This window comes from Kocuria sp. CPCC 205231 (assembly GCF_040980965.1).
Classification (GTDB): Bacteria; Actinomycetota; Actinomycetes; order Actinomycetales; family Micrococcaceae; genus Kocuria; species Kocuria rosea.
Window position 1 is genome coordinate 282,352 of record NZ_JAVKPP010000003.1, and the last position, 41,000, is coordinate 323,351.

Annotated in this window: 35 protein-coding genes and 1 tRNA gene (1 of these 36 running past the window's edge); 15 read left to right on the forward strand and 21 right to left on the reverse strand. The window is 74.7% G+C overall.

Annotation, left to right across the window (positions count from 1 at the left end; all coding sequences use genetic code 11):
* The 4 genes from RF640_RS04550 to RF640_RS04565 form a co-directional block, all read left to right on the forward strand.
* Positions 1 to 444, forward strand: partial view of a carbohydrate ABC transporter permease gene (locus RF640_RS04550; protein ID WP_176337850.1) — the 3' end only. 492 nt of this gene lie to the left of the window's left edge; 444 of the gene's 936 nt are visible here — the last part of the coding sequence; its start codon lies off the left edge, out of view; its stop codon occupies positions 442 to 444.
* Entirely contained in the window at positions 444 to 1,352 is a 909-nt protein-coding gene (locus tag RF640_RS04555) for a carbohydrate ABC transporter permease (RefSeq protein ID WP_176337851.1), read from the forward strand. The genes RF640_RS04550 and RF640_RS04555 overlap by 1 nt, the downstream gene beginning before the upstream one ends.
* Positions 1,349 to 3,148 (forward strand): alpha-glucosidase, encoded by a 1,800-nt coding sequence (locus tag RF640_RS04560; protein ID WP_368826769.1) that lies wholly within the window; start codon positions 1,349 to 1,351, stop codon positions 3,146 to 3,148. The genes RF640_RS04555 and RF640_RS04560 overlap by 4 nt, the downstream gene beginning before the upstream one ends.
* Before the next feature lie 141 nt (positions 3,149 to 3,289).
* Complete coding sequence (locus RF640_RS04565) at positions 3,290 to 5,632, forward strand: DEAD/DEAH box helicase (protein ID WP_368826771.1); 2,343 nt, start codon at positions 3,290 to 3,292, stop codon at positions 5,630 to 5,632.
* Between the two features lie 4 nt (positions 5,633 to 5,636).
* Here RF640_RS04565 and RF640_RS04570 read toward each other — a convergent pair whose 3' ends face one another.
* The 7 genes from RF640_RS04570 to ssd all read right to left on the reverse strand — a co-directional run bounded on the left by RF640_RS04570 (position 5,637) and on the right by ssd (position 10,895).
* Positions 5,637 to 6,062, reverse strand: a complete 426-nt coding sequence (locus RF640_RS04570; RefSeq protein ID WP_052132822.1) for an Rv3654c family TadE-like protein — start codon at positions 6,060 to 6,062, stop codon at positions 5,637 to 5,639.
* Positions 6,055 to 6,420 carry a TadE family type IV pilus minor pilin gene (locus tag RF640_RS04575; protein WP_017832506.1) on the reverse strand — a complete coding sequence of 122 codons (366 nt, stop codon included), beginning with the start codon at positions 6,418 to 6,420 and terminating at the stop codon, positions 6,055 to 6,057. The genes RF640_RS04570 and RF640_RS04575 overlap by 8 nt, the downstream gene beginning before the upstream one ends.
* Positions 6,421 to 6,699: 279 nt before the next feature.
* On the reverse strand, positions 6,700 to 6,999 hold the full coding sequence (locus RF640_RS04580; protein WP_017832507.1) for a DUF4244 domain-containing protein: 300 nt from the start codon (positions 6,997 to 6,999) through the stop codon (positions 6,700 to 6,702).
* 251 nt (positions 7,000 to 7,250) lie between these two features.
* Positions 7,251 to 7,817 carry a type II secretion system F family protein gene (locus tag RF640_RS04585; protein WP_035925071.1) on the reverse strand — a complete coding sequence of 189 codons (567 nt, stop codon included), beginning with the start codon at positions 7,815 to 7,817 and terminating at the stop codon, positions 7,251 to 7,253.
* A complete protein-coding gene (locus RF640_RS04590) occupies positions 7,814 to 8,575 on the reverse strand; it encodes a type II secretion system F family protein (RefSeq protein ID WP_017832509.1) in 762 nt (253 codons plus the stop codon). The genes RF640_RS04585 and RF640_RS04590 overlap by 4 nt, the downstream gene beginning before the upstream one ends.
* Positions 8,572 to 9,804, reverse strand: a complete 1,233-nt coding sequence (locus RF640_RS04595; RefSeq protein WP_017832510.1) for a TadA family conjugal transfer-associated ATPase — start codon at positions 9,802 to 9,804, stop codon at positions 8,572 to 8,574. Before RF640_RS04595 ends, RF640_RS04590 begins: the two co-directional genes overlap by 4 nt.
* Positions 9,801 to 10,895 (reverse strand): septum site-determining protein Ssd, encoded by a 1,095-nt coding sequence (ssd, locus tag RF640_RS04600; RefSeq protein WP_284563423.1) that lies wholly within the window; start codon positions 10,893 to 10,895, stop codon positions 9,801 to 9,803. Before ssd ends, RF640_RS04595 begins: the two co-directional genes overlap by 4 nt.
* A gap of 143 nt (positions 10,896 to 11,038) precedes the next feature.
* Between ssd and RF640_RS04605 the strand changes: the two genes are divergently transcribed.
* Positions 11,039 to 12,787, forward strand: coding sequence for a bifunctional 3'-5' exonuclease/DNA polymerase (locus RF640_RS04605; protein WP_109221950.1), 1,749 nt, complete (start codon positions 11,039 to 11,041; stop codon positions 12,785 to 12,787).
* 30 nt (positions 12,788 to 12,817) lie between these two features.
* Here RF640_RS04605 and RF640_RS04610 read toward each other — a convergent pair whose 3' ends face one another.
* From RF640_RS04610 to nth, 3 genes are all read right to left on the reverse strand, one after another.
* The gene (locus tag RF640_RS04610; protein WP_368826775.1) at positions 12,818 to 16,525 is read right to left on the reverse strand and encodes a helix-turn-helix domain-containing protein; all 3,708 of its coding nucleotides are present in this window, start codon (positions 16,523 to 16,525) and stop codon (positions 12,818 to 12,820) included.
* A gap of 108 nt (positions 16,526 to 16,633) precedes the next feature.
* A complete protein-coding gene (locus RF640_RS04615; protein WP_081615713.1) occupies positions 16,634 to 17,323 on the reverse strand; it encodes a CoA pyrophosphatase in 690 nt (229 codons plus the stop codon).
* 101 nt (positions 17,324 to 17,424) lie between these two features.
* Complete coding sequence (gene nth / locus RF640_RS04620; protein ID WP_126350320.1) at positions 17,425 to 18,300, reverse strand: endonuclease III; 876 nt, start codon at positions 18,298 to 18,300, stop codon at positions 17,425 to 17,427.
* 174 nt (positions 18,301 to 18,474) lie between these two features.
* Between nth and acs the strand changes: the two genes are divergently transcribed.
* Both acs and aroQ read left to right on the forward strand, forming a co-directional pair.
* Complete coding sequence (acs, locus tag RF640_RS04625) at positions 18,475 to 20,424, forward strand: acetate--CoA ligase (RefSeq protein ID WP_017832516.1); 1,950 nt, start codon at positions 18,475 to 18,477, stop codon at positions 20,422 to 20,424.
* A 109-nt stretch (positions 20,425 to 20,533) separates the two neighbouring features.
* Positions 20,534 to 20,983: a type II 3-dehydroquinate dehydratase gene (gene aroQ, locus RF640_RS04630; protein ID WP_017832517.1), complete on the forward strand. Its 450-nt coding sequence runs from the start codon at positions 20,534 to 20,536 to the stop codon at positions 20,981 to 20,983.
* A 4-nt stretch (positions 20,984 to 20,987) separates the two neighbouring features.
* On the opposite strand, the gene RF640_RS04635 is transcribed toward aroQ, so the two are convergent.
* Entirely contained in the window at positions 20,988 to 22,151 is a 1,164-nt protein-coding gene (locus RF640_RS04635) for a MarP family serine protease (RefSeq protein ID WP_017832518.1), read from the reverse strand.
* Between the two features lie 252 nt (positions 22,152 to 22,403).
* On the opposite strand from RF640_RS04635, the gene RF640_RS04640 reads away from it, so the two are divergent.
* On the forward strand, positions 22,404 to 23,081 hold the full coding sequence (locus RF640_RS04640; RefSeq protein ID WP_017832519.1) for a Crp/Fnr family transcriptional regulator: 678 nt from the start codon (positions 22,404 to 22,406) through the stop codon (positions 23,079 to 23,081).
* 78 nt (positions 23,082 to 23,159) lie between these two features.
* Here RF640_RS04640 and RF640_RS04645 read toward each other — a convergent pair whose 3' ends face one another.
* From RF640_RS04645 to RF640_RS04655, 3 genes are read right to left on the reverse strand one after another with little or no spacing between them, the layout of a single operon-like run.
* Positions 23,160 to 24,086 (reverse strand): NUDIX hydrolase, encoded by a 927-nt coding sequence (locus tag RF640_RS04645; protein WP_368826779.1) that lies wholly within the window; start codon positions 24,084 to 24,086, stop codon positions 23,160 to 23,162.
* The gene (locus RF640_RS04650; protein ID WP_109243634.1) at positions 24,070 to 24,555 is read right to left on the reverse strand and encodes a RidA family protein; all 486 of its coding nucleotides are present in this window, start codon (positions 24,553 to 24,555) and stop codon (positions 24,070 to 24,072) included. Before RF640_RS04650 ends, RF640_RS04645 begins: the two co-directional genes overlap by 17 nt.
* A 39-nt stretch (positions 24,556 to 24,594) precedes the next feature.
* Positions 24,595 to 24,789 carry a hypothetical protein gene (locus RF640_RS04655; protein WP_031282517.1) on the reverse strand — a complete coding sequence of 65 codons (195 nt, stop codon included), beginning with the start codon at positions 24,787 to 24,789 and terminating at the stop codon, positions 24,595 to 24,597.
* Between the two features lie 91 nt (positions 24,790 to 24,880).
* On the opposite strand from RF640_RS04655, the gene RF640_RS04660 reads away from it, so the two are divergent.
* Positions 24,881 to 27,037, forward strand: a complete 2,157-nt coding sequence (locus RF640_RS04660) for a transglycosylase domain-containing protein (protein ID WP_368826781.1) — start codon at positions 24,881 to 24,883, stop codon at positions 27,035 to 27,037.
* Between the two features lie 56 nt (positions 27,038 to 27,093).
* Positions 27,094 to 27,975, forward strand: a complete 882-nt coding sequence (locus tag RF640_RS04665; RefSeq protein ID WP_109222047.1) for a metallophosphoesterase — start codon at positions 27,094 to 27,096, stop codon at positions 27,973 to 27,975.
* A gap of 48 nt (positions 27,976 to 28,023) precedes the next feature.
* On the opposite strand, the gene RF640_RS04670 is transcribed toward RF640_RS04665, so the two are convergent.
* Both RF640_RS04670 and RF640_RS04675 read right to left on the reverse strand, forming a co-directional pair.
* Positions 28,024 to 28,602, reverse strand: coding sequence for an RBBP9/YdeN family alpha/beta hydrolase (locus RF640_RS04670; protein ID WP_368826783.1), 579 nt, complete (start codon positions 28,600 to 28,602; stop codon positions 28,024 to 28,026).
* Positions 28,599 to 28,757, reverse strand: coding sequence for a hypothetical protein (locus RF640_RS04675; protein ID WP_165979625.1), 159 nt, complete (start codon positions 28,755 to 28,757; stop codon positions 28,599 to 28,601). Before RF640_RS04675 ends, RF640_RS04670 begins: the two co-directional genes overlap by 4 nt.
* 237 nt (positions 28,758 to 28,994) lie before the next feature.
* On the opposite strand from RF640_RS04675, the gene RF640_RS04680 reads away from it, so the two are divergent.
* The 4 genes from RF640_RS04680 (at position 28,995) to RF640_RS04695 (ending at position 33,886) form a co-directional block, all read left to right on the forward strand.
* On the forward strand, positions 28,995 to 31,844 hold the full coding sequence (locus RF640_RS04680) for an FAD-binding and (Fe-S)-binding domain-containing protein (RefSeq protein WP_368826785.1): 2,850 nt from the start codon (positions 28,995 to 28,997) through the stop codon (positions 31,842 to 31,844).
* Between the two features lie 68 nt (positions 31,845 to 31,912).
* On the forward strand, positions 31,913 to 32,407 hold the full coding sequence (locus tag RF640_RS04685; protein WP_109243638.1) for a MarR family winged helix-turn-helix transcriptional regulator: 495 nt from the start codon (positions 31,913 to 31,915) through the stop codon (positions 32,405 to 32,407).
* 5 nt (positions 32,408 to 32,412) lie between these two features.
* Positions 32,413 to 32,835, forward strand: a complete 423-nt coding sequence (locus tag RF640_RS04690) for an organic hydroperoxide resistance protein (RefSeq protein ID WP_017832530.1) — start codon at positions 32,413 to 32,415, stop codon at positions 32,833 to 32,835.
* Positions 32,836 to 32,878: 43 nt separating this feature from the next.
* Positions 32,879 to 33,886 carry an NADP-dependent oxidoreductase gene (locus RF640_RS04695; RefSeq protein WP_109221943.1) on the forward strand — a complete coding sequence of 336 codons (1,008 nt, stop codon included), beginning with the start codon at positions 32,879 to 32,881 and terminating at the stop codon, positions 33,884 to 33,886.
* 9 nt (positions 33,887 to 33,895) lie between these two features.
* Here RF640_RS04695 and RF640_RS04700 read toward each other — a convergent pair whose 3' ends face one another.
* From RF640_RS04700 to RF640_RS04720, 5 genes are all read right to left on the reverse strand, one after another.
* Positions 33,896 to 34,594, reverse strand: a complete 699-nt coding sequence (locus RF640_RS04700) for a haloacid dehalogenase type II (RefSeq protein WP_109221942.1) — start codon at positions 34,592 to 34,594, stop codon at positions 33,896 to 33,898.
* A 61-nt stretch (positions 34,595 to 34,655) separates the two neighbouring features.
* The gene (locus RF640_RS04705) at positions 34,656 to 35,366 is read right to left on the reverse strand and encodes an HAD family hydrolase (RefSeq protein ID WP_109221941.1); all 711 of its coding nucleotides are present in this window, start codon (positions 35,364 to 35,366) and stop codon (positions 34,656 to 34,658) included.
* A gap of 168 nt (positions 35,367 to 35,534) precedes the next feature.
* Positions 35,535 to 37,139, reverse strand: coding sequence for a M20/M25/M40 family metallo-hydrolase (locus RF640_RS04710; protein ID WP_109221940.1), 1,605 nt, complete (start codon positions 37,137 to 37,139; stop codon positions 35,535 to 35,537).
* 163 nt (positions 37,140 to 37,302) lie between these two features.
* Positions 37,303 to 38,757 carry a M28 family peptidase gene (locus RF640_RS04715; protein WP_109221939.1) on the reverse strand — a complete coding sequence of 485 codons (1,455 nt, stop codon included), beginning with the start codon at positions 38,755 to 38,757 and terminating at the stop codon, positions 37,303 to 37,305.
* Positions 38,758 to 39,008: 251 nt separating this feature from the next.
* On the reverse strand, positions 39,009 to 40,598 hold the full coding sequence (locus tag RF640_RS04720) for a M20/M25/M40 family metallo-hydrolase (protein ID WP_136340936.1): 1,590 nt from the start codon (positions 40,596 to 40,598) through the stop codon (positions 39,009 to 39,011).
* A 254-nt stretch (positions 40,599 to 40,852) separates the two neighbouring features.
* On the opposite strand from RF640_RS04720, the gene RF640_RS04725 reads away from it, so the two are divergent.
* Positions 40,853 to 40,929 (forward strand) — tRNA-Pro (locus RF640_RS04725).
* Positions 40,930 to 41,000: the final 71 nt, after the last annotated feature.

Consider the following 41,000-nt stretch of genomic DNA (forward strand, 5'->3'; position numbering starts at 1 on the left):
ACGTCGATCCTGGCCGACCCCGAGCTGGCCTGGGTCGGCATCGTGGTGCTCGCCGTGTGGCAGGCCGTCGCGTTCAACATCATCATCTACATCGCCGGGCTGCAGACCATCCCGGCCGAGCTCTACGAGGCCGCCGCCATCGACGGCGCCGGGCCGTGGCGGCGGTTCTGGTCCATCACGTTCCCCATGATCGGGGCGTTCTTCACGCTCAACATGGTGCTCTCGCTCAAGAACTTCCTGCAGGTCTTCGACCACATCATCGCCATGACCAACGGCGGGCCGGGAACGGCGACCGAGTCCGTCTCCGTCCTCATCTACCGGGGCGGGTTCCAGGGCGGCGAGTACGGCTACCAGATCGCCAACGCGGTCGTGTTCATGATCGTGCTGGTGGTCTTCGCCGTCGTCCAGCTCCGAGTCCTCCAGCGCGAAGAGGTGTCCGCCTGATGTCCTCCACCAACGTCTCCGCCCCGCCCAGCGGCACCGCCGCAACCACCCTCCCGGCCCGGTCCCGGCGGTCCGGCCGCCGGCGGCCCGAGGGAGGCCGGGTGAACTGGTGGCTGACCGCGCTGCTGGTCGTCCTGGCCCTGACCGTCTTCGTGCCGCTGTACTTCACGGTGATCACCGCCCTGAAGACCCCCGACCAGCTCGGCGGCAGCGGCTTCGCCCTCCCCACGGAGGTGCGGTGGGCGAACTTCGCCGACGCGTGGACGCTGACGGACTTCCCGCGGGCCGCGCTCAACAGCGCCCTGATCACCGTCTCCGCGGTGGTGCTCACGCTCCTGACGAACTCGATGGTGGCGTACGCGATCGCCCGCAACATGCACCGGCGCTTCTTCAAGGGCCTGTTCTTCTACTTCATCTCCGCGCTGTTCGTGCCCTTCCCGATCCTCATGCTGCCCGTGGCGAAGCAGACCGCCGCCCTGGGCCTCGACAATCCCGCCGGCCTGGTCCTGCTCTACGTGGTCTACGGCCTGTCCTTCAACATCTTCATCTTCACCGCCTACATCCGCTCCATCCCCGTCGAGCTCGAGGAGGCGGCGAGGATGGACGGTGCGGGCACGTGGGGAGTCTTCTGGCGGGTCGTCTTCCCGCTGCTCACGCCCATGAACGCCACGGTCGGCATCCTGACCTGCCTGTGGGCGTGGAACGACTTCCTGCTCCCCCTCATAATCGTCTCCGACCCGCAGCAGGCGACCCTGCCGCTCGTCCAGTACGTCTTCCAGTCCCAGTTCCAGACCAACTACACCGTCGCGTTCGCGTCCTACCTGATGGCGATGGCACCGCTGCTCGTGGTCTACGTCTTCGCCCAGCGGTGGGTCATCTCCGGCGTCACCCGAGGAGCAGTCAAATGAGCACCCGCACCCAGCAGCAGGACATCACCGCGCAGCGGCCCGGCACCGGCAGCGGCGCCGGGGACACCCCCGCGTGGTGGACCGACGCGGTCGTCTACCAGATCTACCCCCGCTCCTTCGCGGACTCCGACGGCGACGGGATCGGCGACCTCGGCGGCATCATCGCCCACCTCGACCACCTGCAGGACCTGGGCGTGGACGTCGTCTGGCTGTCCCCGATCTACTCGTCCCCGCAGGACGACAACGGCTACGACATCAGCGACTACCAGGACATCGACCCGGTCTTCGGCACCCTCGAGCAGTTCGACGAGCTGCTCGGGGCGGTGCACGCCCGCCGCATGAAACTGGTGATGGACCTCGTGGTGAACCACACCTCCGACGAGCACCCGTGGTTCGTCGAGTCCCGCTCCTCGCCGGACTCGCCGAAACGGGACTGGTACTGGTGGCGGGCCCCGCGCCGAGGCATGGAGGCCGGCGCCCCGGGCGCGGAGCCGACGAACTGGCAGAGCGCCTTCTCGGGCTCGACCTGGGAGTACGACGAGGCCTCGGGCGAGTACTACCTGCACCTGTTCTCGCGGAAGCAGCCGGACCTCAACTGGGAGAACCCCGAGGTGCGGCAGGCCGTCCACGCCATGATGCGCTGGTGGCTGGACCGCGGCGTGGACGGCTTCCGCATGGACGTCATCAACATGATCAGCAAGGACGTCGCCGAGGACGGCCACCTGCACGACGGGCCCCCGGTGGACGGGACGCCCTGGGGCGACGGGTCGGCGTCCTTCCTCTGCGGTCCCCGGATCCACGAGTTCCTCCAGGAGATGCACCGCGAGGTCTTCGCCGGCCGGGACGCCGAGCTCATCACGGTGGGCGAGATGCCCGGCGTCACCGTGGAGCAGGCCCAGCTCTTCACCGATCCGGCCCGCGCCGAGGTGGACATGGTCTTCCAGTTCGAGCACGTGGGCCTCGACCACGGCCCGGGCGGGAAGTTCGACCCCGAGCCGCTGCGCCTGACGGATCTGAAGGCCTCGCTGGGCCGCTGGCAGGAGGGCCTGGAGGAGGTCGGCTGGAACTCCCTGTACTGGAACAACCACGACCAGCCCCGCGCGGTCTCCCGCTTCGGCGACGACAGCCCCGAGCACCGGGTGGCCTCCGCGACCTGCCTGGCCACCCTGCTGCACCTGCACCGCGGCACGCCGTACGTGTACCAGGGCGAGGAGCTGGGCATGACCAACGCACCGTTCGAGACGATCGAGGACTTCCGCGACATCGAGTCGGTCAACCACTACCGCCACGCCGTGGCCGCCGGCGCGGACCCCGCCGGGGTGCTGCGCGGACTGCGCTGGTCGAGCCGGGACAACGCCCGCACCCCGGTCCAGTGGACCGCGGGCGCGAACGCCGGGTTCACCACCGGCACCCCGTGGATCGCGGTCAATCCGAACCACGACGAGGTCAACGCCGAGACCGCCCGGGCCGAGCCGCACTCGGTGTTCCACCACTACCGGCGTCTCATCGAGCTGCGGCACACCGAGCCCGTGGTCGCCCTGGGCGACTTCACCATGCTGGCCCCCCACCACGAGCAGCTCTACGCCTTCACCCGGCGGCTCGGGGACGTCGAGCTGCTGGTGCTCGCCAACGTCTCGGGCGAGGAGGTCCGCACCGACCTGCCCGAGGGCTGGGCCGGTGCCGAGCTGCTGATCGGCAACCGCCCCGACGGCGTGGTCCCCGGCGACGAGGGGCTGCTGCGGCCGTGGGAGGCCCGCGTGCACCGGCGGACCCGGGGCGCGGCGACGCAGGGCTGAGACGCGCCGCAGCGGCAGGGCGCCACCGCGCAGCGGCGCCGCACGGAGCCGCCGGGGCAGCACCGCGCGCCGATGCCCTGGCGGCTCCCGGCGGCCGCCCCGCCGGTGGGGCCGCCGGGGCGGCGGTGGCACAATGAACCGGTGCCGTCCTCCGACCACGTCTCCCTGATCCCACTGCTCGGCCGCGGCGACGCGCCGGAGCAGGTGCGGCACGTCCGGGAGATCCCCGACCGGGACGCCGTGACGGCGCCGTGGCCCGAGCACCTGCACCCGGACGTGGTCGCGGCCTGGGAACGGCTCGGCGTGCACGCGCCGTACCTGCACCAGGTCCAGGCGGTGCTGGCCCCCCGGCACGTGGTGGTCGCCACGGGGACCGCGTCCGGGAAGTCCCTCGCCTACCAGGCGCCCGTGGCCGACGCCGTGCACCGCGGCCGGCTCGCGGCGCTGGCGAACCCGGGCATGATCCACCACCCGGACGAGGCCACGGCCCTGTACCTGTCCCCCACCAAGGCCCTGGCCGCCGACCAGCTCAAGGGCCTGGACGCCCTCGGCCTGCCGACCCTGCGTGCCGCGACCTACGACGGCGACACCGACCCCGCGGAGCGCCGGTGGGTCCGGGACCACGCCGACGTGGTGCTGTGCAACCCGGACATGCTGCACTACGGCGTGCTGCCCAACCACGCGCGCTGGTCCCGGTTCTTCCGCCGCCTGAAGTACGTCGTGGTGGACGAGGCCCACTCCTACCGGGGTGTCTTCGGCTCGCACGTGGCCAACCTCATGCGGCGGCTGCGCCGGATCTGCCGTCTCTACGGCGCGGACCCCGTCTTCATCGGGGCGTCCGCGACCTCCTTCGAGCCGCACGCGTCCTTCGCCCGCCTCGTCGGCGTCCCCGAGGCCGAGGTGACGCCGGTGACCACGGACTTCTCCCCGCACGGACCGGTCACCGTGGTGCTCTGGGAGCCGGAGCAGACCGACGGCGGCGGCGAGAACGACGCCCCGGTGCGCCGCACCGCCCTGGCCGAGACCGCCGGCATGCTCACCGACCTGGTGCTCCGCCAGGTCCGCACCATCGCGTTCATCAAGTCCCGCCGCGGCGCGGAGACGATCGCCCAGATCGCCCACCGGCAGCTGGAGGAGGTCGACCCCTCGCTGGCCCACCGGGTGGCGGCCTACCGCTCCGGGTTCCTCCCCGAGGAGCGCCGGGAGCTCGAGGAGGCGCTGCGGGACGGGCGGCTGCTCGGGATCGCGAGCACGTCCGCGCTCGAGCTCGGCATCGACGTGGCCGGGCTGGACGCCGTGGTCGTGGCCGGGTGGCCCGGCACCCGGGCGTCGTTCTTCCAGCAGATCGGCCGGGCGGGCCGGGCCGGGCAGGAGGCCCTGGCCGCCTTCGTGGCCGGGGACGACCCCCTCGACACGTACCTCGTGAACCATCCGGAGGCGATCTTCGACGTCGACGTCGAGGCCACGGTGTTCGACCCCTCCAACCCCTACGTGCTGGCCCCGCACCTGTGCGCGGCCGCGGCCGAGCAGCCGCTGCGCGCGGAGGAGATCGACAGCTTCGGACCCACCGCGCCGGAGGTGCTCGGCTCGCTCGTGGCGAGCGGGCACCTGCGCCGCCGGCCGAACGGCTGGTTCTGGACGCACCCCCAGTCCGCGGCCGGGATGGTGTCGCTGCGCTCGGACGGCGGCGGGCCGATCCGGATCATCGAGACGGACACCGGCGCGGTGCTCGGCACGATGGACTCCCCCCAGTCCCACTACCAGGCCCACCCGGGGGCCGTGTACGTGCACCAGGGCCGGACCTACATCGTGGACGAGCTCGACGAGGCGGGCTCGGTGGCCGCCGTGACGCGGGCGAACCCCGACTTCTACACCACCGCGCGGGACATCACGCAGGTGAGCGTGGTCGCCGAGGAGCGCTCGGAGCGCTGGGGGCCGGTGACCGTCCACTTCGGCCAGGTGCAGGTCACCACGAAGGTGGTCTCGTTCCAGCGCAAGGCCGTGATCTCCAACGAGGTGCTGGGCGAGGAGCCCCTGGACCTCGCGGCCCGCGACCTGTTCACGAAGTCCGTGTGGTTCACCGTGCCGGGCCCCGTGCTGACCGGCGCGGGGATCGAGGAGCCCGACGTCCCCGGGGCGCTGCACGCGGCCGAGCACGCCGCGATCGGCCTGCTGCCGCTCGTGGCCTCGTGCGACCGCTGGGACGTGGGCGGGCTCTCGACCGCGCTGCACGCCGACACGGAGCTGCCCACGGTGTTCGTCTACGACGGCCATCCGGGCGGGGCGGGGTTCGCGGAGCGCGGCTACGCCACGGCCGTCGCGTGGCTGGGCGCCACCCGGGAGGCGATCTCCTCGTGCGAGTGCGAGCACGGGTGCCCGTCCTGCGTGCAGTCGCCGAAGTGCGGCAACCGCAACAACCCGCTGGACAAGGCCGGCGCCGTGCGGCTGATCGACGCGGTGCTGCACGACGCCCCCCGCGCCTGAGTCCTCACGGCGCACGGGCGGCCTCCGGGGGCCCGGCCCGGGACACGCCGCGGGCGGCCCCGAAGCGGGCGAGCGGCCCGTCCAGGGCCACGGCGGTGCGCACGTCCACGACGACGCGCTCCGGCTCCACGAGCGCGCACCGCTCGAGCCGCGCCCCGTTGTCCCGGGCCACGCGCTCGGCGGCGCCGCACGGGTCGCCGGCCACGAGGCCCCGGGCGGTGTCGGCGGCGGCGAGCGCCGCGAGGTCGGCGGCCTTGCCGGCACGGTGGGTCGCGATCCCCGCCTGGGCCAGCAGCAGCACGGCCACCAGCAGCACGCCGAGCACCAGGGTGAGCGTCAGCGCGTGCACGGTGCCGCTCCCCCGGTCGCCGTCGCGGTCCGGACAGCGGTCGGGCCGCCCCGAGAGGCCTCGAGCCGCGGGCTCAGCCACCGTGCCCATCGGCCGCTCCGGCCCCCTCCGTCTCGGCGGAGGCGTCCGCGCGCAGCTCCCAGCCGCCCCAGGTCCCGAGGATGCCGGGGGCGGGGCCGGTGACGGTGACCGTGGCCGTCCCCGCGTTCCCGCCCAGGCGGATCGCGGCGTCCTCCCCGGCCACGCGCAGCGCCGTGGAGCGGACCACGGCGGCGCTCTCGCCGCGGGCGGCGGCCCGGGCCGAGGCCCGCGCGGCCTCCTCGTAGCGGATCAGGGTCATCCCGGCCGCGGCGGCCGCGAGGAGCACGGCCAGGAGCAGCACGAGGGCGGGCAGCAGCACGGCCGTCTCGGCGGTGACGGCGCCGCGGTCCGGCGGCACCGGCCGCGGCGCGGACCGGGACCTGGGGCCGCGCGGCGACCACGGACGGAGGCGGGAACCGACACGCCACCGGGAAGCACGGGAACGGGGTCGGGACGGCGGACGAGACCGACCACGGGATGAGCATCGGGGGCGGTGGGCGGGCATGGTGGACTCCTCACGGGCAGGGCGCACGGCGGCTCGGGTTGCTGGGACCGGCGGCCAGGACGGACGGGGAGGACGCTCCCGCGGGGTCCGCGGCGCCGGGGACGGCACCACGGACCCCGCGGGAGCAGCCGCTCAGACGCCGAGCGCCTTCTCGATGATCGCGGTCAGGAGCTCGCGCACCTGGCCGGAGGAGAGGACCGCGGCCATGACCCCGCCGAAGGCCGCCGCGGCGAGCACGACCATGGCGTACTCCACGGTGGTCGCACCGAGGTCCGGGTCCCCGGCCCGGACGAGCGGGCGGGGCGGGGCGCCGGTGGCCCGGCGGGCGGACGGTGCGACCGGGCGGCCCCCGGCGGCGACCTCCAGGCCGGGCCCGGAGGGGCTGCGGCGCTTCCGGGCGGGACGGGAGGCGGTGATCTGGTGCTGGGACATGATGGTTCCTTTCGGTGCGGAGCGAACTGGTGCGGGGTGAGCAGGTGCCGGACGGCCGGCACTGGCCGGGCAGCACGGGCCGGGCAGCACTGGGCGAGCAGCACTCGCCGAGCCGGTGCCGGACGGGCGGCAGGGCCCGCCGGAGGACGGCGGACGGCGCAGCGCAGCGGCGCCGGGCCGGTCCTCGAGGGCGCAGGGGCGGACGGGGAACGCCCCGGCGGCCGGGGGCCCGCGGCTCCGGGCGCGGCGGGTCATCCGAACACCTCGGGCACGAGCCCCATCACGACCGGCAGGACGCCCCAGCAGACGAAGGCCGGCAGGGAGCACAGGCCCAGGGGCAGCACGAGCTGGACGGACAGCGACTCCGCGGCGCGCTCGGCCCGCCGGTAGGCGGCACGCCGGACCTGGGCGGCCTGCGAGCGCAGGCTCCGGGCCGACGGCGCCCCGGACGTCGCGGTGAACGTGAGCGCCTCGCGGTAGTCGGCCAGGTGCGTGGGCAGCTCGCCCGCCGAGGTCCACGCCGTGTGCCAGGGCAGCCCGAGCCGCAGCCGGGAGCCCACGCCTTCAAGGGCGGCGCCGGTGGCGTCCGTCCGGCACCCGCCCAGCACCGCCACGGCCTCCGCGAGCGGCAGACCGGCGTCCAGCATGGCGGCGGTGAGCTCCACGAGGACGCCGGCGGAGACGTGCGGTCCCGGCGGGCGGCGGCGGGCCGCGGCCGGACGGGGCGTTCCCGGCAGCCGGGCCCGGGACGGGAGCGCCGCCAGCGCCACGGCGGCCACCAGGAGCAGTCCGAAGGCGGGCGCTGCGAGGGCCGTCATCGCGCACCCACCGCCTCGGCGCGGCTGATCAGGGTGCGCGTCCACACCCGGCCGAGGCCCGTGAGCGCAGCGCCGGCCACGAGGGCGGCCAGCCCCCACGGGGTGGTGAGCAGCGTGCGCAGCGGGTCGACGCCCATGAGCATGCCCAGTCCGATGCCGAGCACCGGGAGCCAGGTCAGGATCCGGACGGTGGAGCGGGGGCCGGCCAGGGCGGTGCCGCGTGCGGCCTCGGCGTCGAGCTCCGCCTCGAGGGCGTCGGCGAGGCCGCCGAGCAGGGCGGCGAGGGGCGCGCCGGTGCGCTCGGAGACCTCCCAGCACAGGGAGAGCTCGGCGGTGGTGGCGACGGCCCGCCGCTCCAGCGCGCGGTGGCCCAGCTCCGGGGCCGGCACCCCCGCCAGGGCGGTCGAGACGCTCAGCCCCAGGCGGGCGGCGGCCGCCACGGACGTGCACAGCAGTTCGAGGTGCCGGCCGGTGCCCGTGCGGGCGGCGCGGCCCCCGGGCCCCGCTCCCTCGAACGCGGCCGCCGGGGACCGGCCCGCCTCCAGCAGCGCCGCGAGCCGGCGCAGCAGCGCGATCCACTCGGCGGCCTCCGTCTCGGCGTCCCGGGCGAACCGGGCCCACCACCGGACCGGGACGACGGTGCCGGCGCCCGCCCTCGCGGCCGACCGGACGCGGTGGCCCGGACCCGCGACCAGCACCGCGGCGCCCCCGGCGAGGCACAGGCAGAGGGCGAGGCAGAGGACGAGGACCGTGCTCACGGCCGGCCTCCCGCGAGGTCCCCGCCGGGGTGGGGCGAACGGTCGGGCGAGCGGTCGGACGCGTCGCCGGGCGTTCGGTCGGGCCGGTGGTCGAGCAGGGCGCACAGCCCGTCCCAGCCCGGGCCGCGGCGCACGCCGTCGTGGGACCGGACCGCCGCGGGCACGGAGACGAGGGCGCCGGCCCGGTCCTCGAGCAGGGACACCGCCCGGATCTCTCGGCGCCCGCCCGCCCGGGCCACGTGGACGACCAGGTCCAGGGCGCTCGCGGCCTGCAGCGTCACGGCCTCCCGGCTCATCCCGGCCAGGGCGCCCAGGGCCGAGAGCCGGGCGGGGACCGCCTCGGCGGAGTTGGCGTGCACGGTGCCCGCCCCCGCGTGGCCGGTGTTCAGGGCCGTGAGGAGCTCGCGCACCTCGGCGCCGCGGCACTCGCCCACCACGAGCCGGTCGGGCCGCATCCGCAGGGCCTGCCGGACGAGCTCCGCCAGGTCGATGCTGCCCGCGCCCTCGGTGTTGGCGTGCCGCGCCTGGAGACCGACCACGTGGGGGTGCTCGGGCCGAAGCTCGGCGGCGTCCTCGATGAGCACGATCCGCTCGTGCGCCGGGGAGCAGGAGAGCAGGGCGTTGAGGACGGTCGTCTTCCCCGCCCCGGTGGCGCCGCTGACCAGGAAGTTGGCGCCCGAGCGCACGGCGCCCACGAGGAGCTCGGCGGTGCCGGGGTGGACGGTCCCCGCCGCCACGAGGTCCTGCAGGGACAGGGTCCTCGTGCTGCGGAAGCGGACGGAGAGCAGGGTCCCGCCCGTGGAGATCGGCGGGAGGACGGCGTGCACCCGGTAGCCGGCGGCCGTCTGGACGTCCACGCACGGGTGGGCGGCGTCGAGGCGGCGTCCTGCGGCGGTGACCAGGCGCACGGCCAGGGCGCGCACCTCGGCGTCGGTGCGGAAGGGGGACGGGACGCGGCGCACCCCGGCCTCGGTCTCGAGCCAGACCTGGTCCGGCCCGTTGACGTAGACGTCGGTGAGACCCCGGTGCGGCAGCAGCGGCTCGAGCGGACCGAGACCGGTCAGCTCGGCGCGCACGGCCTGCACCGCCCGCAGGGTGCCGGCGGCCCCGAGCACCCGGCCGCTCGCGCGCACGGCCGCGGCGATGTCGGTGTCCGTGACCGGCCCGGGGGCGGCCAGCAGCCGGTCCCGCACGTCGTCGAGCAGGGCGGCCGGCAGCGCGGCGCTCACGGGGCGGCCCCCACGGCCTCGAGCAGGCCCGCCACGTCCCGGGCGAGCCGCCGGGAGCGGCCCGCCTCGAGCAGCCGGCCCGTCTCGGCGGCCTCCGGCACCGCGCCGGAGAAGCGCAGGGAGCCGGCGACGGGCAGACCGGTCGTGGCGGCGGCGAGGGCGTCGTCCACGTCGGCCACGTTGAGCCCGGCCGGCACCAGGCGGGCACTGGCGCCCGCCAGGGAACCGGCGGCCCACCGCGCGGCCAGCACGCCGCGCACCGTCCGGGGCGTGAGCACGAGGACCTCGTCGCACAGGGCCGCGGTGTCCGCCGTGCCCGGCCCCGCCCGGCCCAGGTCCACGACCACGAGGGCGGCCGCCCGGCGCAGCGCCTCGAGCACGCCGGCGTACGGCGCGGCGGCTCCGTCCGGCTGGGAACGGTCCCAGGAGAGCCAGCGCAGCTGCCCCGTCCGGGCCATGGCCGGCCACAGCTGCTCGGCGTGCACCGTCCCGGCGATCCGGAGCAGGTCCGGCCAGCGCAGACCGTCCTGGTCCTCGAGGCCCAGCAGGACGTCGATGCCGCAGCCGCCGCGGTCCGCGTCCACGAGGACGGCCGGCCGGTCCTCGTGGGCAGCCCGGTCGGCGAGCCAGCACGCCAGCGTGGACGTGCCGGCCCCGCCCACGGCGCCCAGCACGCCCAGCACCCGGCCCGTGCCGCCGGGACCGGCGGGACCGCCGGGCCGGGCGGTGAGCAGGTCGGCGAGCCATCCGGCGGCGTCGGGCAGCACGGCCACGGCGCAGCCGCCGAGGTCGGCCGCCCGGTCCCAGATCCCGGGATCCTCGGGCCGGCCCACGAGCACCGTGCCCGGGCGGACCCGCCCCCGCACGGCGTGGCGCACGTCCACGAGCTCGGTGTCCGCGAGCGTGCCCGGCGCGGTGGCCGCCGCCGCGCCTGGCGGATCGGCCAGCAGGTCGGCGCCGGCGGCCGCGCAGACGCGCTCGACCGTGGCGCGCAGCCCGGCGTCCTCGCTGACGAGGCGCACGGTGCGCGCGCGGACCGCGGTGCCCGGACGCGGCGGGGCCGGGGCGGAGAGGTGGGCGGCGGTGCTCATGGCCCCACTGTCCGGGCGGGCGGCACCGGGCCGGCCCGGCGGGGGCGCCGGTGTGGACGGGCCACCGGCTTCCGGCGGCCCCGCGGGCATGTGCAGTCCGGGCACCGGCGTAGCGTGACGGACCCGTGCAGGACAATGGCCGGATGCACATCGTGGTGGGACCAGCGCAGGACGGCCGGGGCGGGCACCGGGTCCAGGGCCTGACGGGCTCCGGGGACCCGGACGGGCCCGGCGTCGACGTGCCCGCCGGGGAGCTGGCGGCGTTCGTCGCCGACCGCGAGGAGGCCGCCCGGCGCGCCGGGTCCACGCCGCCGCGCTGGACCTGGGAGCGCACGGGCGCCGTCTACCCGCAGCTGCTGACCGCCGGCGTCCGGGTGGAGCGCTGCCACGACCTGCGGCTGTGCCAGGCGATCCTGGCCACGGCCGCCACCGCCCACGGGTCCGGCGCCGACGGCCCGCTGCCCTACGAACCGGTGCTGCCACCGCTGCCCGCCGACGAGGCGCCCGGGCTGCTCCCGCCGCCCTCCCCCGCCGAGGACCAGTCGAGCCTGTTCGACCTCCCCCGCGCCACGGGTCCCGACGCGGCCGTGCTGGTCGCCGAGCTGCGGGCACAGCTCGCCGCGGTGGCCGGCGCGGTGGACGCCCGCCGGCTGACCCTGCTGCTGGCCGCGGAGTCCCAGGGCGCGCTGATCGCCGCGGAGATGCAGCACGCCGGGGTGCCCTGGCGGGAGGACGTCCACCGGGCCCTGCTGGAGGACGCCCTGGGCCCCGAGCCGGCGCCCGGGGAGCGCCCCCCGCGGATGGAGGAGACCGTGGCCCGGCTGCGGGAGACGCTGCACGCGCCGGGGCTGAACCCGGACTCCCCGCAGGAGCTGCTCAAGGCGATGCGGGCGGCGGGGATCGACGTGACGAGCACCCGGCAGTGGGAGCTCGTCGAGTGGGCGCGGGCCGTGCCCGGCCTGGCGGCCCGGCGCCAGGCCCTGATCGAGCCCGTCCTGGAGCACAAGAAGCAGGCGCGGCTGCTCAGCGCCAACGGGTGGCACTGGCTGGCCACGTGGGTGCGGGACGGCCGCTTCCGCCCGGAGTACGTGGTGGGCGGGGTGGTCACCGGCCGCTGGTCGGCCCGCGGCGGGGGCGCCCTGCAGATCCCGCACGTGGTGCGGGACGCCGTGCGGGCGGATCCCGGGCGCGTGCTCGTGGTGGCGGACGCGGCCCAGCTCGAGCCGCGCGTGCTGGCGGCGCTGGCCCACGACGACGCCCTGGCCGCCGCGTCCCGCGGCAGGGACCTCTACCAGGCCATCGCCGACCTCGGCGAGGAGCGGGGCTCGGAGCTGACCGAGCGCCCCCAGGCGAAGGTGGCCATGCTGGGCGCGATGTACGGGGCCACCACGGGCCAGTCGGGCCGGCTCATGCCGCACCTGGCGCGGATGTTCCCCCGCGCCGTGGACTACGTGGAGCAGGCCGCCCGGGTGGGTGAGACGGGCGGACAGGTCCGCACGCACCTGGGCCGCTGGTCCCCGCTGCCGGGCCCGGCGTGGGACGCGGCGCAGCGGGACACCGCCACCGAGGAGGCCGAGCGGCGCGCCGGGGCGATGGCCCGAGGGCAGGGCCGGTTCACCCGCAACTTCGTGGTCCAGGGCACGGCCGCCGAGTGGGCCGTGTGCTGGATGGGCGCCATCCGCTCGGCGCTGGCGCGGGAGGCGGTCGACGCCGAGCTCGTGTTCTTCCTGCACGACGAGGTCGTGCTGCACTGCGCGCGGGAGGACGCCGAGCGGGCCGCCGGGCTGGTCCGCGAGTGCGCGGAGCGGGCGGCCCGGCTGGTGTTCGGGCGCATCCCGGTGGAGTTCCCCGTCAGCGTGGCCGTGGTGGAGTCCTACGCGGACGCCAAGTAGGCCGCCCCGGCCCGGGTCACAGCAGGGGCCTCAGCACAGGTCCCGGTAGGGGGCGCCGGTCACGTGCCGGCGCCACTCGTCCTCCGTGATCGGGTCGCCCCGGTTGGCGCAGACCGCCTCGATCGCGTCCTCGGCCCGGACCAGCCAGCTGCGCACCACGCCGTCGTCGCCGGTGGCGACCAGCCGGTCCCCCACGAACCGCACGTCGTTCATCCGGTCGCCGGAGGCGGACAGGGCCGCGTAGACGTCGAGGTCCGCGGCGCCCACGGTCCACATCCACACGAACTTGTCGCCGGAGGCCCCGGCCAGCAGGGTGCCGTCCGCGGAGAACTGCAGGCCCTTGACGGAGGACAGGGCGTCCGAGGTCTCGCCCACGGGGTGGGGGTCGGACGGGTCCGCGACGTCCCAGAGCCGCACCCGGCCCGCCTCCGTGCCCACGGCCAGGAGGTCGGCCACCGGGGAGAACGCGATCGAGGTGGCCACGGAGTCGAGGGCCAGCCCCGCGGCCCGCCGCGGGGCGGCGGGGTCGGACACGTCCCACAGCTCCACGCCGTTGGTGTCGTCCGCCGCGGCGAACAGGGTGCCGTCCGCGTCGAACCGGGCGGCCTCCGAGCCGGGGACGGGGATCGTGGCCACCCGCCGGAGCGGCGCCTCGGGGCCGCGGCGCAGGAGGGCGATCTCGGAGCCCACCTCGGACCACGCCGCGATCGTGCCGGCGTCCGTCGTGACGTCGGCGCCCGTGATGCCCGCCTCGATGGCCGCGGCGCGCTCCGGCTCCTCCGGGCGGCCCCCGTCCAGGGGCCACACGAGGACGTCCCCGTCCTCGGTGCCCCCCGCGATGAGCGACGCGTCGGGGGCCACGGCCCCCGCGTACCAGAGGGTCTCCCCGGGCGGGGCCTCCGGGGGCGGCAGCGGCCGGGGGTCCTCGCCCGAGAGGTCGAAGAGGGACACGACGTCGGGGCCGACGCCGACGGCGCTCAGCACGGTGTGCTGCCGGTCCACGGAGAGCTGGTACACGGGCTCGCCCTGCCGGTGGATGACGGGCCCGCGCCGGTCCCACGCGCGGGTGGTGCCGTCCTGGGAGGTGGTGAGCACCCGCTCGCCCACGCGCAGCGCGCTGGTGACCCGGGCGGCGGTGGGGAGGGAGTCGATGCGGGCGAGATCGGAGAGCCGGTGCACGTAGGCGTTCTGGTCGAAGCTGGCGGCCACGACGGCCTCGCCGTCCGGGGTGAAGGAGACGTCGCTGATCCAGCTGCCGAAGTCCGTGAGCGTCCCGGAGCGGGAGACCCGCTCCCCCTCGACGTCGTAGAGGCGCAGCTCGCGGGCGCTCAGCCCGGCGGCGAGGCGCGCGCCGTCGTCGGCGAGGTCCAGGGCCCGGACGACCCGCCCGGTCGGGACCGGGTCGAGGCGCTGCGCGCGGGCGCCGTCGGTGGCGTACCGGGTGATCTCCCCGGACGTCCCGCCTGCGTAGACCGTTCCGTCGGGGGCGGCCGCCAGGGCCAGGACGTCTGCGTCCTCCCCCAGCGCCAGGGCCGGCAGCGGCGCGGGGGCGCCGGGATCCTCGATCGACCAGCGCAGCACCTCGCCCCGCCCCCCGGCCAGCAGCTGCCGGCCGTCGGGCGAGAGGACGACCGCGTTGACCGGTGTCCCCGCCCCCACGTCGAGCCCGGCCAGCCGCCGGGCCGGCGCCCCGGTGACGTCCCACAGGCTCACGTGCCCGAGCCCGCCCACCGCCGCGAGCACCCGCCCGTCCACCGCCAGGAGGTCCACGTCGCTCAGTCCGGGAGCGCCGTCGACGACGGCGAGGTCCTCCCGGTTCTCGGCGAGCCGGTCGCTGTCCCGCCACACGGACAGCAGGCCGTCCCCGGCGGCGCGCGCGACGACGGAGCCGTCGTCCAGCGCCGCGAGCCGGGACGCGCCGTCCGGGCCGAGCCACCGCTCCGGGGCGTTCACCGCGGTGGCGTCGATCAGGGCCGAGGTGCCCTCCCGGGTGGGGGCCATCCGGTAGGCCGCGAGGCTCAGCTGCGAGGCGAGGTTGGGCGACTCGCGCCGGATCCGGGAGGCCTCCAGCGCGGTCTGGCGGGAGAGCGCCTCGTCGCGGGCGGTCTCCGCGACGGTCTGGAAGCGCTCCGCGCGGACTCCCAGCGCCCCGGCCACCACGGCCGCGCAGACGGCCAGGGCGAGCAGGACGAGGGCCACGTGGCCGCGCCGCTCGATCTCCCGGGCGCTGCGCTTCTGCCGCTCCAGGGCGTCCTCGTAGTGGCGCTCGCTCTCCGCCAGGTACTCGCGCTCGGCCGGGCTCAGGAGCGCCTGCTGGCGCGGGTCCCCGGTCCAGTCCCGGAAGGAGGCGAGCTGGCCCAGCGGGATCAGGGCGAGGGGGTCGCGGTCGTTGGCGAGCCACATCTGGGTGGCGCGCTGCAGCTGCTGGCGGACGTAGAGGTCGCGGCGGCTGTCCTCGATCCAGCGGCTGAGCCGGGACCAGTGGTCCAGCAGGGACTCGTGGCTGAGCTGGATCTGGTCCCGGTCGATGGTCAGCAGCCGGGCGCGGGCGAACTCCTCGACCACGGCCGCCCCGCCCTCCGGCAGCTCCTCCCGGAGCACCGGGGTGCGCACGACCGTGGCGGAGGTCCCGGTGCCGACCACGCGCACCAGCCGCAGGAACACCGCGCGGGCCACCTCCCGCTCGCGCGGGCCCAGCCGGGCGTGCACCTCCTCGGCCCGCCGCTCCACGGCCTCCGTGATGCCGCCCGCCGCGTGGTAGTCGGCCACCGTCAGCTCGCGGGTGCGGGCGTGCTCCCAGGTGCCGAGCATCGCCTGGGAGAGCATCGGCAGCAGGCCCACGCCGGCCTCCGTGCCGCGGGGGGCGACGTCCCGCAGGATCACCCCGACCAGGTCCGGGGAGACCCGGGCGCCGACGGCCTCGGCGGGGCCCACCACGATCTGCTGCAGCTGCTCGCGGGTCAGCGCGCCCAGCAGCACCGGGCGCTCCAGGGCGGTGCGCAGCTCGGCGTGCCGGCTCGCGGTGCCGAAGAAGTCCGCCCGCAGGCCGACCACGACCACCCGGTCCCGGCTCGCCGCGGCGAGCCGGTCCAGGAACCGCCCGGGCTCCTCGGCCTCCCGGGCGCCCGTCCAGAGCTCCTCCAGCTGGTCGACGACGAGCAGGTCCGGAGCCGCCGCGACGGCGTCCTCGAGCCGGCGCACCGGGTCGAGGCCCGGGGTCGTGGCCACGGCGCTCCACCCGTGCAGGGGTCCGCCCTCGGCCCGCAGCCGGCCGAGGAGCCCGGCGCCCAGCAGCGAGGACTTGCCCGCGCCGGAGGCTCCCACCACGGCCAGGATGCGGGGTCCGCCGGCGTCCGCCAGCCGCACCACCCGCTCGCCGAGCACGGCGACCTCGGCGGTCCGGCCGAAGAAGTGCGTCTCGTCCTCGGGGCGGTAGGAGCGCAGGCCCACGTACGGGGTGGAGTCCGGCCTGACCGGGGTGCGGGAGCGGTTGACGTCCTCCCACCACAGCTCCGCGGGGCGCTCGTCCGTCAGCCCGAGGGCGTCCAGGAGGGCCGTGAACTCCTCGCGCAGGGCCGGGCCGGGCAGGTGCGCCCCGCTGAGCCAGCCCTGGATGGTGCTGGCCGGCAGCCGGCAGGAGGCCGCGAGCGCCCGGACCGACAGGCCGCGGCGGCGGCGCGCGGCGCTGAGCTGCTCGGCGAGCCGGGGCCGCTCGGGGCCGGGCGGGGGCGAGGCCACCGGGAGCCTCCTCGGGGGGTCGTGGGCACGGGGGACCCTGGAATGGTAAGTCCGCTTGCCGCGGCGCCGGCAATGTTGCGCCCGGGGCGGCGTCATGCCCCGGGCGTGCTACAGCGGTGCGGGCAGGTCCCGGCCGGTGTCCCAGGGCACGGCCCAGCCCAGCGCCGTGAGCACCCGGTCCAGGAGCACTCCGGTGAACCCCCAGACGGTCACGGTGGACGCGGTGCCCGGCACGGGGACCGTGAAGGCGGGCGAGCGGTAGGTCTGCCGGCCGCGCGTGACGGTCGCGGAGTGCCGGTTGGCCGGGTCGATGAGGTCCAGCACGGGGACGCGGAACACGAGGGAGGACTCGGCGTGGTCCACGACGTCCACCGGCGAGACGTCCCGCCACCAGCCCAGCACCGGGGTGACGAGGTGGTTGGAGACCGGCAGGGGCACCGGGGCCAGGGCACCGAGCACCTCCACCCCGTGCGGGTCCAGCCCGGTCTCCTCCTCGGCCTCGCGGACGGCCGCGCGCACGTGGGCGGCGCTGACCTCGCCGCCGGGCACGGACAGCACCTCGTGCAGGTCCCCGTCCTCGGGGTCCAGGCGCCCGCCCGGGAAGGCGACCTGGCCGGGGTGGGAGCGCAGCGTCGCGGCCCGCTGGACCAGGAGGACGTCGAGGTCCCGCCCCACGCCCTCCGCGTGCTCGGCTGCGCGCGAGGGCAGGTCGTCGAGCGCGCCGAAGAGGATGAGCACGGCCGAGCGGCGGTAGTTCTCGTCGATCTGCCCGATCCGCCACGGCTCGCGGTCCTCCATCCGCAGCTGCCGGCCGCTGCGGGCCACGCGCAGCAGGTCCTGGTAGGCGTCGCCCACGGGCCGTCCTCCTCGGTGGTCGCGTCGTCGGTGGTCGGTGTCGCTCACGAGCTCAGGGGCCAGCCGTCGGCCTGCAGCTGGGCCCGGCTGCGCCCGGCGAGGAACAGCTCCAGCAGCTCCTCCCGGCCCGGGGCGAACTCGTACTTGAGCAGGGCCGCCGCCTGCGCGGTGTCCGTGGGGCCCTCGCCGTAGGACGGGCACAGGTCCGCGACGGGGCACACCCCGCACGCGGGCCGCCGGGAGTGGCAGATGCGCCGCCCGTGGTAGACGAGCCGCTGGGACAGGTCGGTCCAGTCGCGGGGCTCGAACAGGGCGCCGACGTCCCGCTCGACCTTGACCGGGTCCTCCTCCGCGGTCCAGCCGAAGCGGCGGGCGAGCCGGCCGAAGTGGGTGTCCACGGTGATCCCGGGGATCCCGAAGGCGTTGCCGAGCACCACGTTGGCGGTCTTGCGGCCCACGCCGGGCAGGGTGACGAGGTCCTCCAGCCGCCCGGGCACCTCGCCGTCGTGGTCGTCCACGATCTTCTGGGCCAGGGTCCGGATGGCCCGGGTCTTGGCCCGGTAGAAGCCGAGCGGGCGGATGATCTCCTGGATCTCGGCCTCGTCCGCCTCGGCGAGCGCCCGCGGCGTGGGACAGGCGGCGAAGAGCCGCGGCGTGGTCGCGTTCACGCGCACGTCGGTGGTCTGGGCGGAGAGCACCGTGGCCACGAGCAGCTCGTACGGGGAGCGGAAGTCCAGCTCGGCGACCGCGTACGGGTAGGCCTCCGCGAGCACCGCGTTGATCCGGCGGGCCCGCCGCTTGAGCGCCAGCGGGGACTCGGGGGAGCCCGTCCGGCGGCGCCGTGCGGCGCCGGCGCGCGCCTTCGCGGGGTCCACGACGCGCAGATGGGCGGGCGGGCGGGGCACGGCAGTCGGGACCATGCCCCGATTCTAGGCGGCGCGCCCGGAGGGGTTCCGTGACTCGGTGCGGCGTGGCCCCTGTGGAACCGGGTGCACCGATCGTCTAGGGTGAAAACGACACTATGTGAGCTGTGACACGGACGTCCGGTGCCGCCGGGGGTCCGTGCGCGGTGTGCGACGAGAAGGGAAGACCACATGGCTTCAGAGACCACGTCCGCCGAGGGCAGGACCTTCGCCCCGAGCCCGGAGTTCGCGGCCCAGGCCAATGCCACCGCCGAGCTCTACCGCCAGGCGGAGGAGGAGGGCGTCGACTTCTGGGGCCGCCAGGCACGAGAGCTGCTGACCTGGAACAAGGAGTTCACCGAGGTCCTCGACTGGTCGAACCCCCCGTTCGCCAAGTGGTTCCAGGACGGCACCCTCAACGCGTGCTACAACGCCGTGGACCGCCACGTGGAGGCCGGCAACGGGGACCGGGTCGCCATCCACTTCGAGGGTGAGCCCGGCGACAGCCGCAGCTACACCTACGCCCAGCTCAAGGACGAGGTGTCGAAGGCCGCCAACGCCATGGAGAGTCTCGGCGTGACCAAGGGCGACCGCGTGGCCCTCTACCTGCCGATGATCGCCGAGGCGGTCATCGCGATGCTGGCCTGCGCCCGCATCGGCGCGATCCACTCCGTGGTCTTCGGCGGGTTCTCCGCCGACGCGCTGCGCTCGCGCGTCGAGGACGGCGAGGCGAAGCTCGTGGTCACCGCGGACGGGACCTTCCGCCGCGGCAAGCCCTCCATGCTCAAGCCGGCCGTCGACGACGCCCTCTCCCGCGGCGGCGCCACCGTGGAGCACGTCCTCGTGGTCCGCCGCAACGAGGCCGACATCGAGATGACCGAGGGCCGGGACGTGTGGTGGCACGACGCCGTCGAGGCCGCCTCCCCGGAGCACACCCCGTCCGAGCAGGGCGCCGAGGACCCGCTGTTCATCCTCTACACCTCCGGGACCACCGGCAAGCCCAAGGGCATCATGCACACCACGGGCGGCTACCTCACCCAGGGCGCGTTCACCCACAAGAACGTCTTCGACCTCAAGCCGGAGACGGACGTCTACTGGTGCACCGCCGACGTCGGGTGGGTCACCGGCCACTCCTACGTCGCCTACGCCCCCCTGGTCAACGGCTCCACCCAGGTGATCTACGAGGGCACCCCGGACTCCCCGCACCGCGGCCGGTTCTGGGAGATCGTGCAGAAGTACGGTGTGACGATCATGTACACCTCCCCCACCGCGATCCGCACCATGATGAAGTGGGGCGAGGAGATCCCGGCGGAGTACGACCTCTCGTCCCTGCGGGTGCTCGGCACCGTGGGCGAGGCCATCAACCCCGAGGCGTGGACCTGGTTCCACCGGGTCATCGGCGGCGGCCGCTGCCCGATCGTCGACACCTGGTGGCAGACCGAGACCGGCGCCATCATGATCTCCCAGCTGCCGGGCGTGACGACCGCCAAGCCGGGCTCCGCGCAGGTGCCGATCCCCGGCATCAAGGTCGACGTCGTGGACGACACCGGGCAGTCCGTGCCCAACGAGACCTCGGGCTTCCTGGTGCTGCGCGAGCCGTGGCCCGCGATGCTGCGAACCATCTGGGGCGACGACGACCGCTACGTGGACACGTACTGGTCCCGGTTCGGCGAGATGTACTTCGCCGGCGACGGCGCCAAGCGCGACGCCGACGGAGACGTGTGGATCCTCGGCCGCGTCGACGACGTCATGAACGTCTCCGGCCACCGCCTGTCCACCCCGGAGATCGAGTCCGCGCTCGTGTCCCACCCGTCCGTGGCCGAGGCCGCGGTGGTGGGCGCCACGGACGAGACCACCGGCCAGGCCGTGATCGCGTTCGTCATCCTCTCCGACCAGGCCGACGCCGAGGGCCGGGACAAGGCCGAGCTGGCCGAGGAGATGCGGGCCCACGTGGGCAAGGAGATCTCCCCGATCGCCAAGCCCAAGAAGGTGCTCATCGTCCCCGAGCTGCCCAAGACCCGGTCCGGGAAGATCATGCGCCGGCTGCTCAAGGACGTGGCGGAGGACCGGGAGGTCGGCGACGTCTCGACCCTCGCGGACCAGACCGTGATGCAGCAGATCGTGGACTCGCTCGCCAAGTAGTCCGCGCCCCAGCTCCGCAGCGCCCCCTCGCCCCTGCCGTGCGAGGGGGCGCTGCGGCGTCCGGGGGCCGCGCCCGGACCGGCGGGCGCCGGAGTGAGAGGATGCGGGCATGACCAGCACGCGCAGACCGATCTACGTCCTCAACGGCCCCAACCTCAACCTGCTCGGCGTCCGGCGCCCGGAGGTGTACGGCACCACGACGCTCGCGGACATCGAGGAGGCCGTGCGCGCCCGGGCCGCCGCGGGCGGGTGGGACGTCGAGTTCCACCAGTCCAACCACGAGGGCGTCCTGGTGGACCGGATCCAGGAGGCCCGCACGGAGGGCGCGGCGATCGTGATCAACCCCGCGGCCTTCACGCACTACTCGATCGCGATCCACGACGCGCTCGAGGCGGCGGAGCTGCCCGTGGTGGAGGTGCACCTGTCCAACGTGCACCGGCGCGAGGCGTTCCGGCACACGTCCTACGTGTCCCTGCAGGCGGACGTGGTGATCGCCGGGGCGGGGGCCTTCGGCTACGAGATGGCGGTCGAGCACCTGCTGCGGACCCTGGAGGGGTAGCCGCTCAGGCGGCGCAGGAGCCGGAGTCCACGGCCTGGGTGGCGCCCGCGGCGGCGCCCAGCGCCCCGCGCAGCTCGTCCAGGGTGAGGGCGTAGCCGACCTGCCCCTCGAGGGCCTTGGCGAAGACGACGCCGACGACGGAGCCGTCCTGCGCCACGAGTGGGCCGCCGGAGTTGCCCTGCTGCACCTGACCGGCCAGCTGGATGATCTCCATCGTCCCACCGGTCCCCTCCACGGGCGCGAGCGCGGTGCCCTGCACGGTGGCGGGCCCGGCGGCGAACGGCCCGCCCAGGGGGTAGCCCATGAAGGCGACCGAGTCCCCGGCCGCGGGGTCCGCCCCGAGCGGCAGCGCGGCCAGCGGCAGGGACGGCGCGGAGAGGACGGCGAGGTCGGAGCCCGGGTCGTAGTGGACGACGGCGGCGGCGTGCACCTGCCCGTCCCGGGTCTGCACCACCGGCTCGTCCACCCCGGCCACCACGTGCGCGTTGGTCACCACCTGCCCGGCGTCGGTCACGAAGCCCGAGCCGGTCTGGTTCTGGCGGCACTCCACCGCCATGCCGTAGACCTGCACCACGGACTGCCCGGCCGCCTGCAGCGCGGGCGTGCTCGTGCTCTCGTCGGGGGCCTCCTCGGCGGGGAAGAGCAGCTCGTCGAGCTGACGGATGCCGGTGGCCCCGCCCACGGCGTCCCGGGCCTCGGTCACCGCGGCGCGCACCGGTCCCGGGGTGTGCTCGTCGATCGTGCGCAGCACGGTCGAGGACGCCACCTGCTGGGACACGGCCGGGATGCCCAGCTGGCCGACGAGCGAGGCGAGCAGCGAGAGCACGAGCGCGGCGACGGCCACGTCGAGGGCCGCCCCGGCGATCCGGTTGAGCGCGCCCAGGCGCATGCGCTCGGTCACCGCGGACAGGGCGCGGCCCAGCAGCCCGCCCAGCATCTGCCCCGCCACCAGCAGGACCAGGACCGTGGCGAGCACGGCGCCCACGCGGTACTGCGGGTCCACCTGCGCACTCACCCACGGGGCGGCCGAGAACGCCGCCACCCCGCCGAGCACGAGCCCGGCCAGGGAGAACAGTGAGTTGAAGAAGCCGCGGCTGAACCCGTAGAAGAGGTAGCCCAGGAGCACGACGGCCAGGAGGACGTCGAGCAGGTTGAAGGACGGAGACATCGGGTTCCTCTGCGGGTTCTTCGGGGCCGGGGGCCGGGGAGCGAGCCACCAGCATAGGGAGCGTGGCTGGGAGATCCGTGGAGCGGGCCTGCCGTCCCGCCCGGGCCCGCCGCGCCCGTCCTTGGGATTCGCGGGCCGGAGACACTACAGTGAACGTCAGGTACGTTAGGTCGCTCACACACCGGTGCGGGCGACTCCCGCTGACATCGGCCGCCACGGGCAACGGCCCGGCGGCACATCTTGAGGAGAACCATGGATATCGACGTCCTCCGCCGCGCTCCCCTGTTCGCGTCCCTGGACGACCAGGCCTTCGCCGCCCTCACCGAGGAGCTCACCGAGGTCGACCTCTCGCGCGGCTCCACGCTGTTCCACGAGGGCGATCCGGGCGACCAGCTGTACTTCATCATCTCGGGCAAGATCAAGCTCGGCCGCACCGCCCCGGACGGCCGCGAGAGCCTCGTGGCGATCATGGGCCCGGGCGAGCTGTTCGGCGAGATGGCGCTGTTCGACCCGAGCCCGCGCTCCACGTCCGCGACCGCCGTGTCCGAGACGCGCCTGGCCGGGCTCAAGCACGAGAACCTCAAGAAGGTCATCGAGCGCTCCCCCGACGTCTCCGCGCAGCTGCTGCAGGCCCTGGCCCGCCGGCTGCGGCGCACCAACGAGAGCCTCGCCGACCTGGTCTTCTCCGACGTGCCCGGCCGGGTGGCGAAGGCGCTGCTGGACCTGGCCGACCGGTTCGGCCGGCCCGCCACCGACGGCATCCTCGTGGCGCACGAGCTCACCCAGGAGGAGCTGGCCCAGCTCGTCGGCGCGTCCCGCGAGACCGTGAACAAGGCGCTGGCCGAGTTCGTCCAGCGCGGCTGGATCCGGCTCGAGGCGCGCGCCGTGGTGATCCTCGACCTGCAGCGGCTCAAGCAGCGCAGCCGCTGAGTCCTGCCCCGGCACCGGGACGCCCCGGTCACCCTCGCGGGTGACCGGGCCGTCCGCGTGTGCGGGCGCGGTGGCGGCTCAGGTCAGGTCGAGGCGCAGCACGGGCCGGCCGTCGTGCACCTCGAGCACCGGGTTGCGCGCCACCACGGCCCGCTTCTTGGCCAGGAAGGCGATCGCCGAGGTGCACTCGGCGACCGACTCGAGCACGCACTGCACGCCGGGCGAGGAGAGGTCGTCGATCGTGCGGCCCACGGTGTCCTCCTGCCCCACGAGGTCCCCGAGCCAGCTGCCCGCCGGGTCGGCCACGGCCTGCGCGGCGTCCACCCAGCGGCCCCAGACGCCCTTCGACTCGAGCACGGACGGGGCCTGCCCGTCGGGGACCACCGCGGTGAAGTAGTGGATGTCGTAACGGCGGTGGGCGAAGTCGGAGGTGATCCAGTGCGCGAGGGGCTTGAGCAGGTCGGAGCGCAGCACGAGCCGGCGCCGGCCGAGCACCTGGGCGAGGGACACGTCCCCCACCGCGAGCGCCTCCCGGGAGCGCATCCACTCGGCGCCCTCCACGGACTCGACGGTGCTCATCGTGTCCGACCCGGCCAGCAGGACGCCGGCCTCCTCGAACGCCTTGCGGACCGCGGCGACCACGGTGCGCCGCGCCCGGCCGAGGTCGTCCTCGACGCCGAGCCTGCGCGCCCAGTCCGCGGGGCTGGGCCCGGCCCAGTCGAGGGGCTCGTCGTCGTGGGGCTCGAGGGTCCCGCCGGGGAACCCGACGGTGCCGAGCGGTGAGTTGCCCGGGCGGTACTTGAGGTAGGTCTCCACGCCGTGGTCGCCGTCCCGCACGAACACCACCGCGGCGGCGGGCGAGGGGGCGCTGCCGGGGATGCCGGCGCCCCGCTCGAGCCAGGCCTGCGCGGCCCCGCGCTGGCCCTCCGGGATCTCGAACCAGCGCACGGCCGGCGGGCGGCCCTGCCGCGGGGACGGGCCCTGCGAATCAGCGGAACTCGGCAACGAGCTCCACCTCGACCGGCGCGTCGAGCGGCAGGACCGCGACGCCCACCGCGGAGCGGGCGTGCACCCCGGCGTCGCCGAAGATCCGGCCCAGCAGCTCGGAGGCGCCGTTGATCACGCCGGGCTGGCCGGTGAAGCCGGGATCGGAGGCCACGAAGCCGACGACCTTCACGATCCGGACCACCCGGTCCAGGTCCCCGACGGCCTCCTTGACCGCGGCCACGGCGTTGAGGGCGGCGCGGGCCGCGAGCTCGTGGGCGTCCTCGGGGGAGACGGTGCCCGCCGCCCCGGACGCGGACACCTTGCCGGTGGCGGGCAGCTGCCCGTCCACGAAGGGCAGCTGGCCCGAGGTGTGCACCCACGAGCCGGTGACCACGGCGGGCACGTAGGCGGCCACGGGGGCCGCGACGGCCGGGAGCTCGAGGCCGAGCTCGGCGATGCGGGATTCGACGGCGGAGCCGTTGCTCATGGAAGTCCTCCGGTGTGGTGGGGCTGCGGTGTCCGGGCGTCAGCCCTTGGGGCGCTTGAAGTAGGCGATGGGGTTGGTCTGGACGGGGGCGTTCACGTTGCCCGCCGGGACGTCGGCGGGGGTGCTGCCGGGGAGCACGGTGACGAGCTCCCACCCGTCGTCGCCCCAGTTGTCGAGGATCTGCTTGGTGGCGTGGATCATGAGCGGCACGGTGGCGTATTCCCAGGTAGTCATGGCCCCAGCGTAGCCACGAACGCGGGGACGCGCTCCGCCGTGACGGGCCGCACACCGGCTGCGGCCAGGTTCGCGCTTGTAGACTGTCCGAATGGCTTCCCGCAAGAACCCTGCCACGCAGGCACCGTCAGCCCTGGGCAACGTCGTGGCGTTCATCGCCACGAGCGTCGTTGCCGGCATCGTGGCCGCCGGTCTCCTGGTCCCCCCCGCAGCCGCCACCGGTCTCGCCGCCAACGCCTCCATCGGGTGGTTCAAGGACCTCCCGGCCCAGATGGAGGCGGGGCCGATGTCGCGCGCCTCCACCGTGGTGGCGCGGGACGGGACCGAGATCGCCACGTTCTACGCGCAGAACCGCACCCCTGTGTCCCTGGACGAGATGTCCCCGCACATGAGTGCCGCGATCCTCGCGATCGAGGACCGCGACTTCTACGAGCACGGCGGCGTGGACCTCGGCGGCATCCTGCGCGCCCTGGGCAACAACATCATCCGCCCGGACGCCCGCCAGGGCGCGTCGACCATCACGCAGCAGTACGTGAACAACCTGCTCATCGACTCCCAGGTCCGCGCCGGCGAGGAGGCCACCACCATCGGCGCCGACAAGGGCTACACGGACAAGATCAAGGAGATCAAGCTCGCCCTGTCCATGGAGCAGGAGCTGAGCAAGGACGAGATCCTCGAGGGCTACCTCAACATGGTGCTCTTCGGCGGGCAGAACTACGGCGTGGAGGCGGCCGCCCAGTACTACTGGGGCATCCCCGCGTCCGACCTGAGCATCTCCCAGTCCGCCGTCCTGGCCGGGATGGTGCAGTCCCCCAACTACTACGACCCCGCCGCGAACCCCGAGGCGGCCACCGAGCGGCGCAACATCGTGCTGGACACGATGCTCACCACCGGGGCCATCACCCAGGAGGAGCACGCGGCCGCGGCCGCCGAGCCCATCGAGGTGGACCCCAACCCCACGAACTCCGGGTGCACGGCCGCCGAGATCGCCCCCTACTTCTGCGACTACGTGGAGAACTCCATCCTCCAGGACTCGGCGTTCGGCGAGACGCCCGAGGAGCGGCTCAAGACCCTGCAGCTCGGCGGGCTCACCATCACCACCACGCTCGACGTCGAGGCCCAGCGCGCGGCCGAGGAGTCGGTGAACGAGACCCAGCCGCGGGACGACAACCCGGACAACGTCTCCACCGCGCTCGTCTCCCTCGAGCCGACCAACGGCGACATCGTGGCGATGGCGCAGAACACCTACTACTCCACCGGCGAGGGCGACTCCAACACCACCTACAACTTCAACGTGGACTCGTGGATGGGCGGGGCCGGCGGCTTCCAGGTCGGCTCGACCTACAAGCCGCTGACGTACGCCGCGTGGATCGACGCCGGCAACGGCGCGGAGGACGAGATCGACGCGACCCGCACCCGGTGGCCCGCAGACCACCGGTGGAAGGCCTCGTGCCTGGAGCGCGGGTACAAGATCGAGCCCGGCAACAACGGCGAGGGCTTCGAGATCCAGAACGCCGAGTCCGGCTACACCCGCGAGATGGAGGCCGACTTCGGCCTGTACAACTCGATCAACACCGCGATCTACGCGATGGCCGAGGACCTCGACCTGTGCGACATCGGGGAGATCTCCGAGTCCCTGGGCATCGTCAACGGCAAGAACGGCGAGCCCGTGGACACCACGGTCCTCGCGTCCCTGCTGGGCGGCTCCGTGGACATCTCCCCCATGACCATGGCCCGGGCGTACTCGGCGTTCGCCAACCGCGGCGAGATGTGCGAGCCCCGCGCCCTCGAGCGGGTCGTGGACTACACCGGCAAGGAGTACGACATCCCCGAGACGTCCTGCGAGCGCGTGATCAGCGAGGACGTGGCCGACGGCGTGAACTTCGCGCTCAACCAGACCCTGATCCGCGGCTCCGGCTGGCAGCGGGAGATCGGCCTGCCGGGCGCCTCCGCCGCCAAGACCGGCACCACCGACAACTCGACCCAGACGTGGATGATCGGCTACACCCGCGGCCTGGCCACCGCGTCCTGGGTCGGCAACTACGAGTTCGGCTCCCGGTCCCTGAACGGGCTGTCGATCGGCGGGGAGCGCACCGAGGGCGACGACTGGGTGGACGGCTCCACCTACGCCGGCGGCCAGTGGCAGCGGTTCATGGAGGAGGTGGCCCGGGACTACGACACGGACGAGTTCGAGGAGCCCTCCGACCGCGTGCTCGAGGGCCGCAACGGCACCTCGGAGCCCGGCTGAGGCCGGGAGCGGGAGTGGATCGCGTGCACACCCCCCGGGGCGCCGTCGCGCCCGCCCTGCGGACCGCCGCCGCCGTGACGGCGGCCGGTGCCGGGGCGGCGGCGGGCCTCGGCGCGTGGGGCGTCGTCGTCGAGCGCCGCCGGTTCCAGCTGCGCACGGAACGGCTCCGGCTGCTGCCCGAGGGCAGCGCGCCGCTGCGGATCCTGCACCTGTCGGACCTGCACGTCTGGCCCGGCCAGCGCGCTGTGCGGGAGTTCGTGCACTCGCTCGCGGCGCTGGAGCCGGACCTCGTGGTGGACACCGGGGACAACCTCTCCCACCCCGGGGCGCTGCCGTGGCTGCTGGAGATCCTGGAGCCGCTGTTCCGCTTCCCCGGGGCCTACGTCCCGGGGTCCAACTGCTACTTCGCGCCGCGGCCCAAGAACCCGTTCCGCTACCTGTGGCGGGACACCTCCGGGGAGGGCCGGGACGAGGCGCCCCGGCTGCCCACCCAGGACATGCACGACGCGTTCGACGCCGCGGGCTGGACGCCGCTGATCAACCGCTCCGCCCGGATGGAGGTCGCGGGCCTCACCCTGGACCTGTCCGGGGTGGACGACCCGCACCTGGGCTACGACCGGCACCCCGGCTTCGGTGACCCCGCGACGGCGGATCTGCGCCTCGGGGTGGCCCACGCCCCCTACCTGCGGACCCTCGACCGCTTCGCGGCGGACGGCGCGCAGCTGGTGCTGGCAGGGCACACGCACGGCGGGCAGGTCTGCCTGCCGGGCGGGCGGGCGCTGGTCAGCAACTGCGACCTCGAGCCGGAGCGCTGCAAGGGGCTCATCACCCAGGGCGGGGTGCCGGTCAACGTGTCGGCGGGCCTGGGGACGTCCCGCTTCGCCCCGATCCGGCTGTTCTGCCCGCCCGAGGCCGTGCTGCTGACGCTCACGGACTGAGCGGGCCGCCCCCGACCGCCCGCACGCCGGCCGCCCGCGCGGGCGCTTTCAGCCGCCGCGCGGCACCAGGGCCTCGAGCACCGCGGGCAGGCGGGTGACGCCGTCGGAGCCGCAGAAGTGTCCCGCCCGCGGCACCACCCGCACGGGGGCGTCGAGCCGCGCGGCGAGCGCCTCGGTGGCGGCCGCCGGCACGGTCGGGTCGTCGTCCGAGCGCAGCACCAGGCGACGCCGGGCGTTGGCGCGCACGGCGGAGACGTCCACGTCCTCGGCGAGGAACTCGTCGAGGAGCGGCACGGCCTCGAGCCGTCCCGTGAACCCGGCCACGAGCACCAGCCCGCCCAGCGTCCACGGCTGGGGCAGACCGGCGAGGTGGCGCAGGAGGGTGATGCAGCCCAGGCTGTGGCCCACCAGGTGGGCGTGCGGGTCCGGCTCGCCGACCGCCCGTGCCACGGCGGCCAGCCACGCCCCGGCTTCCGGGAAGGACGGCTCCGGCAGCTCCACGACCTCGGTCCGCACGCCCTCGGCGGCGAGCCGTTCGCGCAGCCACGGGAACCAGTGCTGGTCGGGGGCGGCGTCGTAGCCGTGCACCACCACCACCCGGCGGACCTCCGGCTCCGGGCCGCTCACCCGGAGATCTCGGGGACCGCCACGATGATCCGGTGGTTGGTCTTGTCGCACAGGTACATCTCGACCGTGCCCTCCGGCACCGGGCCGCCTTCGGGCCACTGGTCCTCGGGGATCTGGCGCAGGGGCCCGCCGCAGGACGGGCAGATGGGGTCCATGGTGATCTCCTCCAGGGGTCGGCTCCCGGGCCGGCGGGCCCGTGGCCCGAGCTTCCCCCAAAACGGCGCCGCCCACAATCCCCCCGCACCGCCCGGGGCCGGCGGACCGGAACGAACAGGCCCGGTCGGCCGGGCCCCGGCGGCCCCCGCCGGGCGGACCGGTGCGGCGCCTGTGGTCACACCATAGGATATGGCGTGGACCACCCCGGCTGCCCCGCCTCCCCGTCAGGAGATCCCATGACCGCCCCCAGCACGCACCCCGCCCCCGCCCCCGAGGCCCTGCTGGAGGAGCTGCGGGCCGGGTGCGGCCGCGACGCGGTGGTGGCCTCGGAGCTCGAGCACCGCGCGCTGGCCCACGACGCCTCCCACTACCTGCTGCAGCCCGCGGCGGTGGTGCGCCCCCGCTCGGCCGCGGACATGGGCCACCTCTTCCGCGCGGTCGCTCGCCACGGCCTGGGCCTGACCTTCCGCTCCGGCGGGACGTCCCTGTCCGGGCAGTCCGTGACGGACCAGGTGCTGGTCGACGTCCGGCGGAACTTCCGGGAGGTCGAGGTGCTGGACGGCGGCCGGCGGGTCCGTGTGCAGCCCGGGGCCACGGTGCGGCAGGTCAACGCCCGGCTGGCCCCGTACGGCCGCAAGCTGGGGCCGGACCCGGCGAGCGAGGCCGCGTGCACGATCGGCGGTGTGGTGGCCAACAACTCCTCGGGCATGGCCTGCGGGACCGACGCCAACACCTACCGGACGCTGGAGTCCCTGGTGTTCGTCCTGCCCTCCGGGACCCGGGTGGACACCGCGGACCCGGACGCCGACCGGCGGCTGCGGGAGTTCGAGCCCGCCCTGCACGAGGGTCTGCTGCGGCTGCGGGACCGGGTGCGCGGCGACCCGGCGTCGGTGCGCACGATCGAGCGGCAGTTCTCGATGAAGAACACCATGGGCTACGGCCTCAACTCCTTCCTGGACCACGACGAGCCGGTGCGGATCCTCGAGCACCTGATGGTCGGCAGCGAGGGCACCCTGGGCTTCGTGGCCCAGGCGGTCTTCCGGACGGTGGAGATCCTGCCGTTCGCCTCCACGGGACTGCTGGTGTTCCCGGACCTGGCCGCGGCCACCCGCACGGTCCCCGCCCTGGTGGCGGCCCGCTCGGCCACGGTCGAGCTGCTGGACGCCACGTCCCTGAAGGTCTCCCAGCGCACGGGACTGGCCCCGGCGCAGATCCTGGACATCGACGTCCGCGACCACGCGGCGCTGCTCGTCGAGTACCAGGGCCGCACGCCCGAGGAGGAGCAGGAGCTCTCGGCGGGCGCCGCCGGGCTGTTCCGCACCCTGGACCTCGCGGTACCGCCCGCCCTGACGGACGACCCCGCGGCCCGGGCCGCGCTGTGGACCGTGCGCAAGGGCCTCTACACCACCGTGGCGGGGGCCCGGCCGAGCGGGTCCAACGCGCTGCTCGAGGACGTCGTCGTCCCCGTCGCGGAGCTCGGCGAGACCTGCGAGCAGCTCACGGGGCTCTTCGACGCCCACGGCTACCGGGACTCGGTGATCTTCGGGCACGCCAAGGACGGCAACGTCCACTTCATGCTCAACGAGCAGTTCGACCGCCCGGACCTGCTGGCCCGCTACGAGCGCTTCACCGAGGACATGGTCGCCCTGGTCCTCGACCACCACGGCTCGCTCAAGGCCGAGCACGGCACGGGCCGCAACATGGCGCCGTTCGTGCGCCGGCAGTACGGGGACGAGCTCTACGACGTCATGGTGGCGCTCAAGCGGCTCGTCGACCCGGGCGCGCTGCTGAACCCGGGCGTGCTGCTCAACGAGGACCCCACGGTGTACGTGCGGGACCTCAAGACCGCGCCCACGGTGGAGCAGGAGGTGGACCGGTGCGTGGAGTGCGGCTACTGCGAGCCGGTCTGCCCCTCGAAGGACCTCACCCTCACGCCGCGGCAGCGCATCGTGGGCCGCCGGGAGATCGCGGCGGCCGAGGAGCGAGGGGACACGGAGCTCGCCGGCCGGCTGCGCGCCGAGTACGACTACGAGGGCCTGCAGACGTGCGCCGTGGACGGGATGTGCGTGACGGCCTGCCCCGTGCTCATCAACACGGGCGACCTCGTGCGCCGGCTGCGCGCCGAGGACCACAGCCGCGTCGCGGACGCCGGCTGGGGCGCCGCGGCGCGGGCGTGGGGGGCGACGACGACGGGCGCCGGACTCGGCCTGACCGCCGCGAAGGCCCTGCCCGCCGCGCTGCCGGCCGCCGCGACCGCCGTGGCCCGGGCCGTCCTCGGCGCCGAGCACGTGCCGCAGTACAAGGCGGAGCTGCCCACGGGCGGCCCGCCCCGGCCGCACCGGCGGGACCCGGCCGCGGAGGCCGTGTTCTTCCCGGCGTGCATCAACTCGATGTTCGGCACGGCCGCCCGCCCGGGGGGCGGTACCGGCCTGACCGCCTCGGAGGCGTTCCTGGCGCTGTGCGACCGCGCCGGGGTGCACGTCACCGTCCCCGAGGGCATCGGGAACCTGTGCTGCGGGACGCCGTGGAAGTCGAAGGGACTGCCCACCGGGTACGCCACGATGTCGGAGCGGACGCTGGCCGGGCTGTGGGAGGCGACCCGTCAGGGCGAGCTGCCGGTCGTCTGCGACGCCGCGTCCTGCACCGAGGGCCTGGAGACCATGTCCGAGCTGGCGGCGGCGTCCAGCGAGTACCACGCGCTGCGGTTCGTGGACGCGGTGGAGTTCGTGGCGGACCGGGTGCTGGGGCGGCTGACCGTCAGCCGCCCGATCGGGTCCATGTCGCTGCACCCCACGTGCTCGAGCGTGCACCTGGGCATCACCGGCGCCTTCGAGACGCTGGCCCAGGCGATCAGCGAGGACGTGGTCGTGCCGAAGGACTGGGGCTGCTGCGCCTACGCCGGGGACCGCGGGATGCTGCACCCCGAGTTCACGGCCTCGGCCACCGCGGCCGAGGCCCGCGAGGTCACCGGCCGCCGCTTCGACGCCTACGCGTCCCTCAACCGCACGTGCGAGCAGGGCATGACGGAGGCCACCGGCCACCCGTACCGGCACGTGCTCGAGCACCTGGAGGAGGCGACCCGCTGACCCACGCCCCATTTTTAGTTGTGCACAACTGAGTTGTGCTCAACCGATACCTGTGCCACCATGGGGTCATGGACGCAGATCTCCGGCTCGACGCGCAGCTGTGCTTCGCGCTCTACGCCGCCTCACGGGCCACGACCGCGGCCTACCGCGAGCCGCTGGCCGAGCTCGGCCTGACGTATCCGCAGTACCTCGCGCTGCTCGCGCTGTGGGAGGAGGACGGCCAGACCGTCTCGGCGCTGGGCTCCCGCCTCCGCCTGGACAGCGGCACCCTCTCCCCGCTGCTCAAGCGGATGGAGACCGGCGGGCTCCTCGAGCGCCGCCGGGGGCACGACGACGAGCGGCGGGTCACCGTCCACCTCACGCCGTCCGGCCACCGGCTGCGCGAGCGCGCCCCGGCCGTGCAGCGGCGCGTCCTGGAGGCCTCTGGGCTGACCGCCGCCGAGATGGAGACGCTGCGGGCCCTGGCCCGGCGGATCGGCGCCCCCGCCGATCCGCACGCCGCGGACCGCCCCGGTGCGGACAGCACCGGAACCCGAACCACCACCACCGACACCCAGGAGTGACCAGCATGGACACCGTCTACACCGCCGAGGCCCTCGCCACCGGCGCCGGCCGCGACGGCCGCACCCGCACCACCGACGGCCGGATCGACCTGGGCTTGGCCGTCCCGCAGGAGATGGGCGGCTCCGGCGACGGCGCCAACCCCGAGCAGCTCTTCGCCGCGGGCTACGCCGCCTGCTTCCACTCCGCGCTGCAGATGGTGGCCCGGCAGGAGAAGGTGAAGCTAGGCGACTCCAGCGTCGGGGCCCGCGTGGGCATCGGCGGCAACGGCCAGGGCGGCTTCGGCCTCGAGGTCGACCTCGAGGTCGTGCTCCCCGACCTCGACCCGGCCACCGCGCAGGCCCTGGCGGACAAGGCCCACCAGGTGTGCCCGTACTCGAACGCCACCCGCGGCAACGTCGACGTCCGCGTGACCGTCGCCGACGACTAACCGCCGCTCCCCCGCACCCTTCCCTCGACCCCCAGGAGAACCGATGACATCCCCCACCAGCACCCGCCAGGTCGTGCTCGCCTCCCGCCCCGACGGCACCCCCACCCCCGAGAACTTCCGGCTCGAGGAGGCCGCGCTGCCCGAGCCCGGTCCCGGCCAGGTCGTGGTCGCCAACCGCTGGATGTCCGTGGACCCGTACATGCGCGGCCGGATGAACGACGTGAAGTCCTACGTCCCGCCGTTCCAGGTGGACCGTCCGCTCGACGGCGGCGCTGTGGGCGAGGTCATCGCCTCCTCCGCGCCCGAGCTGCCCGTGGGCGCCACGGTGCTGCACGGGGCCGGGTGGCGGGAGCACGCGCTCGTCGAGGCCGCCTCGGCCACCGTGGTGGACCCCGCCCTCGCCCCGGAGTCGGCCTACCTGGGGGTGCTCGGCATGCCGGGGCTCACCGCGTACGCCGGCCTCATGGCGGCCGCACGGTTCCGGCCCGGGGACACGGTCTTCGTCTCCGGCGCCGCCGGGGCCGTGGGCTCGCTCGTCGGCCAGATCGCGAAGCTCAGCGGCGCCGCCCGCGTGATCGGCAGCGCCGGCTCGCCCGAGAAGGTCGCCCGCCTGCTGGAGCTCGGCTTCGATGCCGCCTTCGACTACCACGACGGCCCGGTGCTCCCCCAGCTGCGGCGCGCGGCGCCCGAGGGCATCGACGTCTACTTCGACAACGTGGGCGGCGAGCACCTGGAGGCCGCGATCTCCGCGCTGAACGTCCACGGCCGAGTGTGCCTGTGCGGGGCGATCTCGCAGTACAACGCGACCGAGCCCCCGGCGGCGCCGCGGAACCTGGCGCTGGCGATCGGCAAGCAGCTGAGCCTGCAGGGCTTCCTGGTGAGCGGTCACCAGGACCTGGGCCCGGAGTTCCGCGAGAAGATGGCCGGCTGGCTCGCGGCCGGCGACATCCGGTGGGACGAGACCGTGCGCGAGGGGCTGGACGACGCCCCGCAGGCGTTCATCGACCTGCTCGCCGGGGCCAACACCGGCAAGATGGTCGTCAAGCTGTGAGCTGAGCCGTCAGGCGGTCCGCTCGGCGCCGCCGGCGGCCAGCCGCGCGGCGAGCTCCCGCACCCCGGACACCCTGAGGTCCGGGGTGCGCGCGTACCCCGGCCAGGGCGAGCCGTACCGGTCGATCCAGGCCGTGCGCAGCCCCGCCCGGGCGGCGCCGTGCAGGTCCCACGGGTGCACCGCGACCATGAGCATCTGCTCCAGCGGCACGCCCCAGGCCCCGCTCGCCCAGGTGTAGGCCTCGGACGCCGGCTTCCAGCAGGGGGCCTCCTCGACGGAGCAGACGCGCTCGAAGTGCTGCCGCACGCCCCCGCGCTCGAGCAGGCCCCCGGCGGTGGCCGCGGAGCCGTTGGTGAGGGCCGTGAGCCGGAACCCGGCGTCGGCCAGGGAGCGCACCCCGTCCGGGACGTCCGCGTGCAGGGGCAGCCGCTGCACGGCGTCCAGGACCCGGACCACGGCGTCCTCCACGTCCTCGGCCGGCGGGTGCAGGGTGAAGAGCGCGCGCGCCGTCTCCTGCCCCAGCACGGAGAACGGCTGGGCTTCTCCGTGGACGGCCAGCGCGAAGCCCTCCCGCAGGACGGAGGCGAACCACGTGGCCGCCAGCTCCCCCGGCACCCCGACCTCCTCGAAGGCGTGGCGCAGGGGGCGCATGTCGGAGAGGGTCTCGTTCACGTCGAACACGAGGACAGGTCTGTCGTCGGTGGTCATTCCGGGGCCTTTCGTTCGCGGTGGTGCGCGGCGCGGTCCGCGCGGGAGCCGGCGGGGGCGCTCAGCCCGCCGGGACGAGCCGGCCCAGGGGGCTGTTCTCGAAGTCGTCCAGGAGGGCCTGCGGGTCCGCGTAGACGGCCACGGCCCCGGCCTCACGCAGCTCCGTCTCGCTGATCCCGCCGCTGGTCAGGCACACGGCGTCGAGGCCGAGCTTCCACGCGGACTCGACGTCCCAGCGGGCGTCCCCCACCACGATCGCGTCCTCGGGGCGCAGGTTACCGGCCTCCAGCGCCGCGGCGAAGATGTCCGGGGCGGGCTTGCTGTGCTCGGCGTCCGTGGCGGTCGTGACCGCCGTGAGCAGGTCGTCCGAGCCGAGGGCCTCCCGCATGGCCGCCACCTCGGTGACGTTCGACGACGACGCCAGCACCACCACGAGCCCCGCGTCGGTGCAGCGGCGCAGCAGCTCGGCGGCGCCGCGGGTGGGCTTGAGCCCCGGCCAGTGCACGGAGAACAGGGCCCCGTGGGCCGCGCCGATGGCGTCGTCCCCGTCCCGGTCCCGGTCCGCGGGCAGCAGCTCGTCGATCAGCTGCTCCGAGCCCATGCCGATGAGCCGGTGGATGCGGTGCATGGGGACGTCGTGCCCGGCCTGGTTGAAGGCGTGCCACCAGGCGACGGTGTGCAGGTAGCTCGAGTCGATGAGGGTGCCGTCGACATCGAACAGGACGCCGCGCCGGCTCGGCGCCGAGCGGTCGGGGGTCCAGGGAGGAGTCATGGCCTCACCCTCCCACCCGGTGGCCGGGTGAGCAATGGGGCGCGGAGTGGCGGTGGCGGCGCGGGTGCTCCGGGGGGACTCGTCCTGCTGTCGTGGAACGCCACCGCTCCCCCGACAACGACTGTGCGGAGGAAGGTCGGGGGCCGCCCGGTCCCGACCTCCCGCCGCTCACTGCACCGGCACGTCGTCGGCGGCGCTGTGCGGGCCGCTCCCCTGGTCCGCGGTGGCCGGACCGAGCGGGAGCCCGCGTCCGTCCTGCTGCGCGCTCTCGTCCGCCCCCGCGCCGTCGACGTCCTGGGTGGAGGCCGCGAAGCGCTGGATCACGGCTGCCGCCGCGTCGGTCATCTCGCCCAGTCCCCGGGCGTCGACGTTGGCGAGGTCGTCGCACGCGCCGTGGTAGCAGAAGTCGTAGGCGACCCCGGCCCGGCCGCCGAACAGCGCGGCCTGCTCCGCGGTCTTGATCCCCTCGGCGCCGGTGAACAGACCGCCGGAGGGGACGCCCTCGGCGATGAAGGGCCCGTAGTCGCTGCGGCCGCTGAACTCGGTCTCACCGGAGGCCAGGCCCATGGAGCCGAAGTGCTCGTGGAAGGCCGCCTCGATCGCGGCCGAGCCCGCCGGGGCGGTCACGGGGCCGTCGGGGCCCTGCACGGGCGGGAACGCGGAGTGGTCGCCGTCGTAGACGAACCGCCCGTGGTTCGGGGAGCCGATCATGTCGAAGTTCAGGTACACCGCGATGTCCTCCAGCGCGGCGGGGTCGTTGGCCTTCAGGTCCGCGACGTAGTGCCGGGAGCCGCGCAGGCCGAACTCCTCCGCGCCCCACCAGGCGAAGCGCACCGTGTTGGCGGTCTCCGTGCCCGCGAGCGCCTCGGCGATCGCCAGGATCCCCGCGGAGCCCGAGCCGTTGTCGTTGATGCCCGCGCCCTCGGGGACGCTGTCCAGGTGGGCGCCGACCATCACCGTGCTCTCGGGATCGCCCGAGCCCGTCTCGGCGAGGACGTTGAACGTCTCACGGTTCTCGGAGACGGTCTGCGCCGTCACGGTCACCTCGCCCCCGCCCAGCAGGGCGGTCCCGGCCGCATGGCTGAGACCGACCACCGGGAGGGTCGTGGCGCCGGGCTCCCCGAGCGTGCCGGCGACCACGCCCTCCTCGCCGGGCAGACCGGTGTTGAAGACCAGCACCGCGGAGGCCCCGGCGGCCTGGGCGTTGGCGGCCTTCACCCCGAAGGTGCACGTGCCCCGCTGGAGCAGGGCGACGCTGCCCGCCGTGAAGCCGGCGAAGTCCTCGGCCTCGCAACCGCTGGTGCTCGCCGCCGGGGCGCCGGTGGTGTCCACGGCCTGCACTGGGGCCGTCACCGTGCCGGAGCCCGAGTAGACCATGACGGCCGCCTCCGCCGCGGTGAGGGTCCGCGGGACACCGTCCGGGCCGGGCACGGCCACGGTGGTCGGGACGATCTCCTGGAAGAACGGGAAGGAGAAGCTCTGGACCCGCGGGGCGTAGCCGGCGGCGCGCAGCCGGCCGACCACGTAGTCCGCGCTGCCCCGGTAGCCCGGGGTGCCCGAGGCCCGGTTGCCGCCGTTGGCGTGGGCGACGGCCTGGAACACCTCGAGGTGGTCCAGCACCTGCTGCACGGGCACGGCCGCGGCGGTCGGGGCGAGCGCTCCGGCGTCGCCGGCCTCCCCCGGAGCCGCCGTGACGGCGCTCGGCACGGTGAGCGCGAGGGTGCCGGCCAGGGCCGCGGCCACGGTCCATCGGCGGGGTGTGGGGTGCGGCATGGGTCCTCCCGGGGCCTGAGGCCGATCGGGGGCTCGACCGTGTCCGTCATGGGCCCCATCGGGCGGGTGGAGTCCTGCGCACAGGATCTCAGCTCCAGGTCAGAGGCACAATGACCGGACGGATTGTGGCGCCGGGAAGCGCATCGGCCTCAGTGCGGCCGCCTCACTCGGCCTGCCTCTGCGCGGCGGCGTTGCTCGGGCCGCGGCCCTGGTCGACAGCGGCGGGGGGAACGGGTGCCACGATGCCGAGCAGCCGCCGGCCCTCCGTCTCGAGGTCCTCGGTGGAGTTCGCGAAGCGCAGGACGACGGCGGAGGCCGCGCCGGTCATCTCCTCCAGCGTCCGGAGGTCGACGTTGCTGAGGTCGTCGCAGGACGCGTGGTAGCAGAAGTCGTAGCCGATGCCGGCCCGGCCGCCGAACAGCGCCGCCTGCTCCACGGTCTTGATCCCCTCCGCCCCGGTGAACAGACCGCCGGAGGCGATGCCCTCGGCGATGAACGGGCCGTAGTCGCTGCGGCCGCTGAACTCGGTCTCGCCCGAGGCCAGGCCCACGGAGCCGAAGTGCTCGTGGAAGGCCGCCTCGATCGCGGCCGAGCCCGCCGGGGCGGGCACCGAGCCATCCTCCGGGCCGAAGGCCGAGGCGTCGCCGTCGTAGACGAAGCGGCCGTGGTTGGGGGAGCCGATCATGTCGAAGTTCAGGTACAGCGCGATGTTCCCGAGCGTCCCGGCGTCGTTGGTCTTGAGGTCCGTGACGTAGTGGCGGGACCCGAGCAGGCCGAACTCCTCCGCGCCCCACCAGGCGAAGCGCACCGGGTTGGCGGTCTCCGTGCCCGCGAGCGCCTCGGCGATGGCCAGGATCCCCGCGGAGCCGGACGCGTTGTCGTTGATCCCGGGGCCCTCCGGGACGCTGTCCAGGTGGGCCCCGACCATGACGGTGCGCTGCCCGTCGCCCGAGCCCGTCTCGGCGAGGACGTTGAACGTCTCCCGGCTCTCGGAGACGGTCTGCGTGCTGACCGTCACCTCGCCCCCGCCCAGCAGGGCCACGCCGGCCGCGTAGCTCAGACCGACCACGGGGACGGTCACCCCGCCGGGTTCGCCCAGCGTGCCGGCGACCGCGTCCTCGGCCCCGGCCAGTCCCGTGTTGAAGATCAGCACCGCGGAGGCCCCGGCGGCCTGGGCGTTGGCGGCCTTCACCCCGAAGGCGCACGTGCCCCGCTGGAGCAGCGCGATGTTCCCCGGCACGAAGTCGGCGAAGTCCCCGGCCTCGCACCCACTGGTGCTCGCGGCCTTCTCGCCGGTCGTCCCCACGGCCTGCACCGGCGCCGTCACGGTCCCGGAGCCGGAGTAGGTCATGACCGCCACGTCCGCCGCGGGAAGCTGCCGGCCGCCCGCGCTGACCGTGGCCGGGGCGGTCTCCTGGAAGAAGGGGAAGGTGAACTTCTGGACCTGCGGGGCGTAGCCGGCGGCCCGCAGCCGGCCGACCACGTAGTCCACGCTGCCCCGGTAGCCGGACGTGCCCGAGGCGCGGTTGGCGTTGTTCGCGTTGGCGATGGCCTGGAACACCTCGAGGTGCTCCAGCACCTTCCCGACGGGCACGCCCGCCGCGGTCACCGGGACCACCCCGTCGCGGTCGGGGTGGCGGCGGCCACGGTCGGGTGGTGGTGGTTGCGGTGACGCATGGGATCTCCCGGGGCAGGGGCCGATCGGGGGCTCGACCGTGGGGTCGGCTCCATCGTGCTGGTGGAGCCCTGTGCCCAGAATCTCAACTGCACGTCGGCGGCACAACGCTTGGGCGGATTGTGGCGCATCGAACGGCCCCGCCCCCGGCAGTTCGCGCCGGGGACGGGGCCGTTCGCTGGGGCTCGGGACCGTCAGGCGGCCGCCTTGTCGTGGCCGTGCCCGTGGCCGCGACCGTGCTCGGAGTGCGGGCCGTGGCCGCGGTCGTCGCCCTTCGGGTGGCCGACGGCGCCCTTGCCCTTCTGCCGGTAGGGCTTGCCCTCGCCGTTGACGTCGTGGGTGGACGTCGCGTAGCGCAGGACGACGGCCGCGGCGGCGTCGGACATCTCCTCCATGCCCTGGAGGTTCACGTTCGAGATGTCGTCGCAGGCCGAGTGGTAGCAGGAGTCGTAGGCGACACCGGCCTGACCGCCGAACAGCTCGGCCTGATCCTCGGTCTTCACGCCCTCGGCGCCCGTGAAGAGGCCGCCGGAGGGAATGTCGGCCTCGATGAACGGCCCGTAGTCGCTGCGGCCGCTGAACTCGGTGTCGCCGGAGGCCAGTCCCGCCGAGGCGAAGTGCTCGTGGAACGCCGCCTCGATCGCCGCGGAGCCCTCGGGGACGTTCGTGTCGCCGGGGTCGAAGGTGGAGGCGTCGCCGTCGTAGACGAAGCGCCCGTAGTTCGGGGAGCCGATCATGTCGAAGTTCAGGTACATCGCGATGTCCTCGAACGCCTCGGGGTCGTTCTCCCGCAGGTCGGTCACGTAGTGCTCGGCGCCCAGCAGGCCGAGCTCCTCCGCGCCCCACCAGGCGAAGCGGACGTTGTTCTCGGTCTTGGTCTTGGCCATGGCCTCCGCGATGGCCAGGATGCCGGCCGACCCGGTGCCGTTGTCGCTGATGCCGGCGCCCTCGAGCACGCCGTCCAGGTGCGCGCCGACCACCACCGTGTTCTCGGGGTCGCCCGTGCCGGTCTCGGCGAGGACGTTGTAGGTGGTGCGGGTCGCCGAGACGGTGTCCGTGGCGACGGTGACCTCGGCGGCGTCCAGCAGGTCCACGCCCGCCTGGTAGCTGAGCCCGACCGTCGGCAGGGTCGTGGCCTCCGGGGAGCCCAGGGTGCCGGCGACGGCGTCCTCGGCGTTCGGCAGGCCCGTGTTGAAGATCAGCACGGCGCTCGCACCGGCCGCCTCCGCGTTCGCGGCCTTGACCGCGAAGGAGCAGGTGCCGCGCTGGAGCAGAGCGATGTCGCCCGCTTCGAAGCCGGCGAAGTCGCTCGCCTCGCAGCCGCTCGTGCTGCCCACCCGGGCACCGGTGGTGTCGACCGCCTGCACCGTGCCGGTCACGGTGCCCGTGCCGGAGTAGGTCATCACCGCGACATCCTCGGCGGCGAGCTGCGTGCCGTCCGCGGCGACCGTGGCGGGGGTGCGCTCCTGGAAGAACGGGAAGTCGAACGCCTGGACCTCCGGGGTGTAGCCGGCGGCGCGCAGCCTCTCGACCACGTAGTCGACGCTGGCCTGGTAGCCGGAGGTGCCGGAGGCGCGGTTGCCGTCGTTGGCCTCCGCGATCGACTGGAAGGCGTTCAGGTGCTCCGTGAGCTTCTGCTGGGACACGGCCTGGGTGATCTTGTGGGTGGTGTTGTTGTTGCTGGTGTCACGGGTGGGGGCCGCGACGGCACTGGTCGCCGTGAGGGTCAGGGCGCCGGCCAGGGCGGCCGCGGTGATCCAGTGGCTGGGCTTGCGGACGGGCATGGAACCTCCAGGTGAGCGGCGGCCGGGAGGTAGCCCGGCCGTGACGCGGTTCACAGTCATCGAGGAATGACTCGGATTTGCACATGCTCACAAATGGGTTACCGACCGGTCAATAACTTTTGTCCACTAGTTGGGGGACGAACCCTGGGGGCGACACGGTCCCGACGCCCCGATTTCCCACCCGCCCGGCCGGATGGCTATGATGGAGCAGTTGTTTCCGGCCGAGAGCTTTGCTGTCGAGTCCGGATGCTTCACGGGATGTGGCGCAGCTTGGTAGCGCGCGTCGTTCGGGACGACGAGGTCGCAGGTTCAAATCCTGTCATCCCGACCATGTGATGTCTCAGGACATCGGCAAGGCCCGAACCCACGGATGTGGGTTCGGGCCTTTTGTCATGCCTGGGG

Coding starts and splice junctions, on each gene's coding strand:
- RF640_RS04555 (WP_176337851.1), top strand. CDS start 444: ATGTCCTCCACCAACGTCTCCGCCCCGCCCAGCGGCACCGCCGCAACC.
- RF640_RS04560 (WP_368826769.1), top strand. CDS start 1,349: ATGAGCACCCGCACCCAGCAGCAGGACATCACCGCGCAGCGGCCCGGC.
- RF640_RS04580 (WP_017832507.1), bottom strand. CDS start 6,999: ATGTCCCAGCACCAGATCACCGCCTCCCGTCCCGCCCGGAAGCGCCGC.
- RF640_RS04585 (WP_035925071.1), bottom strand. CDS start 7,817: ATGACGGCCCTCGCAGCGCCCGCCTTCGGACTGCTCCTGGTGGCCGCC.
- ssd (WP_284563423.1), bottom strand. CDS start 10,895: ATGAGCACCGCCGCCCACCTCTCCGCCCCGGCCCCGCCGCGTCCGGGC.
- RF640_RS04605 (WP_109221950.1), top strand. CDS start 11,039: ATGCACATCGTGGTGGGACCAGCGCAGGACGGCCGGGGCGGGCACCGG.
- RF640_RS04615 (WP_081615713.1), bottom strand. CDS start 17,323: ATGGAGGACCGCGAGCCGTGGCGGATCGGGCAGATCGACGAGAACTAC.
- nth (WP_126350320.1), bottom strand. CDS start 18,300: ATGGTCCCGACTGCCGTGCCCCGCCCGCCCGCCCATCTGCGCGTCGTG.
- acs (WP_017832516.1), top strand. CDS start 18,475: ATGGCTTCAGAGACCACGTCCGCCGAGGGCAGGACCTTCGCCCCGAGC.
- aroQ (WP_017832517.1), top strand. CDS start 20,534: ATGACCAGCACGCGCAGACCGATCTACGTCCTCAACGGCCCCAACCTC.
- RF640_RS04635 (WP_017832518.1), bottom strand. CDS start 22,151: ATGTCTCCGTCCTTCAACCTGCTCGACGTCCTCCTGGCCGTCGTGCTC.
- RF640_RS04640 (WP_017832519.1), top strand. CDS start 22,404: ATGGATATCGACGTCCTCCGCCGCGCTCCCCTGTTCGCGTCCCTGGAC.
- RF640_RS04650 (WP_109243634.1), bottom strand. CDS start 24,555: ATGAGCAACGGCTCCGCCGTCGAATCCCGCATCGCCGAGCTCGGCCTC.
- RF640_RS04655 (WP_031282517.1), bottom strand. CDS start 24,789: ATGACTACCTGGGAATACGCCACCGTGCCGCTCATGATCCACGCCACC.
- RF640_RS04660 (WP_368826781.1), top strand. CDS start 24,881: ATGGCTTCCCGCAAGAACCCTGCCACGCAGGCACCGTCAGCCCTGGGC.
- RF640_RS04675 (WP_165979625.1), bottom strand. CDS start 28,757: ATGGACCCCATCTGCCCGTCCTGCGGCGGGCCCCTGCGCCAGATCCCC.
- RF640_RS04680 (WP_368826785.1), top strand. CDS start 28,995: ATGACCGCCCCCAGCACGCACCCCGCCCCCGCCCCCGAGGCCCTGCTG.
- RF640_RS04685 (WP_109243638.1), top strand. CDS start 31,913: ATGGACGCAGATCTCCGGCTCGACGCGCAGCTGTGCTTCGCGCTCTAC.
- RF640_RS04690 (WP_017832530.1), top strand. CDS start 32,413: ATGGACACCGTCTACACCGCCGAGGCCCTCGCCACCGGCGCCGGCCGC.
- RF640_RS04695 (WP_109221943.1), top strand. CDS start 32,879: ATGACATCCCCCACCAGCACCCGCCAGGTCGTGCTCGCCTCCCGCCCC.
- RF640_RS04700 (WP_109221942.1), bottom strand. CDS start 34,594: ATGACCACCGACGACAGACCTGTCCTCGTGTTCGACGTGAACGAGACC.
- RF640_RS04705 (WP_109221941.1), bottom strand. CDS start 35,366: ATGACTCCTCCCTGGACCCCCGACCGCTCGGCGCCGAGCCGGCGCGGC.
- RF640_RS04710 (WP_109221940.1), bottom strand. CDS start 37,139: ATGCCGCACCCCACACCCCGCCGATGGACCGTGGCCGCGGCCCTGGCC.
- RF640_RS04720 (WP_136340936.1), bottom strand. CDS start 40,598: ATGCCCGTCCGCAAGCCCAGCCACTGGATCACCGCGGCCGCCCTGGCC.